Here is a 57,671-nt window from a genome sequence, read left to right as displayed (position 1 = left end):
TCGACTGAAACCAGCAGTTCTGTCAGAGAGCGAAAAGCCTCATTTATTTCCTCTATCTCCATTCCGCTCAGGTAAAGCGCCTGCTGCATTTTATCATAGGTAGAGCCCTGGGCGCCATTCAGAGTCATTGCCAGCGCCATGGAAATACTGAGCGGCGATATCATCAGGTTCTCCTTCTCCGTCTCCCGGTTTACCGTTCGCCTGAAAATGTCGTAACTGAAGGAACCATCCGCCTCAACCAGCAATTTTTCTCCGGTTGTCAGATCCCGGGGAAGCTCTCCTTTTGGCCCGTCAGGACCTGTGATGCTGTTTTCACACATTGTAAAAAGGAAGAGGCAAACAGTAAGAAGTATCAGATTTTGAACCAGTTTCATAAATCCATCCGTCTTTTTAATTGTAAACGCACTGCAAAACGTATTGGTCTATACGTTTATATAAGTTACTGTTAAGAAGATCGGGATACCTACTGAAATTGAGGTTAAATCCTGCAAAGAACATTCAGATAGAAAAAAACATGGGCACTCCTGCTTGTAGCATGAAGCGCTAAAAGTTATCTTCCAACCCTTTATTCATGCTCACAAAACGTATCATACCCTGCCTCGACATCAAAGACGGACGAACCGTTAAAGGGGTGAACTTTGAAGGCCTTCGGGATGCGGGCGATCCGGTCGAACTGGCGCAGCGTTACACCTCCGAAGGTGCTGACGAGCTCGTATTTCTGGACATTACCGCCACAAAGGAGAAACGGCGCACTCTTGTCGCGCTTGTCAGGGATATTGCAGCACACATCAACATTCCGTTTACGGTTGGCGGAGGCATTAAAACGGTTGCCGAAATTGAAGAAATTTTGAAAGCCGGAGCCGATAAAGTTTCTTTAAACAGCGCTATTGTCCGTGATCCCGGACTCATAACCCGTTCAGCGGATGCATTCGGCTCTCAGGCCATTGTTGCGGCCGTCGACGCCAAACGAGCGGGTGATCACTGGGAAGTTTTTGTTAAAGGAGGCTCGCAGCCTACCGGGCTGAACGCAGTTGAATGGATCGAAAAAACAGAACAACTGGGCGCCGGTGAAATCCTTCTAACAAGCATGGACCGCGATGGAACAAAATCAGGTTTTGACCTTGACCTTTTGCGCACTGTCGATGAAAAAGTTACCATTCCGGTAATAGCCAGCGGAGGAGCCGGAACCATTCAGCACTGTTGCGACGCTGTGAGCCTTGGAAAGGCTGATGCCGTACTTGCGGCCAGCATTTTTCACTTCAGGGAGATTGAGATCAGTGAATTAAAACAGAAAATGGCCGATGAGGGAATTCCCGTTCGGTTGATGAACCATTGAATTGAATACCTTTTACCATGGAAACCAAAGAAGAAATCGAATTTTTATACGATCTGGAACGTCTTCTCATTCAGCGAAAACAGGACCTCCCCAAAGGTTCCTACTCTACCAAGCTGTTTAAAAAGGGAATTGACAAAATTGCCCAAAAGCTTGGTGAAGAAGCTGTAGAGACCATCATCGCTTCCAAGAACAAGAAAGATTCGGAAGTGATCAATGAAACCGCCGACCTTATCTACCACATGCTCGTACTCCTCGTAGAACGCGATATCCCGCTCGATACAGTGATTCAGGAGATGATGCTTCGAAGTAAAAAGTGAGAAGGCAGAAGTGAAAAGGCAAAAAGCTGTCAGCTATCAGCAGTCAGCTTTTTTGATTTAACGTGTCCTTTCAGGACACTCTTGCCTGCACCCTAAACAAACGAAGACTATTTCACATGACGTCTGACGTCTCACGTTTCGATTTTCACTTTTGTCTTCTACTTTTCACTCAATCAAGGAGCCGGATACACATAGGGAGCTTCAAAGCTGAGTGGTATTCCGATCGCCCAGTAAACCAGCAGAAAGATTGTCCAGGTAACCAGGAAGATGATGGAGTACGGCAGCATCATCGAGATCAGGGTTCCGATACCTGTATTCTTCACATAGCGCTGGCAAAACACCACCACCAACGGGAAGTACGGCAGCAGCGGCGTGATGATATTCGACACGGAATCGCCCACGCGATAGGCCGCCTGCGTAAGGTCGGGTGAAATTCCAAGCTGCATGAGCATCGGCACGAATATGGGAGCAATCAGCGCCCACTTGGCCGAGGCAGAACCCACCAGAAGATTCACAAATGCGCTCAGGATAACAATCCCCACAATGGTAACCTGTCCCGGAAGCGCCAACGCCTGCAGAAAGTTCGCGCCTTTCAGGGCGATGAGCAGGCCGATGTTCGATTTACCGAACGCATCAATAAAAAGTGCGCAGAAAAAGGCCATAACGATATAATACCCCATGCTCTCCATCGCTTTGGTCATGTTATTGATCATATCCTTGGAGGAGCTGTATTTGCCTGACGCGTATCCGTACACCACACCGGGAATCAGCAGAAGCACAAAGATGAGGGGCACGATCGACTGCATCAGCGGGGCACTGAAAGAGAGCAGCGAACTCACATCGGGATTGTCCCAGTTGGGATCCCGGAGAGCGGAACCCTCGGGCCATGCCCAAACAAAGAGGCCTACAATCCCCAGAACCATCGCAAGAAAACCGTACCAGAACGCGCGGCTCTCCTTGTCTGTCACATCTTCCATCTGGGGCATTTCATCTTCATCCCCATCAATTTCAATTCCCGAAAGCCTGGGCTCCACAATCTTGTCTGTGATATACCATCCAACCGTCACAATCAAAATGGATGAGGCAGAGGTGAAGTACCAGTTGTTAATGGGATTGAGCATGATATCCGGATCCAGTATCCTGGCCGCCTCAAGCGTAAAGCTCATGATCAGAGGATCAATCGCGGAAGGAATAAAGTTAGCCGAAAAACCGCCGCTCACTCCTGCAAATGCGGCGGCTATCCCCGCCAGCGGGTGACGCCCGGCTGCGTAGAAGATCACCCCTCCAAGCGGTATCACAAGCACATAACCCGCATCCGCTGCCGTATGGCTGACGATTGCAATCAGGATCAGCATCGGTGTCAGAAAAGAGGCCGGCGTGAAATTGAGCAGTTTTTTTAGTCCTGCATCGATCCAGCCGGAATGCTCGGCCACCCCTACCCCCAGCATCGCCACCAGCACAATGCCCAGCGGCGCAAAAAGAACGAACGTCTGGACCATATTGGCCAGAAATGCGGCAAGGTTATCACCCGTAAGCATGTTCTGTACGGAGAGCTCCTCGCCCGTACGCGGGTGTACTTCTCCAAAATCGATCGGAGAAAGTATGGCGGAGAAGACCCATACTATTACCATCAGAATAAAAAAGAGCATCGCGGGATCCGGCAGCTTGTTTCCAAGCGATTCAATCCCGTTCAAAAATTTGTCGAATAGGGTACCGCGTCCTTCAGCCTCAGGCTTTTTTGCGGGTTGGTTTTGATTTTCTTCAGACACAGCGATTGGGTTAGATTAGTGTTGGAAAAGAAACCAATGGCTGAAAATAAGAGATTTGTTTCTCTATGCAAGAGGGAAGAGATTGATTCTTTAACACCCGGCGTGTTATGCGTTCGATATGTTGCGCTAAATACGATACATTATCATCTGCAGCATCTCCTTGTCCAGAAAATTAAATCCGATATTTCATGAAATCTCTCCCATTCCTTTTTTCGCTCACTATAGCACTGCCTGTCCTGCTTTTATCAGCCTGCGCACCCGATAATACCGATACAGAGACAGCCCTTAGCTGGGAATCGCAGCAGGATTCCACCATGCGCGTTCATGCTGTTTCAGGCTTTGACGGCCCTGAAGCCGTTCGCTACGATCCCGACAGTGATCTCTATTTCGTTTCAAACTTCACGGGAGGCGGAAACGACCGGGATGCAAACGGATTTATTTCAACACTGCTTCCCGATGGATCCATTCAAGCGCTTCAGTTCATCACAGGAACAGACGAACATCCGCTGCACGCTCCAAGGGGTATGTATATCACCGGCGACACGCTCTGGGCTGCTGATGTGGACGGCGTTCACGGGTTTAACCGTCTTACTGGCGAACAGACCGCATTCATCGATTTCACCTCTCTCAATCCGGGTTTTCTGAATGATATTGCCGCATCGGCAAATGGCACCCTTTACGTTACAGACACCGGAACCAATACCCTCTACAGAATCAGTGCCGGAACGGCTGAGGTCGTAACCGGGGAACTGCCCTACCCGCCAAACGGCATTACACGGGATCCAGCAACGGGATTGCTGATCCTCGCACCCTGGGGAGGAGCTCTTACGTTTCATGCATGGGATCCGGACGAGGAAAACCTCTCGGAGTTTGCCGTAGCTCAAAACGGAGGCAATATCGACGGGATTGAGTTCTACGAAGAGAGGCTTTTGGCTGCCAGTCAGCGCGACTCCAGCCTGCATGTAATTTCCGGCGGGCAGGATCTTGTTTACATCACCATGCCCGGCAGGCCCGCCGACATCGGACTCGATACCCAGCGAAATCGGGTAGCTGTACCCTACATCGCCCTGAACCGGGTAGATATCTGGCAGCTTCCATCCGAATAACCCGTTTCAGGTCAATGCAGCGGTTTTTCATACATGCAGATTCAGATTCAATTTCTTCAAAAAAATAAACGAAACACCGATTGGTGCCGTTTATAGTGTGTGTTGCATTGAAAACAAATATGCATCTTTCATCATGAAATCATTAAACTTATTGATCATTCTGGCGGTCTTTATCTCGTCAGGCCTCATTTCATCGGTTCACGCTCAATCGGAAAAAGATGAAGTGGAGCGATCAATCAGCAAAACCGAAATGCCTGAAAAAGCGGTGGAGCTGATTGATGAATTCTGGCCGGATCTTGAAGGCATTAAGTACTTTCTCGAAACAGATGGCACACTCACTACCTATGAGGCGAAGCTGGACTGGCGCGGATCCCAGTACAGTATCGAATTCTCTACGGGAGGCTATGTACTGGATGTGGAACAGCTCATCACTTTCGATGCGATCCCGGAATCGACTGCAGACAACATTGTCAGCGATCTGGAGAGCCGCTTCCGCTCATACCGCATAACCCGTTTGCAGCGGCAGTACATCGCAATGGATGAGGATGACGAAGACGATGAGGATTTTATCGACGACATTCTTGAGGAAGACGCGGAAGACTACGAAATTCGCTATGAAATTGAGCTCGACGGTGAAAACAGGCAGGAACTGGGTTCTTTTGAACTGCTCTACAGCGACTCCGGGTCCCTTATCGAAAGAAGAAGAATCGTCAGACGATCGCTCGACAATATCTGGTAATTGATTCATCAACCATGAGAAAATTTTTTCTGCTGATACTGTTCAGCACGGCTCCGTTATTTGTTTACGCACAATCTCAAACCGATTGGATCTGGAATCCTGAAGTATCCTACTCATGGAAAGCTTCCGATCGTGTTGCCTACAACACAAAACTGTCGGTGTTCAATAATCTCGGAGAACTCGGCAATCGCACGGCGCTCTCCTTTCTGGAGCCGCAATTTGTGATGTCGTACAGCGTCTCGACCCGTCTTAAACTGGGCGGCGGATACTATTACAGGTGGAGCGAACCTCTGCGGGACGGCTATCGCTATGAGCACCGGCTTCTCCAGCAGGTTGGCTACGTGAGCTATATCGGCGACCGCCGGCTTGCCCACCGTCTTCGGCTTGAGCAGCGGATCCGCTCCTCCTCCTACCAAAACCGCCTCCGCTACCGGCTAAGCTACGATTTTCCGCTGCAGGGTGAACGGCTTGATCCGGGCGAGCGCTATATTATTCTGAAAAATGAGATCATGACGGCATTCAACGCCGCCGAAGCAGATGCAGAAAACCGTGTTTCGGTTGGTTTGGGATGGTTCATCAACAGGAGTTACAAGTTTGAACTCAATGCCCAATACCGTACCCAGGATATCTTCAGCGGCAACGGCATTACCCACCTCTTTCTGGCCGGCACTTCTTTCTATTTCAATCGATAGGCAAGATTTAGGGTTCAGGCGACTGGCGACTGGCGACTGGCGACTGGCGACTGGCGACTAAGGGCAGGATCTTAAACACTTCAAAGTTTGCATATCGCATATCTCCAATCAGAGATCATCCCACCCCATCTCACGTTTGACGTCTGACGTCTCCCAACTCTCAACTCCCAACTCTCAACTCTCAACTCTCAACTCCAAGTACTCCTAACTCCTAACTCAAGTACACATATATTGCACATATACTCTGATATCGTTACACTGCAATTATGGATCCCTCGCAATACAACAATTATGACCTTGAGCAGGACGTGCACCGGATCACGCTTTACAGCACGGTGGCAAAGGAGCATCAGCATATGTCGGGCAGGAAGCGCCTCTATCTTCACCTCGACATGAACTGCTTTTACGCGCAGGTGGAACAGCGTGCGTATAATCTATATGGCCTGCCGGTTGCCATGGGCGGATGGAGAAAACCCAATGGAACCGCACGCGGCATTGTGGCCACGGCAAGCTACGAGGCCCGCGCACTGGGCATCAAAACCGCCATGAGCGCCTTTGAAGCGTCTCAGATCTGCCCCTACCTGGTGTTTTTGCAGATCGACTACGACAAATACAAGGGAATCAGCCGTCAGCTTAAGGATATTCTGGAGAACTACTCCCCCGACGTGGAAAAATACTCCATGGACGAATATTTCATGGACATCACCTTTCTTCTGAACAAACCGCGCAATGAGCTCCGCCGGTTCGCACAAAAAATGAAACAGGAGGTCTACGACCGCCTGGGCCTGGTGTGCTCGGTGGGTATTGCCACCAGCAAAACCTACTCAAAGCTGGCATCCGATCTGAAAAAGCCTGCCGGACTCACACTGATTCTCACTCCCGACGATGCTGCGCAGCACATCTATCCGCTTCCGGTGGATGAAGTGTGGGGTATCGGGCGCCGACGGTCGGAGCACCTGAAAAAATACGGTATTTACACCATTTCGGATGCGGTTAGGCAGGGTAAGGTACCCTTTCAGAAATTGTTCGGTGAGATGCAGGGGCAGCTTTTCTGGGAAACGGTAACGGGACGCGACCGCGCCCGGGTACTCACCAACGAGGTGCATATTCCGGATGAGGTAAGCTACATGCACACGTTTTCAGACTGGACCGAAAACCCCGTGGAGGTGAAAGGGGAGATTGTGAAGGCCGTTCGAAAAGTGTGCTACAGGCTGCGGGGATACCGGCGGAAGGCCCGCAAGTGGGGCTGTCATATACGCTACCAGGAAGCCCACTGGGAGGGTTTCTCCTTCACCTTCAACACGCCGGGCTACACCAACCTCGACGACTACGTCCTCCGTGCCTGTCTGCACCCGGCCATGCGGGTGGTTCAAAGCGCGCTGCGAAAGGGAATTAAAATCCGCGGGATTGGCCTCCACACCATTGAGATGCATCAGACCGAACAGATGGAGCTGTTTTTCCGGGAGGATGAAGAGGTGCGCCACCTCTACCGCGCGGCCGACTGCCTCAACAACTGCTACGGCCCAGACACCGTGGCCAAAGCGGCCATTTACGAAAGCGTAAAAGGGAAGACGCACTTTGTAAATCGAAGCTGAGAAAAAAATAAAACAGAAGAACAGACGAACCGACGAACAGAAAAACCGAAGAAGTGGGATAGTTTTCTAACTATTAATCGAGGTTATGTTTTCCACTTTAACATTTATCGGTTTTCTGTTGCTCTGTTGCTTTGTTCCTCTGTTTTCCTCGTTCGCTCCGCGCCTCTGCGGTGAAATAAAAAAGCCCGGGAGTTTTCACGCTCCCGGGCTAACGTCTCTGATGATCTTGTAAGGTCTGGCTGGGGGTAACAGCCGCTCTCAGTTCAATGTGCTCTCTCTATGTCAAAAAAGTAAATCACTATCTATGTGTAACTCTCTGTGATCAATCTACGCGATGTTTGGATTGCAGACACTACATGATCATGTGGAAAAAAATTTGGCTGGTGGTCAGTGGTTGGTTGTCAGTGGTACAGGGCAGAAGCTGCAGGATGAGGGTTGAATGTTGAAGGTTTTAGGGCTGCAAAAACCTGTTTATCATATATTTAAGTTTCAGGTATATTGGCAGCTTAAGGGAATAACTCAAGACTCACTTCTGCCTTTTCCCCCTTGCCTTTTCACTAAACCCAAAACTCATTAAAAAAATGTGTAAGGAAATCCGGTTTCAGGGATCTTACTTAGAAGAGAGGACACATTTTGCAGGAAATATGTATTCATGCACTGCGGGATGCCCTTTCAATTAGCTCAAGAGAAAAAAGCAACCGGGCAAACCGGAGCATAAACACAACAAATAATCGGAGGGCAATCAGCCATGAAAAAATTATTCATATTTATATGCATCTTTTCGCTTACCAACGTATCTCCCCTGTTCGGCAACTTCTATATTTGCAGGATAACAGACGACTGTGCCATGTTTGTGATCGAGGACGACGAGGGCTATAGTTGGTATATTGAATGTTATTCTGATCGCTCAAGAGATAGAGGGCGTACAAATGGAGCTATTTACGACGGCGACTGCGAACTGATGACCATGGAAATATGACGAACCATTTAAAATACGCATATGCCCTGACCATCATCTTTTTGCTGACAACCTGCGATTCAGCAGATAGGCCGGGCTATATAAGCCAGATTCCTGACATTGAATCCTTCACCTATTTAGCGTTTAGCCAGGCTGAACTTGATTCAAAAAAAGTTTCGCTTACCCCTACGCTGTTGATTTCTGGAAGTGCTGACACCGAGAACTTTGTCGGTACCCCCTTCTGGATCGAGAAGGTGAAGGATGAAATCTGGATTGCGGATCCTGTAAAGGGAGAAGTGTCAGCTTTCAGTGCGAATGGCGTCTTCTCAAGAGTAATTGCCTCAAGGGGACGTGGGCCCAATGAACTGCAGTACCCTGCAAGCATCTATTACAGCGGTCAGAATCGGGACACATCCAATAGTGTCTGGATCCTGGATTCAGGACTTAAAAGCATCCTTCAATTCTCTATTGACGAAGGTGAACAGAACAGAATCCAAAGCAAAGAGATCCTTACAGAGTTTTACGGGACCAAAATTCTTGCACTCGAAAACGAAGCTTTTCTCGTTCCGCTTACAGATCAACAGAATCAAATTCTGGGAGTTATTAATCAAAATGGCGAATTAATTGATGGTTACGTAAACCGCATCGTACCGCTGGGATATCAGCCATACACACACAACCGGGTTTTCTTTGATATTGAACCCGTTTCCAATCAGCTCGTTTATGCCTACCACGGGCTACCATTAATTTTCATCGAGGGTTTTGACAGTGAAAACAAGCGAGTTTTTGATTTCAGGCCTGAAACAGAGCTTAGTGACTATAATGTAGATCTCACACCGTTACCTGCAGAAGAGAGCATTTCTGTGAGCTCTATTACCATGGACCTATTTGTAAATGACTCAAGAGCCTTTTTTATACTTGAAAATCAGCTTGTAGTTTTTAACCACGAAAAAGAGGAGCTGGAAAAATCGATTACTCTTACCGACCATGAGGGTATTGAGATGATTTTTCAGCAGATGGTTTATTCAGATGGCATCTTCTTTTTGATCAATCGCTTTACATCCGACATCTATACCCTTGACGAAGCGGAAGTTACTTCCTGATGAATTTGCTCTTAATCCAGAGAAAACCGAAGCTGAGAAAAAAATAAAACAGAAGAACAAACGAACCGAGGAACAGAATAACCGAAGAAGTGGGATAGTTTTCTAACTATTAATCGAGGTTATGTTTTCCACTTTAACATTTATCGGTTGCTCTGTTGCTTTGTTCCTCCGTTTTCCCGCTCTTCGCGCCTCTGCGGTGAAATAAAAAAGCCCGCCGGCTTTCACACCTGCGGGCTAAAACGTCTCTGATGATCTTGTAAGGTCTGGCTGGGGGTAACAGCCGCTCTCAGTTTAATGTGCTCTCTCTATGTCAAACAAGTAAATCACTATCTATGTGTAACTTTCTGTGATCAATCTACGCGATGTTTGGATTGCAGACACTACATGATCATGTGGAAAAAATTGGATTGGTGGTCAGTGGTTGGTTATCAGTGGTACAGGGCAGAAGCTGCAGGATGAGGGTTGAATGTTGAAGGTTGCAAAAACCTGTTTATCATATATTTAATTTTCAAACTTATTAGCAGTTTAAGGGCATAACTCAAGACTGACTTCTGCCTTTTGCCCCTTGCCTTTTCACTTAACTCAAGACTCACTTTTCACCACGCCTGTTGTGCATGTCCGCATTTTGATGTACTTTGAAATACAAAGTACTTTGTGAAACATAATATAACCGCTATGGATAAACACGATCGTGACTATCTCCGGGATATCGCCGAAATACGGTCGATGATGGAAAAGTCATCCAAATTTCTCTCCCTTTCCGGATGGGCCGGCATCATGGCCGGGATATATGCTCTTGCAGGTACATGGGCAGTCTACTCTCTTTACGGTTTCTATCCCGACGAACTCCGATACAGTACTCCGCACCTGTCGCAAATACTTTTAATTGCGTTCGGAGTGTTAATTCTTGCCCTCGCCACCGCCTTTTGGTTTTCTCACAGTAAGGCGTCCCAAAACGGAGAACGTGCCTGGAATGCAACTTCCCGCAGAATGCTGTCTCACATGGCCGCACCCCTCCTCTCGGGCGGTGTGCTGATTGTTCTTCTCATTACGAGCGGATTTACCGGCCTGGCAGCCCCGCTTACGCTTCTGTTCTACGGACTGGCGCTTTACAATGCAGGCAACTACACGATTCCGGAGGTCAGGATCATGGGCGTGGTGCAGATCATTCTGGGCCTGACAGCAGTGTTATTGATCGGGTATTCACTGCTTATTTGGGCCGCAGGTTTCGGATTGGTCCACATTCTCTATGGCATATACATGTATTTCAAATACGAAAGGTGACCGATTGTGAAGGTTTCATTCGACGATTTGCATAAAGCGTTTGAGAGCCGGGTCAGGCTGGGAATCATGTCGGCCCTGGCCGTAAATGATTCTCTTGATTTCAGCTCCCTGAAAGAGTTTCTGGATGTAACCGACGGGAACCTGTCCACCCATATCAAAAAACTGGAGCAGGAAGGCTTTGTCAGCGTAAACAAATCCTTCATAGACAATAAACCCAACACCCGGTATTCAATGACCATGGAGGGTAAAAAAGCATTTGATGAACACCTCGGTGTGCTGGAGCAGATAATAAACTCACAAAAAGAATCATGACAGCGGAAACGGACAAGAAACGGAAAATACACCTGGCGGCTTCATCAGCCTTAACTGCAACCGGCCTGCTGCTTCTGATCTATATGATCATCTTCGAAAATGAACCGGGAGCTATTCCGCTGGCAATGATCCTTACGGGTGCAGGATGGCTGTACTTTGCTTTATCAAAAAAAAGCTCTCATAACACGAACTGATTACCAATTTCTCAACATCTGCATCTTTTCTTGATGCCAATCTGAATTAAAGAATAAAACCATGAATACTGAAAAACTCCCATTTATGTCTGTTGCCACCCTTGCTATTGCAACAGCACTTCTGCTTCTCATCCCCCTGGTCGCAATGCAGTTCACATCGGAAGTGGTGTGGAGCGCAAGTGATTTTATTGTTGCGGGGGTGCTCCTGTTCGGAACCGGTTTGGCGTATCTGCTGATCACCAAAAAAGATCAGCGGCTTATCTATCGCTCTGCATCTGCTGTTGCGCTCGGTTCGGCACTTTTTCTGGTATGGTCGAACTTGGCAGTAGGTATCATTGGCTCAGAAAACAACAGCATCAATCTGCTCTATTTTGTCGTCATTGCCATCGGAATCACGGGCGCTTCTACCAGCCGGTTTCAACCCCTGAAGCTTGCCTTTACCCTATACGCTATGGCCGGCTCTCAGCTGCTGATAACAGTTATCGCTCTCCTGACCGGAATGCAGGACCTGCCCGGCAGTTCCATATCAGAAATAGTGGCTGTAAACGGATTATTCATCATGCTCTTTATCATTTCTGCGTTGCTGTTCGGCAAGGCAGCGCGGGATCAGAAGCCTGATCAGGCAAACATGTCTCAGAACCCATAATCAGCATCAAACCATCAAGAACGACTCCTCATCATATTCCGACTCATGAAATCACTGAAACAGTCAGCAGGTATCCGGTTAACCGCTATTGCGTTTCTGACTCTACTCCTGCTTATTCCAGCCATTTTGATCCAGGAACTAATCTCTGAGCGTGAAAATCGAAGGAACTCCGTAGCTCATGAGATCAGTGAAAAGTGGGGAGATACGCAGACCATCACGGGTCCCATTATAACAATACCCTATCTGCATCGATCTGAAAAAGAGGGAGTAGTTACACAAACGGTGCGCCATGCACACTTTCTGCCTGAAAATCTGACGATTCAGGGCACTGTTGAGCCTGAAGTGCGCTACCGGGGCATCTATGAATCCATCGTTTATACCTCCGGGCTCTCGCTATCGGGAAATTTTTCGCCACTCAACCTGAGAGGCCTGAATATCCCCGCCGATGATTTTCTGACCGAAGATGCATTTGTTTCGATTGGCATATCGGATATGACCGGTATCAGGGAACGTATAAGGATTGAATGGGGGGACCGGGATTATACCGCCGCACCGGGTATTGCCTCCGGGGATGTACTGTCGTCCGGGGTATCGGTTTCGCCCGTTATCAATCCCGAAATACCGGTTTCATTCAGCGTGCACCTGACATTGAACGGCAGTTCTGAGCTGCTTTTTTCACCTATCGGAGAGCAAACAAGAGTCAGTCTTGCCTCCGGCTGGCCCAATCCTGCATTTACGGGCAACTTTCTTCCGGAACGGAGAGAAGTTCACTCTTCCGGCTTTAAAGCGGAGTGGAATGTGCTTCATCTTAACAGGAATTTCCCGCAGCAGTGGCTGGGTTCCAGTCATGAGATCTCAAATTTCTCATTCGGCGTGAGCCTGCTGCTTCCAGTAAACGAATATCAGAAAACAATGCGTACGGCAAAGTATGCGATCATGTTTATCGGACTCACGTTTCTGACATTTTTCATGTTTGAGATCTACAGCAAACAGGCCATTCATCCCGTTCAGTATCTGCTTATCGGGTTTGCCCTGCTGGTTTTCTATACGCTGCTTCTATCCGCATCAGAATATGTGGCATTCAACCTCTCCTATCTGCTTTCGTCCGCGGCTGTCATACTGCTGATCACCCTTTATTCATACAGTGTTTTATCCAGCATACGCAACTCGGCCATCCTGTTTGGGGTATTGGTGCTTCTCTACAGCTATCTCTACATACTGCTTCAGCTTCAGGATTACGCACTGTTCATGGGAAGCATCGCGTTGTTCAGCGTGCTGGCGACGGTCATGTTCCTCACCCGTAATGTCAACTGGTTCAATGTGATGCAAACTGAGGATGATACAGAGATGGGTTACAGTGCAGGCAGGTGATCACACAATCTCTGTTTTGAACATTTGCTGCGTTGGTTTACCCCGGGCCATCCGTGATACACCCTTCACTTGCCGTAGATACCAGTTTCGCATATTTGTAAAGCGATCCGCTTTTCACTTTCAGTTCCGGTGCAGTCCAGTTTTTTCTTCGACTGCTTAACTCTTCCTGAGTCAGATCCACATTCAGCGTTCTCTCATCTGCGTCAATTGTTATTTCATCTCCATTTTTCAACAGCCCAATGGCCCCGCCAAGCTGTGCTTCGGGAGTTATATGGCCAATTACAAAACCATGAGTTCCACCCGAAAAACGGCCGTCTGTGATCAGTGCCACATCATTTCCAAGCCCCGCTCCCATGATGGCCGCGGTGATCGAGAGCATCTCACGCATACCGGGGCCACCCTTCGGCCCCTCATACCGTATCACCACTACATCTCCTTTCGTCACACTGCCGTTGCGAATACCAGCCAGCGCGTCCTCCTCCGATTCAAAAACCTTTGCGGGCCCTGAAAAACGGGTTCCCTCCTTACCGGTAATCTTTGCCACGCTTCCTTCCGCTGACAGATTTCCATATAGAATCTGAAGATGACCTGTCTCTTTAATCGGGTCGGATACGGGATAAATCACCTTCTGTTCTTCGATCAGTCCCGGTAGTTCAGCCACATTCTCTTCAAGCGTTTTGCCGGTAACGGTTATACAGCTGCCATCCAGGTAGCCGTGCTCCAGCAGTAGCTTTTGAACGGCCGGCACACCACCCGCATTATACAGGTCTTCCATCACATACTTCCCGGATGGTTTGAGGTCAGCAAGGAAAGGAGTACGGTCACTGACCTCCTGAAAGTCGTCTATGGTAAAGTCAACCTCAGCAGCACGGGCAATTGCAAGCATATGCATAACAGCATTGGTAGATCCCCCCAGGGCAATAATTATCGCAACCGCATTTTCAAGTGAAGTTCGGGTGATAATATCGCGTGGTTTGATATCTTCCTCCAGCAGAAGACGGATCGCTTTTCCTGCTCTTTCGCACTCTTTCCGCTTTTCTTGGTGTGTTGCCGGTATGGAAGAGCTGAACGGCAAACTCATTCCCAGGGTCTCGATGGCTGATGCCATGGTGTTGGCAGTGTACATTCCGCCGCATGCCCCTGCACCCGGGCAGGCATGCTTTAAAATGCGGTTCATCTGATCTTCATCAATCTCATTCGACAAAAATTGGCCGTAAGACTCAAATGCGGATACAATATCCAGTTTCTGGCCGTTCAGGTTTCCCGGCCGAATGGTCCCTCCGTAGACCATGATTGAGGGCCTGTTCACTCTTGCCATAGCCATGACCGATCCCGGCATATTTTTGTCGCATCCCACTACAGAAATATTGGCATCGTACCACTGGGCCGTCATCACTGTCTCAATGGAATCGGCAATGATATCACGGGAGGGAAGAGAGTATTTCATTCCCTGCGTACCCATTGAAATTCCATCGCTCACCCCAATAGAGTGAAACACAAATCCAACCATGTCACTGTTCCAAACAGCGCCTTTTACCAGGTCTGCCAGACCGTTCAAATGCATGTTGCACGGATTGCCGTCCCACCCCGTGCTTGCTATGCCCACCTGAGCTTTTTCCATGTCTTCCGCTCTCAAACCGGTTGCATAAAGCATGGCTTTCGATCCAACCTGCGACTGCTCCTGAGTTAATCTTGAGCTGAATGTATTGATTTTACCGGATTTTCTGGCCATATCTGTTTAGTTGTTTTATTACAAGAACTTAATATTTCATTTTTATATCCATGGAAGCGCTTTTTAATAATTCAGTCTTCCATCACAATTATATCTAAACATTTTTTTAAAAAAAATCTTGACATCACATAAGTCGTTGTCTAGCTTTTTCGAAGCGATAATCAATCAATACGTTCACCTGTTGAAAACAGCGACTCTTCATAGCAATATAACGGCCCATCTTCTTCGGGAAGATTTCGGGTTCCTGCTGCCTGCTGTTTTATTTTTGATTGGATCCCTTACTCTTATCGCTGCGATAGAATATTCAGTTTCCACGATATCTTTATCTGATCTTTCTGCCATCAGCATTATTAGCATTCTGATTCTGATTCTATCTCTAATCTCTGGCATTCTAATTCTAATTATTAGATAACCCCATCCGCCAGAGGTTAAAAGCCGCAGTCACACTTCACAATGCGATTTCATCTTACGACCTCTGGCGGGAAACGTATACCCGCAAGACATATGAAATCAACCAATTCAACATACCCGGCTCAAAAAACAGTTTCTGTCCCTTCGTTTGAACCCGTTGAGCAAGCTTCTGTACTTCCGGACTCCGGTACTGACAATGGCGCCGGCATTCTGATCAAAACGCTCGCCGACCTTGGTGTTGATACGATTTTCGGCTATCCCGGCGGAGCGGTTCTTCCCGTATACGACACCCTCTTTGATAACCATGACTTAAAACACATTCTCATTCGTCATGAACAGGCCGGTGCGCATGCCGCTGATGGATATGCAAGGGCAACAGGTAAGCCCGGAGTTGTTCTGGCCACATCGGGTCCCGGCGGTACGAATACGGTTACAGGTATCGCAACCGCTATGATGGATTCCATTCCGCTGGTTGTCTTTACAGGGCAGGTACCCACCGGTGTGATTGGTAACGATGCGTTCCAGGAAGCCGATATCGTTGGCATTACCCGTCCTATTACCAAGCAAAACTACCTGGTCCGGGATGTCTCGGAATTGGAGCACGTAATTCGTGAGGCTTTTCACATTGCAACCAACGGCCGCCCAGGCCCCGTACTTGTGGATCTCCCAAAAGATATGCTCAATACAAAAGGGCGATTTACGGGAATGAAAAAAGTGGAAATCCCGAGCTTCAAGCCAACCCTTCAGGGGCATCATCCACAAATTGAAAAAGCGGCTGAAATGCTCTCCAACGCAACAAAGCCGTTAATATATGCCGGTGGAGGTGTTATTTCAGGAAACGCCTGGCACGAGCTTACCGCATTTGCCAAACGATTGAATATTCCGGTCACCACGACCCTCATGGGGCTGGGTGCCTTTCCGGAAAGCCAGCCGCAATCACTCGGCATGCTGGGTATGCACGGCACATGGTACGCAAATATGGCTATGACCGAGTGTGATGTGCTCATTGCCGTTGGTGCCCGCTTCGATGACCGTGTAACCGGGCGGCTGGATGGATTTTCACCCCACTCACGAAAAATCCACATTGATATCGATCCATCCTGTATAGGGAAAAATGTGCCGGTGGAGGTCCCCATTGTGGGAGATGTCAAAAGAGTCATTCCCGCTATCGACCGGCTGGCTGCTCCTCCCGGTATTTCAGATTGGTGGGATACCATTCATAGCTGGAAGAGTGACCATCCTTTGGTTGTTCCGGAGGCAGACGATAAAATCTATCCGCAACATATGATGAAAATGATTTCTGATGCCACCGAAGGCAATGCGATCGTTGTGACTGATGTGGGTCAGCACCAGATGTGGGCGGCCCAGCATTACAATTTCAACTATCCGCGATCCTGGATATCATCGGGCGGACTGGGTACCATGGGGTACGGTTTTCCGGCAGCCATGGGTGCGGCTCTTGCCTGTCCCGACCGCAATGTAGTTTGCATCACGGGCGACGGCGGATTCCAAATGCTCTCCTGTGAACTCGCAACCGCCGTTGAGTATAAAATACCGGTAAAAATTGCCCTGATGAATAACAGCTGCCTGGGCATGGTTCGCCAGTGGCAGCAGCTCTTCTACGACAACCGCACCAGCTTCTCCGTCTTCGGATCCAACAACCCTGACTTTGTGAAACTGGCTGAAGCCTACGGCGCCGTCGGGATGCGCTCTACCAATCCCGCAGAGATGAAGCAGGTTCTGGATAAAGCAATGAACATCCATGACGGACCCGTATTAATGGATTTCCGGGTTGTTGAAACGGAAAACTGCTACCCGATGGTGCCCTCCGGAGCTGCCCTTAACGAAATGGTTGAATCTGACGAGGAGTGCGGATAATGCAAGTTAAAACAGTCTCCAAAGATTCCCGGCATACGCTTTCCGTGCTTGTGAAACACAACCTGAATACGTTTTCCAGAATTATCGGGATTTTCAGCGGAAAAGGGTTTGAGCTTGAGAGCGTCACCTTTGCGGCTGAGGCTGAACGGGGCATGGCGCGCATAACCATTACCACATATGGCGATGAGGAAACGGTTGAGCAGATCAATAAGCATCTCCACAATGTGATCGATGTGTTAAAGGTAACCGACCTGACCCATAAGAAATGCATCGAGCGTGAACTGGCCATTATAAAGGTTTCCACCGCAAAAGCCGGTCGATCCGAAATCATGCTCATTGCTCAGGCATTCAAATCCAAAGTGATCGACATAACAGACGATAAGCTGGCACTTGAAGTCACCGGAAACACCGACAAGGTAGACGCCATGATTGAAGTACTGAAACCGTATGGTATCACTGAAATGTCAAGAACCGGGAGCGTAGCGCTGAAACGTGAATTTCAGGGAGCGGTGAATATTAATTGAAATAATGGGAAAGAAACTGATTCTAAATGCCCCCCTTTAAAGGGCGACTTTTTTACAGCACAACAAAACCAACAAAAGAAAAAATGAAAGCACAAACATATTATAACGGTGATGCCAATCTCAATGACCTGTCCGGGAAAACCATCTCAGTAATTGGGTATGGAAGCCAGGGTCATGCACACGCACAAAACCTCAGCGATAGCAGGATGAATGTTGTGGTAGGCCTCCGGAAAGAGAGCTCCTCATGGAACGAGGCCGAAGAGGCCGGACTCACCGTAATGGAGACTTCCGAAGCGGCCAAGGCAGGTGATATCCTGATGGTTTTGATCCCCGACCAGCATCAGGCCGATGTCTACAAAAAAAGCATTGAACCTCATCTGGAAGCCGGAAATGCCCTGATGTTCGCTCATGGATTCAATATTCATTTTGGCGGCATTACCCCTCCTGATGATGTAGATGTATTTATGGTGGCTCCAAAGGGGCCCGGACACCTGGTTCGCCGTGTATTCACGGAAGGGTCGGGCGTTCCCTGCCTTTTCGCCGTTCACCGGGATGCAACGGGTACGGCAAAGAAAACCGCCCTGGCCTATGCCAAAGCTATTGGCGGCACCCGTGCCGGTGTTCTTGAAACCACCTTCAGGGAAGAAACTGAAACCGATCTTTTTGGGGAGCAGGCTGTATTGTGCGGCGGTGCATCCGAGCTGGTGAAAGCAGGCTTTGAGGTGTTGGTGGAAGCCGGTTACCAGCCTGAAATCGCCTATTTCGAATGCCTCCATGAATTAAAGCTTATCGTGGACCTGATGTATGAGGGAGGTATTGAACGAATGTATTACTCAGTAAGCGATACGGCTGAGTACGGCGGACTGTCAAGAGGTACGCGCGTGATCGATCATAATACGAAGAAGCGAATGAAGATGATCCTTGAGGAGGTCCAGAGCGGATTTTTTGCAGATGAGTGGATGAAAGAAAATGCTGAAGGCCTGCCGAACCATATCAGAATGAGAAAAAAGCTGGGCAACCATAAAATTGAACAGGTAGGCAAAGAGCTGCGCTCCATGATGAACTGGATCCCGGACAACAAACAATCCCGGCCCGAACCCGAACCAGCAGAGTAATGGAAAGAAACCCCGCCATGCTTCACTCAGGGCGAGGCCCGGTCTGCACAACCTGAATGATCTCTTCGGGATACCAATGAGAGGAACAAAACAAAACCAAAATCACATGCCCAAACCTATCCGGATATTCGACACCACCCTTCGCGACGGCACGCAGGGTGAGCACATCTCCTTCTCGGCTGAGGATAAATTCCGTATTGCAAAACGCCTTGATGAATTTGGCATTCACTACATCGAGGGCGGATGGCCGGGATCTAATCCCAAGGACATGGCATTTTTTGAGAAAGCGAAGAAACATACGTTCCGGCATGCTAAAGTGGTTGCATTTGGAAGTACCTGCCGTGCAGGAAATAGCCCTGAAGAGGACACCAACCTTCGCGCCCTGATACAGGTAGAAACGCCCGCCGTCTCAGTATTCGGAAAAACCTGGCTCCTGCATGTTGAAGAGGCCCTGAACATTACTCCGGAAGAAAACCTGAAGATAATATCAGGGTCGGTGAATCACCTCAAAGCGCACAACAAGGAAGTCATCTATGATGCCGAGCACTTTTTTGACGGATACAGGCATGATCCTGATTATGCTATCCGAACGCTTTTGGCAGCAGAATGTTCAGGAGCCGACGTTCTGGTACTCTGTGATACAAATGGCGGCACGCTTCCCCACGAAATTTCCGGTATTGTGCATGAAGTAAAAAAGCACGTCTCTGCACCAATCGGCATTCATGCACATAACGACTGTGAACTGGCTGTTGCCAACACGCTCGCAGCGGTACAAGCAGGCGCGAATCATGTACAGGGAACCGTCAACGGGTATGGCGAACGATGCGGAAATGCCAATCTCTGTTCTGTGATTCCCAATCTGCAGCTCAAAATGGGCCATCACTGTGTTTCCGGGCAAAATTTACCCCAGCTCTCAACCCTTATGAAATTTGTTGGTGAACTCGCCAATCTTGTACCCGACAGCAAACAGCCTTATGTGGGTAAAAGTGCATTCGCTCACAAAGGGGGGGTCCACGTGAGTGCCGTGATGAAAAATGCTGCAACCTATGAGCACATTGCCCCCGAAAAGGTGGGCAATCGGCGGCGGGTGCTCATATCCGATCTGTCGGGCAAAAGTAATCTCAGCTACAAATCGGAGGAACTCGGATTTCATTTCGACAAACAGTCTGAGGAGAGTACAGCCATTGTACAAAAGCTGAAGACTCTTGAAAACGAAGGTTTCCGGTATGAGGCAGCAGAGGCCTCCTTTGAGCTTTTGGTGAAGCATATGACGGGTCAGGCTCCCGACTACTTTGACCTTGAAGGGTTTCGGGTCATCGTGGAACAAAATGCCAAAGGTGAATCGCGATCTGAAGCCACAATCAAGGTGCGCGTAAATGGGCAGGTGGAACTTAGTGCCGCCGAAGGCAACGGCCCGGTTCACGCCCTTGACGCTGCTCTTCGAAGAGCGCTTTGTGAGTTCTATCCGGAGATCTCAGCAATGTCGCTGAGAGACTATAAAGTACGGGTGCTGAACGAAAAGAAAGGAACCGGTGCAAAAGTACGCGTGCTGATCGACTCTGCGGCCGGCGATAACGGATGGGGGACGGTTGGAGTATCCGAAAATATTATCGATGCAAGCTGGCAGGCACTATCGGAGGGAGTTACCTACTTCCTTATGAATAACAGCAGCAAACCGAAAAAAATCAAACCTATTAACGATGGCAAAATTCTGACAAGCTAATGATCTCCCCTCCTTTTTAAGGAGGGGTTGGGGGTGGTTCTTTCGGAACCATGATGAAATGCCGGATCATTTTCCGGTTGGAATTCACAACGAATCTATCCCTGCGTCCACTCCCTTAAAAAAGGAAACTCTTAATCCAACACTTAAATACACTCACAAACCCATGAACAATCACATCACCATCTTCGATACCACACTCCGCGATGGAGAACAGAGCCCCGGCTACAGTATGAATCGCAGCGAAAAGCTGAGTCTCGCCCTGCAGCTGGAACGACTGGGTGCTGATGTGATTGAGGCCGGATTTCCCATAGCTTCCGACGGTGATTTTCAAACCGTTCGGGAAATTGGGAAAACAATCAAAACCAGTTCCGTGGCTGCACTCTGCCGGACCCGGCAGGAGGACCTTGACCGCGCCGTTGCTGCCCTTGAGTTTGCCGCAAAACCGCGTGTTCACACATTTATCGCTACCAGCGATATACACATGAAGTATAAGTTGAAACTAAACCGTGATCAGGTACTGGAATCGGCTGTGAAAGCCGTAGAGTTCGCAAAAACTCACTACGACGATGTAGAGTTTTCGGCTGAGGACGCCTCGCGCAGCGACCCTGAATTTTTGATCGATATCTTTACGGCTGTCATTGAGGCCGGAGCCACTACCATCAATATTCCAGACACCGTCGGGTATGCGCTTCCATGGGAGTTCGGTGAATTGATCCGGACTATGAAAAAACGCATTCCCAACATTCAAAAAGCGGTAATCAGCGTGCACTGTCATAATGATCTTGGACTGGCCGTTGCTAACTCACTGGCAGCCGCTCAAAACGGGGCACGGCAAATAGAATGCACCATTAACGGAATTGGCGAAAGGGCTGGAAATGCCTCTCTTGAAGAAGTGGTGATGGCCATGGAAACCAGGAAAAACAATATGGATTTCACCACATCGGTCAACACCAGAGAAATCTATCCGTCCAGCCAGCTTCTTACACAGATTACGGGCAAACGTGTGCAACTCAACAAAGCCATTGTAGGTGAAAACGCATTTGCCCACGAAGCCGGCATCCATCAGCACGGGGTACTCAATAATCCGCTTTGCTATGAGATTATGACCCCTGAATCTGTAGGATTAACCAGCAATAAAATTGTAATCGGTAAACACTCCGGACGCTTTGCTCTCAGAAAAAAACTGGAGAGTATGGGCTACATGCTCAGTAATGAGAAACTGAACCGTGCTTATGATAAAATAACCCGGCTGGCCGACGAAAAGAAAACCGTGAATGACCACGACCTGATTTCAGTGATGTCGGGCATGAACGACACGGCTGAAAAACATGGACGGCTGGCATCTTCGGGCTGAAGGCCCATTAGCCGCTCCCACGGAGCATACGGTCAGCACCAAACTTAAATCAAACACCAAACATTAACATTTACTCCAGACTTCATAACGAACATCCCGACCTCTGACTACAGAAAGGGTGTACTCCTGATGTCTTATAATCAAAAGGTTAAGCCAAAAAAAGAACCAAAAACATGGGAATGACACTGACTGAGAAAATTCTTGCCAGACACAGCGGACGCGAACACGTAAACCCGGGCGATACGGTTTGGGTTGATGTAGATGTTCTGATGACGCACGATGTATGCGGACCGCCGGCTATCTCGATATTTCAGCGCGAATTCGGTGAAAACGCAAGGGTTTGGGACAGGGAAAAACTGGTCATTATTCCTGATCACTATATCTTTACAAACGATAAGTTCGCTAACCGAAATGTAGATATTCTGCGTGCCTTTGCCGCTGAACAGGATTTGCCTCATTTTTATGATGTTGGAACCGACCGGTACAAAGGTGTCTGCCATGTTGCACTGCCTGAAGAGGGATTTACTCGTCCCGGAGAGGTTCTTTTCGGCACGGATTCCCACACGTGTACTGCAGGTGCGTTCGGACAGTTTGCCACCGGAATAGGAAATACGGACGCCGCTTTCATCATGGGTACCGGCAAACTGTGGGTAAAAGTGCCTGAAACGATGCGTTTTGTATTCGGGGGGGCATCGCTCCCGCCTTACCTGATGGCAAAAGATATCATACTCCGGATCATCGGCGATATTGGTGTGGATGGAGCCACCTATCGAACCATGGAGTTTGCTGGTGAGGGTGTAAAAGCGATGACCATGGAGGACCGCATGACACTCACAAACATGGCCATCGAGGCCGGCGGAAAAAACGGTGTTGTGGAACCCGATCAAATCACGGAAAAATATGTAAAGGCGCGAACCGACAAACTATATGAGCCCGTTTACAGCGACCCCGATGCACATTATCACAGTGAGTACTTCTACAATCTTGAAGAGATGGTGCCCATGGTGGCCAAACCCCATAGTCCGGACAATAAGGCAACGGCCGAAGAGCTTGAGGGCGTCAAGCTCGACCGGGCTTACATCGGGTCGTGCACAGGAGGAAAGCTGTCTGACTTCAGGGCAGCGGCCGGTATTATCCGTGGCAACAAGCTGAAAATAGACACCTATATCGTTCCGGCAACGACCGAAATCGCACGCGGACTTGAAACCGAAACACTTCTCGGAACCCCGCTTATTGAAATATTCCGGGAAGCCGGATGCAAAATCGGAAATGCGTCCTGTGCAGCATGTCTGGGTGGTCCATCCGACACGTTTGGCAGATTAAACCAGGAGGAGGTCTGTATTTCAACTACCAACCGCAACTACCCCGGGCGCATGGGATCCAAGGCAGCCAGGGTTTATCTGGCGTCTCCCTACACTGTTGCAGCGTCTGCCGTTACCGGTGTAATTACTGACCCTCGGGTATTTATTCAGGAGACGGTGATATGATTTTGATTTACAAACGACAAAGCACAAGATGCTGGAGAAATTTCCACTCAGGCGGGGACTTTTTGAAACCAACTTTAAAAAACGATAAAACACCATGACAACCAAATCAGCGCACATTGCAGGAAAAGCATTTGTACTCGGTAAAAACGTCGATACCGACCAGATAATACCGGCTGCCCATCTGGTCTACAGCCTCACCGACCCCGAAGAGCGTAAACTGTATGGAAAGTATGCACTGTCCGGAGTACCATCCTCCGAATCAGGTTTACCCAATGGCAACATACCTTTCATAAACGGGGATGCATGTGAAAGTGAATACAGCATAATCGTGGCAAGCGACAACTTCGGATGTGGCTCCTCGCGTGAACATGCTCCGGCCTGTCTCGAAATTGCAGGCATTAAAGCCATCATATCACCCTCATATGCCCGGATATTTTATCGTAATTCAGTTGATGGAGGGTTTCTCACTCCATACGAAAGCGTTGGGGATCTGAGTGAAGCTGTACAAACCGGCGATGAACTTGAAATTGACCCCGCAATTCCTGCTCTTGTCAATCATACGCAGAATACATCTCATCGATTGAAACCCTTGGGAAGTGTGGCGGATATTGTAAACGCGGGGGGTATTTTCGCATATGCCAGGGAAACGGGAATGGTCCCGAAATAAGCCTTTTCATAACGTTAGCCTATCCTGTTGATTAGGCAGTTAAAATCTTAATTCAACATCATAAACCCATAGCATGATCAAAAAAACCATTATTACCCTTCCTGGCGACGGGATCGGTCCTGAAGTAACTGACGTAGCCGTGAATGTTTTGAAAGCTGCCTGCCTCCCCTTCGATGTTGAAATTGAAACCATCGAAAGAAATTTCGGCGGATCCGGTTACGACATTGACGGTGTGCCCGTAACAAAAGAAACGCTTGAGCTGTGTAAAAAACATAAATCCGTACTTCTGGGTGCAGTAGGTGGTCCGAAATGGGAAAATCTGAGCTCTGAATTGCGGCCCGAAGCGGCATTATTGGCTCTACGCAGAGAATTGGGGGTTTATGCAAACCTTCGCCCGATACGTGTACATTCTGCACTCGCAGGTGCATCCGCCCTCAAGGAAGAGATTATATCGGGTACGGATATCCTCATCGTTCGTGAACTTACAGGTGGCATCTATTTTGGCGAACCCAGGTTTACCGTTGAAGAGAACGGCGACACGTTTTCTGTCGATACAATGAAATATTCACGTAACGAAGTGCGGCGAATCGCCCGGAAAGCCTTTGAAGCTGCTATGTTGCGCAGCAAAAAAGTCTGTTCCGTAGATAAAGCCAATGTACTTGAAAGCTCCAGATTATGGCGAAATTCCGTTGAAGAAATCGGGGCTGAGTTTCCTGAAGTGGAACTGACTCATATGCTTGTTGATAACTGTGCCATGCAGCTCATCAGAAATCCAAAGCAGTTCGATGTGATTTTAACGGGCAACCTCTTTGGTGACATCATCAGTGACGAGGCTGCAATGCTCACCGGATCTATCGGTATGCTGCCCTCAGCCAGCCTTGGCAATGGCAACGGTTTGTACGAACCCGTGCATGGATCAGCTCCCGATATTGCAGGCACGGGAGCAGCAAATCCGCTTGCAGCCGTGGCATCAGCGGCCCTCCTTTGCCGGTATTCACTTCAGCTGAAAGAGGCTTCCGAGGATATAGAAAGAGCTGTTCAGGCTGTGCTTAATCAGGGATACCGTACGGAAGATATTTTTCGCGGCAGATCCGGCACAAAGCTTGTAGGCACTCATGAAATGGGCGATAAACTGATCCGCAATTTAAAGGCTCACACATATGCAGACTAAGGCTATGTATGCCGCTACTGAAAACAGGTCCGACTTGCAGGTATTTATCGATTAATCAATCAAGTGGCCATACTCTTTCCCTGCGCCGGTCATGCCATCTTGCCCCTGAGTTTCACCATTGCGCTTTTGTAAGCCATTTTACCCAAATAACAGAGCAGTCTGGCCAGATACAGAGAGTTTACCCACTTTGTAAGAAAATCCATTCAGAACACATCTTTTTGAAAAGTGCACTAAGGACCGTACGCAGGACAAATTGTTACAACCGGATTCCCGGAATGCCGGTTCTCCGTCCCCGGAACTCTTTCACATTCTGTCTGAAAAATCGGTATTTTCTGCGCTTACATTGAAAAACCTATCTCATCTCAGATCTTCATGAAGATTACAATTCAGCGACTAAACAACGATGTTCATATGGAAGCCGTCAACGAAGACGGAGTTTCAGTCAATATGGACGGTACGCCGGATATCGGGGGTAAAAACCTGGGGTTTCGTCCAATGCAGATGCTTCTTGCAGCAGCGGGGGGCTGTTCCACTATCGACATTATCGGTATCCTGAAAAAACAGCGCCAGGAACTGGACGATATAAGAGTTGAAATTACCGGTGAACGGATATCGCTGGGAGACTACACAGAGTTTAAAACGATTCACCTTCACTATATCCTCACCGGCAAACTGGATAAGAAAAAAGTAGAACGGGCAATTGATTTGTCTCTGAACAAATATTGCTCGGTAACGAAAACACTCGAAAAAACAGCAACGGTTACCTCCAGCTTTGAGATCGAGGACTAAAAAAGAGGAGGTAAGAGTTCCTTCTTGCCCGGTTGAGTTCGCCGGCCCGGGCGATCAGGGTTACTGTTGCTGACATAGTTTCTGCTGCATAAACCGGATTGCGGTTTTAACGGGATTAGAAAAAATTGAATCCCAATAAATTTCATCTGCCATTTACGAAATATTTATATTTCCCGCACCGGACCTTGATCAGTAAAAACCGGCCCGAAATCAAATTAAACAGTTCATTTAATGGCATAAACCATACATATGAAAGATCCTGTATACAGATCATTACTTGTTCTGACAACACTCTTTGTTACCCTCTTTTTTCTGTCGTGTACAAATCCGGAGGCAGAGGGGCTGACCGTCTATACCGGTGCAACCGTATGGACCGGTACCGGAGAAGAACCTCTTCAGAATGCAGCCGTGGAAGTGCGTGACGGCAAAATTGTGGAGGTCTACAGCCTCGACGAAAAAAAACCGCCCCGGGGGGCAGCGGTTGTTTTGGCCGATGAAAAATATATCATCCCGGGCCTGATAAATGCTCATGGACATCTTGCCGTTGCCAGAGACGCAGTGGATACGGGCCCTTCTGCAGCCAGTACAGACAATGTTCTTTATCAGCTCCGTCTTTATGCACGGTATGGAATCACCTATGTAGTGAGCCTTGGCGATGAGCCGATACACGCCTTTCTTGTTCGTGACACGGTAACACCGGAAGAAGGAAAAATGGCTCGTTTTAAACTTGCAGGCACTGTCCTTGATCCTTCAACACCCGAAGATGTCGAAAGCCAGCTTGAAAAACTGGTGCAGCTAAATCCCGATTGGGTAAAAATACGGGTGGATGACGAACTTGGCACGGCAGAGAAGATGTCACCCGAAACCTACCGAACCGTGATAGAATCTGCGCATGAACTGGATCTTCCCGTTGCAGTTCATATCGTTACCCTCGAAGATGCCAAAAATGTGGTGGAAGCGGGTGCTGACCTCGTTGCCCACAGTGTACGAAATGCCCCCGTCGACAACGAGCTGATCGATCTGATGCTGGAAAACAATGTCTGCATCACCCCAACACTCACCCGTGAAGTTTCTACGTATATCTACGCAGAAAGGCCTCCCTTTTTTGACGATCCTTTTTTCCTGAAAGAGGTGCCGGAATGGGTTGTGGAGCGGCTCCAGGTGGCTGAGGTTCAGGACTTTTTCAAAGGACCCGAAGCCGATTTTTTCCGGGATGCCCTGCCCCTCGCCGAGCGCAATATGATGGCCCTTCACGATGCAGGTGTCAAAATAGCGATGGGTACCGACAGCGGCCCTCCGGCACGCTTCCAGGGTTATTTTGAGCACATGGAAATGGAGATGATGGAGGCCGCAGGCATGAGCCCTGAAGAGGTGCTAACCTCCGCCACGCGATATGCTGCACAGTGCACCGGCATAATCGAAGAGGCTGGAACATTGGAACCCGGAAAATCTGCCGACTTTCTGATCCTCGAACAAAACCCGCTCGAATCGATCCGCAATCTGCGATCAATAGAAGAGGTATATGTTGGCGGAATAAAGGTAGAGATGTAGCGCCTGACAAGAGCGCCGATTTATATTTAAGCTGACTGCCCGTTATTTAAGTGATATTCCAAAAAGTCCCCTCTCGAGAGGGGACTTTTAGTCGTTTCCCTTTTCCAAACCCTGCACCCTGCTACGGGGAATAAATTCACCGCTCGTGTATATCGTCCTCCGGACTTTTTTGATCGGAACAATTTAAGCTATCAAGCGAATGATCTCTGATCAATCTTGTACCCTGATAAAAGGCAAATAATCAACCGACCGGGTACTTCATCTTTAAAAATCAAACACATAAATACTTTTCCAACTGTTGCCTGCACCCTGCTGCGTGTAGTGCGCAGTCCCGAGACTTCGGGGCACCCTGTACCCCCTGGTCTCCGAAGCTTTCCTGATCTACAAAGCTTCAGCGTAGTAGATAGCGTAGTAGACTGCCCCCAGAAAACCCTACTCCAGCTCAATAACCATGGCCTGCATCGGGCCAACCTCGAGCGTGGGCCCGAGATCGAACGTGTGCTGAGAGATAATGTCGGTTCCGGTGGCATAACCGCCGGCTCTTTCGTCAAAGCGGTTCATATCGAGCGTCTGCGGCTCATCCTCTGCATTCAGAACCACCATTACGGTTTTCTCATCGTTATGCCTGAAATAGACATAGAGATTGTTTTGGGGCATAAAATGAGTCAGCTCTCCGTTATGCAACACCTCATTATCCTGCCGCCAGACTGCAAGGCGCTGCACGAAACGATGAGCTTCCGCCGCGGGGAAACCGGACACTTCGGCCAGTCTCTCGCGCCCTGATTCTGTAAATGCATTAACGGGGTCCTCCTGCCACCCGCCGGGAAAATCCTTTCTCTTCAGGCCATCCGGCCCGCCGCCGGTCAGCAGTACTTCATCTCCGTAGTAAAGCTGCGGAATACCCCGGGTTGTCAGAATAAACGTCATGGCCAGCCTGAATTTGTTGTAGTCTTCTCCCATCACGGTGAAGATCCGGTCAAGGTCATGATTCCCGGGAAAAATCACGTTCTTGCCTGCATCCGGAAACAGAAAATCCTGGCTTAGTGTGAAATAGAGCTGCGAAATACCGGTGTCCCAGCCGGGTTCTTCATTCAATCCCCGTGCAATGGAGTTATAGAGCGGAAAGTCGGTTACACTTGGCAAGTGGCTCTCGTACCCGTCTTTGCTGGGAAATCCGGTCTGCCAATACGCAGTTGTGGGTGTATTGGGCATCCATGCCTCACCTACAATATTGAAATCGGGGAATTCTTCCATCACCCGCTCAGCCCAGTCTGCCATGTACTCTTTGTAGGGGTAAGGGTGCGTGTCCATACGAATACCATCGATTCCTGAATATTCTATCCACCACAGCGTGTTCTGAATGAGATAGTTCGCCAGCAGTTCGTTCCGCTGATCCAGGTCGGGCATATCGGTAACAAACCACCCCTTCACGGTCGACTCGAAGTCATACTCCGACGCATAGGGATCCATGACGGTGGATGTCCTGAAATTGGTGGTTCCCACTTCCGACAGGTCATGGATCCAGTCATCCGTAGGCGGATCTTTTACAAACCAATGCTCGGTTCCCACGTGGTTGTGAATCATGTCCATGATCACTTTCATACCCATTTCATGGGCTTTGTCAATCAGCTCCAGGTACTTTTCGTTGGTTCCGTACCTGCGGTCCACCCTGTAGAGATCCGTTGCCGCATATCCGTGGTAGGCGCCATATTCGGGAGGCATGTCATTTTCCAGTATCGGCGTAAACCACACAGCCGTCATACCCAGATCGCGTATATACTCGAGGTTATCAATCACACCCTGAATGTCGCCGCCGTGCCGCGCATTGGGATTGGCCCGGTTTACCCCCTCCAGCATGCCGGGGATAACGTCGTTCGACGGGTCGCCGTTGGCAAATCGGTCGGGCATCAGCAGATAGATAACATCGGATGAATCAAAACCCTGATTGCGGTTGGTTTCCGTACTTCTCTCTCTTAGCTCATAGGAAATTTCTGTGCTGTTTCTGCCGCGCTCAAATCTAAACTGCAGCTCACCCGGTTCAGCTTCCTCTGCAATTCGAACGGTCACAAACATATAGTTTGGGTTTTCAACCAGTGTTACCCTCTCCAGGGACACACCCGCATAGTCGTCCATTGAGAACTGTGCCGACTGTATGTCTTCACCGTAAATTAATATCTGAACCTCAGGGTGCTGAAAACCGGTCCACCAGTTTCCGGGCTCCACCCGATCTATCTGAATTGGCTGCGCTGCAGCGGATGATACAAATAGAAGTATCGCAAAAAGTGTTACTGCTGATTTAATTCTATTTCTGAACATGGTTTTAATGTGTCGTTAAACAGGATATTGCGGGCCACTGATTGAAACCCGATGTTGAATATCTAGATTAATTGTATTTCTCAAACCAGGCAAGAACGTGATCTACCTTTGTGATCAACTGACTTGGCCTGTTGGCGATAAAGTGAGGGGCTCCCGGCACCTCTACATATGCGGTCTCCACTCTCCTCAGCTTCAGCGCGCTGTAAAGCTGCTTTGCTTCAAAAGTGGGTGTTCTCAAATCATCTGTTCCCACCATGACCAGCGTGGGGGTTTCCACGTTTCCAACAAGTGAAATGGGAGAAAACGACCAGTAGGTTTCAAAATTTTCCCATGGCTGACCCGGATAGCGGTAGTCTGCGTAGGCGTAGTAATTATCCGCTGCAAGGGTTTTACTGATCCAGTTCATGACCGGCTTCACAACGGCAGCCGCCCTGAAACGGTTGTTCTTGCCGATAATCCATGCCGTCATAATTCCGCCTGCGCTTCCTCCCGTTACAAACAACCGGTTCTCATCGGCTATTCCGCGCTCGATCAATAGGTCCACGCCGTCCATAATATCGTGGTAATCATCGCCCGGGTAGTCATGATAGAGCAGATTCCCAAACTCCTCTCCATAGCCGGTACTGCCGCGCATGTTCGGATAAAAGACGACATACCCCGCAGAAGCATAAAGCTGTACTTCCGGTGAAAACCGGTCACCGTAGTTGCTGATCGGTCCGCCGTGAATCTCCACGAGCAGGGGATACGTTTGACCGGGATCGTAATCAGGTGGTGTTACAATCCATCCGTGTAGATCGATACCGTCCACAGATGAAGTGTACCACACCTCTTCCACATTTCCGAGCGTTCGGTTACTGAACAGCTCCCCGTTCAGATCGGTGATTTTATCTGCTTCCCTGCTCCCTCTTCGGGTAACAGCCAGTTCCGCGGGGTAGTAGGGTGTGGTTTGATTCATGGCAATCACCCCGTTGGCCGATACTGAAAAGGATCCGCCTCCGTAAGGGCGGCCAACCGCTGTGCCGCCAACATTCTCCGCCACTACTTCCGTACTGCCCGAGAGATCCGTATAGCCGATTTTGGTATTCCCAAGGTCATCATACTGAAAATAGATCCCCTCTCCATCCGCACCCCAGACGATATTCGAGAGTGACCTGTCCAGTCCGGTTTCAAGCTTCCGCAGGTCCGTCCCGTCGCTGTTCATCAGGTAGAGTTCTGTGACCTGGTAGGTTTGAACCCTGTCTTCATAGCCAAGCCAGGCAATGGTGGTTCCGTCAGGCGAAACGGCAGGGCTGTGGCTTGGTCCGAATTGGTCTGTGAGACGGGTAATATCACCCGACTCCAGTGCAACCGAATAGATATCGGAATCCCTGAAATTGTACTCCCAGTCCTCATCCCTGTTTGCGGAGAAGATGAGGCTGCCACTGTCGGGCGTCCATACGGGGCGGCCTGAATGGTGATAATCGCCCGATGTTACCCGGCGTACATGCCCGCCGTCAACGCTGATCACAAACAAGTGCGAATAGCCGGGTTCCAGGTAACCGGTGCCATCCTGTTCATAGTTGAGTCTTGTTGTTACCCTGGGTGCTTCCGCCCATTCAGCACCCTCGGGTTTGTCCGGGGGCGTTACAAGAACCGGGTTTGGTTCGGGCACATGCTTGCTGAATGCAATCTTGCTTCCGTCAGGAGACCACGACAGGCCCGAAGGCGATCTGTCGAGCTGAGAAATACGTGTTGTAACACCCGAATCCACCCAGTGAATGAAAATTTCTGAATCGTGCGTATCATCCCCGCTGATAAACGCAATCTTTGAACCGTCGGGCGACCAGACCGCGCCGGATTCCGACTCGCTTCGGGTTGTGAGTTTGCGATGCTGCGTACCCACCCTGCTGATGATCCACAGGGATGAGGTGCGTCTGTCTTTCATGATGTCCATGCCCCGGCGCACATATACAATGTGTTCACCGTCGGGCGATACCTGCGGATCCTGCACCCACTGCAGGTCAAATACATCCATTCGTGAAAAAGGCTGCTCCTGCGCATCAGCTGCTGCAGGAAGAAAAAGAAGTAGTATCAGAAGAGGAGTTGCATATCGAATCATGGTAACCGCGAAATCATGAGGTTGGAAATAAAACAGAAGGTAAATAATCAACTATGCGGCTTAATTGCCAATGAATTTTTGCAACGGAGGCTGGCCTGTATTCGGAGATTCTGTTTGGATAAAAAAAAGCCCGGCTCGGTAAATAGTTACCGGCCGGGCCATTCTATATGCCTGAAAAATTAATGATGCCGGTAATCAGTTGCTGCCGGCATTCAATCTGATTTAAACGATACGCGTAATCAGTTCTGCCGTACGTGCGGAATATCCGGCTTCGTTGTCGTACCAACCGATCACTTTAACCAGATTTCCATCAACCTTTACAGTTCCGCTGTCAAAGATGCAGGAGTGAGGATTACCGATAATATCGGTCGATACCAGTTCTTCCTCGCTGTACTCCAGGATGCCTTTCAATGGGCCATTTGCCGCTTCTTTGAATTTGGACAGAACTTCATCCGCTGTTGTCTCTTTTTCTACCTGAACGGTAAAATCGGTAAGTGAACCGGTTGCTACCGGTACACGAACGGCGCCACCGTCCAGTTTGCCATCCAGGTGCGGAAGCACAAGGCCAACCGCAGCTGCAGCTCCCGTCGTGGTAGGCACAATATTCACCGCAGCTGCACGTGCACGCCGCAGGTCTTTATGCGGCCCGTCAACCAGAGCCTGATCGCCGGTGTAGGCGTGAATTGTAGTCATAAATCCTTTTTCCACACCAAATGCCTCATCAATTACTTTCACCATTGGCGCCAGGCAGTTGGTTGTACAGCTGGCATTGGAGTAAATGGACTTGCTCTTGTCAATTTCTTCATCGTTCACTCCAAGCACAATCGTTTGAACGTTGCCTTTACCGGGAGCGGAAATAATGACCTTTTTGGCTCCGGCATCAATGTGCTTTTGACAGGATTTGTCATCACGGAATATTCCGGTTGCTTCCACAATCACCTCTGCACCTCGTTCACCCCACTTCAGATCGGACGGATCACGCTCTGCAGAAACACCTATTTTCGTACCATTGATAACAAGATTACTTCCATCGGCATACACTTCGCCATCAAATTTACCCTGCACGGAGTCGTATTTAAAAAGATGTGCCAAAGTTTTTGCATCTGTGAGGTCATTAATACCCACTACCTCAATGTGATCACTCTGGTCTTTCAGAATCGAACGCATTACCAGCCGGCCGATTCGCCCAAAGCCGTTAATACCTACTTTAATTTTAGCCATGTTTTATTGCTCCTTTTCAAATTCAAATTATCTGCATTCCTGCAGTTTTACATTCATATTAAAATAACGGTTTACAAGCACTCTATCCATTTTTCAGGGAATGTTTCGGCCCCAAAATCCATGCACTTACACTGTAAGCGCTTTTTTCATTTCAGCTTTGGTTGTTGAGAGGCTATTATCGATCGGACCTTCTATTTTCCGGGTGTTCAAACCCGAAATGTGTCAGTCATCGAGTTCCATATCGTCCGGGATTTCGTCTTCAGAATCGTCCGCAATAATCTCATCCAGTTCCGAGACGTCTGAATCCTCGTCCTCCTCATCTTCGGCTGCTGCAGGCGGTGGCGTGGTTTTTTTAACCTGAGCCTTCGCTCCTGCGCGTCGCAGCTGCATGGCAATATCTGCATTGTCATTATCGATTGCGATATTCAGCGCAGAATCCCCGTTTTTATCGCGAAGCCTCACATTCGCGCCGGAATCAAGAAGCAATTTCACAACGGCAGAATGCCCTTCGCGGGCAGCAAGCATCAATCCCGTTTGTCCCCAGCGCTGTTGTGCATTAACGTCCGCACCCGCATCAATCAGAAGCTGGACGGCTTCCTGGTTCCCTTCTCTCGCAGCGACTATCAGCGCAAGATCACCGATGGGTGTTCCTTTATCGAGAAGATATTCCATCATCTCGGTATTACCGCTCTCTGCTGCCCGGTTCAGCGCTGTTCCGCCCATTTTGGTCTGGATTGCGGGATCAGCGCCATGCTCTATAAGAAACTTCACAGCATTCATGTGTCCGTGTTCAGCCGCATAAATCAGGGCTGAAGCTCCGTTTTTATGGGTTTCGTTGATGTCAGCTCCGCTTTCAAGGAGTTCCGTCATCGTTTTAATATCTCCGGCTTTTGCAGCCTTTAGTAATGGGGGAAGATCCATAATATCAGGTTTTTAATATGAAAAATTTTTTAATCGAGACACCCTGAATTTTCTGAACGGTATATCTCAAAATAATATCATTTAGTCAACTCTCTGTTCTAGGTGTACAAAGAAATTTGAGACGACTGACAATAATCTGTCAGGAGAGTTTTTTATCCAGCCCGTAGCCGTTGACAAACTCAGTGCCCGTCATTTTTTTTGTTCCGGGAAGCTGAACGACCAACAGCTCCAGGACTCCGTCACCGCAACCGGCAAAAAGCCTTGAATCATGCGCCGCGAGCTCGCCCGGACTCAATTTCAGGCTTTCTGGCACTTCGCTTCCGGCCGGCCTTGAAAGGTATATGTTCATTTTTTGATCGCCGTATTTGCACCACGCAACAGGGAAGGGATTTAAACCTCTTATGAAATTGTGAATATCCGTGCTTTTTTCTGAAAAATCGATACGTGTGTTTTCGCTGAACAGCTTTGGGGCGGGTGTTGCAGCTGAATGGTTTTGCTTCACCGGTTTTGCTGTATCGTCAGCAATTTCCTGTACGGTTTCGAGCAGCAGTTCTGCTCCAAGATGTTTTAAGCGGTTATAGACCTCACCTGTGGTTTCATCCGGGCCGATGTCTGTTTTCGCCTGACCGATGATCTCGCCCGTATCCACTTTTTCATCAAGAAAGAATACGGTGCACCCCGTCTCCTGCTCACCCTGCATAATTGCGTGATGGATGGGTGCGGCGCCCCTGTATTTGGGTAGCAGGGAAGCATGCAGGTTAACTGAACCCAGCCTGGGTACGGCCAGAATATGTGCAGGTAAAATCCTGAATGCTACCACAACCAGCAGATCGGGTGCCAGCTCCCGAAGTCTTGTTTCAAACGTATCACTTTTGACGTCTTCTACATCGATTACCGGCAAGCCCAGCTCGAGGGCTCTTTTTTTTACATCGGTTGGTTCCGGCCTGCTGCGTCTGCCCCTGCGCTTATCGGGGTTACTTGCAACTGCCAATATGCGGTGGTGAGAATGATAGAGTGCATCCAGAGAAGGAACCGCAAAATCAGGCGATCCCATAAAAACAATTCCCAGTGACTTCATACCGTCTGGCCGGCCTTTTCAGGAAGCTTGGGCACGACCGGATAATCGACCTCCATCTGGCCTGAATCAATTTTCTTTAGCATTGACCGGTGAAGACGTTTGCGGAAAGCACTCAGATAATCTATAAATAATGTACCCTCAAGGTGATCAAATTCGTGCTGAATTACCCGCGAAACCCATCCTTCCGCCGTTAATTTTTTTGAATTGAACTCCCTGTCAAGATACGATACGGTAACGATGTCGGGACGTACGATCTCATCTCGAAGGTCCGGTATGCTGAGGCAGCCTTCTTCCATTTTCACTTTATCTCCCGACAGACTTTCAATTTTTGGATTTATCATGGCAATAGGGCCAAGATCCTCCTCTTCATCCAGCTCGGAGGTTATCGCATCTGCATCCATAACAAAAAGACGAATCGATCTGCCAATTTGCGGAGCCGCCAACCCAACGCCATTTGAATTGTACATGGTTTCAAACATGTCGGAAATGAGCTGCTGAAGCTCTTCGCTATTCTCTTTAACGGGTGCTGATGCTTGCCGGAGCACCGGGTCATCGTATGTAACTATAGGTAAAACAGACATGATTACATTTCAGGATGTGATTCCAGGAACTGCTGTAAAATAAGGGCTGCTGCGGCCTGATCCAACCTTCCTTTTTTGTGGCGTTTACTTTTAGGTACCCCCGCGTCTCTCATCAGCTCCATTGCCTGTTTTGAACTGAATCTTTCGTCCATTTTAAATACAGGAATGGATGTATACGTTTTTTCCAGATGGCGTATGTAATCATAAGCCATTTCAGTGGCATTTGTGTATTCTCCCTGCGGGGTGAGCGGCCAGCCAACTACTATGCCGATAACGGGTCCTTCCCTATTTATCTGTCTCTCTATCTCTTTAAATGAGTCCTCGGGGGAGAAGGTTCCAACCGGATTGGCGGTTGTTCTGAGCAAATCTGTCCTTGCAATGCCAACCCGTTTACTCCCTACATCCACACCGAGGATTCTTCCATACTTTGCCAACTATTTCCCTTTCTTAACCTCACTAAGAGGAATTTTCAGGAATTTTTTAAGCCGTTTACTCGGCTTGAAGTGCGTTTTTCTATGAGCAGGTACGTAAATCACTTCGTTGGTTTTTGGATTTCTGGCCTTAGGCTTCGCTTTTGTCTCCTTCACTTCAAAGACTCCGAAGTCACGGAGTTCGATTCGGCAGGTAGGATCGGCTGCAAGCATTTTAGACCTTAGAGCATCAATTACTGAATCAACCCATGGCTCGGCCTGATTCAGGGGCACGTCCATCTTGTCGGCCACGGTTCGCACGATATCACGTTTTGTGTATGTTACCATCGTTATTGTTTTTTCTATTAATATTGCGTTAGTCACTCCATTGCACACACTTCTGTGTACGTCCTATATCAACCAATTATTAATAAATGATTTGACTATAGATATAGGTGGTTCATTCATTTTTTATAGGTGTTTACACCTAAGCGTAAAGACAGGGCTGAGCAAATACGGTATTATTCGTAGCGAATCACGTTTTTGATTCCTTCCACTTTCTCCAGTCTTCTGATAATCTTCTCCAAATGTTTCAGGTCATCCACATAGATCGTCAGAATACCTTCAAACATCCCGCCTTCACTACTAACGTTAATACTTTTCATGTTGGTTTTCAATGACTTGGCAAGAATTTCCGTCAAGTCGTTCACCAAGCCTACCCTGTCTTCCCCGATTACTTTTACAGCTCCAAGAAACTGTGTATCGATATTCCTGGCCCACGTAACGTCAATAATCCGCTCACTGTCCGTTCGTATCAGGTGATGGGCATTTTTACAGTTCGACCGGTGCACTTTCACGTCACCGTTTCTGCTGATAAATCCAACCACGTCGTCTCCGGGAATCGGGTTGCAACAATTTGCGTAGGAGTACTTAACCCCGGTCAGTTCGCCGTCAACAAGCAGTGCTTTGCCGTCGCCTATCGACCGTGCCGATGTAATATAATTTTCCTGTATATCCTCTTCATTGAGCTCTTCAGCCTCCGTTCTTTCTTTCTCAATCCGGCCCTTGCTCTTGAGCTCTTTCACAATTTTAAACAGTTCCTGCACATCAAATGCGCCATTGCCGATTTCATAAAACAGCTCCTGCGCATTTTCAAACTTAAACTTCTTGGCTACTTTGGTAATTTCCTGATCGGTGGCCTCAATCTTGCCCTTTGCTGCGCGTTTTTCCCATAATTCGCGCCCTTCATCCGCAATTTTTCGTTCTTTCTGTTTTATGAACTGGCGCAGCCTTGCCTTCGCCTTGTGGGTCACCACATCTTCTATCCAGTCTGCATTGAGGTTGATTTTATTTCCTGTAATGATTTCAACCTGATCACCCACTTTCAGTTTTTGGCGAAGGGGTACCATTTTACCGTTTACCTTTGCAGCAACGGCGCGTTCACCAATCTCGCTGTGTATTTCGAATGCAAAGTCAATGCAGGAAGCACCCTTGGGCAGGGTTTTCAGTTCCCCGTCGGGGGTAAACACATAGATCTCGTCCTGATAGAGGTTCAGCTGAAAATCTTTTACAAACTCTGTGGCGGCTTCGGGTCGCGGATTATCAAGCACATCCCGTACCCAATGAACGAACTTATCGAGCTCTGAACTGCCTCCTCCCCCTCCTTCCTTGTATTTCCAGTGGGCGGCCACACCCTGCTCCGCAATATCATCCATCTTACGGGTTCGGATCTGCACCTCAACTTTTCGACCCTGCTTGGTAATAACCGTAGTATGAAGCGATTGGTAACCGTTTGCCTTTGGAACCGAAATAAAATCCCGGAATCGCTGCGGAATGGGGGTATACCAGTCGGTAATAATGGAATAGACACGCCAGCAATCTTCTTTTGTATGCGGCTCTTCAAGGATAATGCGGATAGCAAACAGATCATAAATCTCTTCGAATGGCTTCTGCTGCATCTGCATTTTCCGGTAGATCGAGTAGATATGCTTGGGCCTTCCCTTGATTTCAAATGAAAAATTCTGACCCTTCAGAACATTTTCAACCGGCTCCATAAACTTTTCAATAAAATGCTCCCTGGCTTCCTTCTTATCGCGCAGCTTTCGTACAATAAATTTAAATGAGTTCGGATCGATAACCTTGAAGCAGAGGTCTTCAAATTCATTTTTAATTTTAAACAACCCGAACCTGTGTGCCAGGGGTGCATAAAGCTCCATGGTTTCTGTAGCCTTTTTAAGCTGCTTCTGCCTTGGCAAATGGCTGATGGTCCTCATGTTGTGAAGCCTGTCGGCAAACTTGATCAATACCACGCGAATATCCTCCGCCATAGAGAGGATCAGCTTCATGAATGTCTCCGCCTGTTCCGTATTCCGGCTTTCAAACACACCGGTAATCTTTGTAACACCGTCGATCAGGTGCCGGACCGTAGGGTTGAACAACTCCTCGACCATTTCGAGGGTAACGGATGTATCTTCAACCGTGTCGTGAAGCAGGGAGGCAACTACCGATTCGTCATCAATATTGAAGTCATCAGCCATTATTTTGGCTACTTCCACCGGATGCTGGTAGTAGGGTTCTCCGGAAGCACGAGTTACTCCCTCATGCGACTTGCAGCAAAGCTTGAAGGCGAGGGTAACAAGTGCGTCGTCCGTTTCTCCCAATTGATCATGGCATATCTTAAGCAGCTCGGCAAGCTCCAGCTGCTGAGTTCTGTCGAGCTCATACTGCTCAATTTGTTCGCGGATATCCGTATCCACTTTTGCCATATACGGTTACAGATTTATGATCATTAATACTATTGTAACTTCACTTTCCCGCCTGAAGTTCACATGGGTGCTATACAAAGAAAGGCAGTCTGACATCCGACCACCTTTCTTTGTATTAATATGCATTTTTTATAACAAAAAAACCTGCCTCGCAAGGAACTGCGCTCTGCAAGCGGGTTGCCGGCAATACGGCCTATGGACGCTGCCTGAGTTGTATTAACGTAAACGGTACCCTCAAAAGTACCCTGAAGCAGCAGTTTGCGCGTTGTTACCGGCTGCCATCTACCTGCCAAAGTCGTCTTCAAGCCGCACGATATCCTCTTCATCCGAGGGTTCGCCCGGTTTGGTGTGCTGCCAGATCTCGGCAAGTACAGCCCAGTTATCAAGACCGACCAGCCTGTGGCGTTCACCCTCATTCAGGCTGATGCTGTCTCCCTCTACAAGTACCCTGACCGGACCCTGCTCATCCGTATCACTCACAATAACTCCAACCGTACCGTGGATCACACGCCAGATTTCTGAACGGCGGTGATGATACTGCCAGGAGAGTCTTCTCTCCGGGGCCACCATCAGCAATTTGGGGCTCAGTTTTGAGAATTTCTGGAAATCGGCAACCTTTAGCGAGGGAAAGAATGTCCGGATAAACCGGGAAGCCTGTTCTTCTTTTACCACATAAAAACCGCCCCATGGCCGCGACCGGTCCGACGATTCAATGCTGAGCTGCTTTTCAGCCAGCAGCTTTTCTGCTTTTCTGAAAATATCTTCTTTCTGGTCCAATTCCGGTTGATGGATAAAGGTTAAAAGTATGTACCCACAACGCAGTTTACGCTATGGCAACCGGGATCGTTACCGTAAATACGGTGCCTTTTCCCGGCCAGCTTTTAACCTCAATATTTCCGGCATGAAGATCAACAAAATATTTTATGATCGACAAACCCAGCCCTGTACCTTTCTCACCTGATGTACCACTTCGCGACAACTTGCTGCTTTCATCAAAAAGTGCGGATGCTTTCTCGGCTTCCATTCCGATGCCGTTATCCTCAACATCCAGTTTCAGTACATGTCCGCCGTCTTGTTTCCGTTGCAGTGCCAGAGATGCATTTACGTGTCCGCCCTCGCGTGTAAACTTCAGTGCGTTGGAAATCAAATTGCCCAATATCTGCTCAAACTTATTCTTATCTACAAAAACCGCTGCCTCGATGTCGTTTTGAACCGACAGGCCAATTCCCTTTGCTTTCGAAAACGGCTTGTAGAGCTTCTCAATATTATCCACGGTCTCACTAATATCAGTGGCTTCTTTTTGAAGCTGAAACCCGTTTGTCTCGATCAGAGAGTAGTTCATGATTTCGTCCACCATCTGATTCAACTGAATTGCACTCTGCTCAAGAATGGAAACCATTTCCCGATGATCCTCGTCATCAATTTCATCGGCAAGTATGCTGCTCATACCTATGACCCCATTAATAGGAGAACGCATATCATGGCTGAGCATCTGCATCAGAGTTACCTTGTGCTCATTGAGCTTAATGAGTTCATCATTTCTTCTGTGCAGGTCGAGTCGTGCCATCACCTGGCTTGCAATGGTAAACAGCTGTCTGATTTGCTGCTCACTCATGCTTCGGGGTTTTGTGTCGAGCACGCACAGTGCGCCAATTCCGTTGCCCCTATTATCTTTAAGCGGTACCCCCAGATAATATCGCAGGTTAGGATAACCATTAACGTAAGAGAGCCGGTTAAAGCGTGAATCTGCGCTGAGATCCTGAACTTCTAAATAGTCCGGTTCATAGATGGTATACCGGCAAATCGACTCATTCCTTGGCAGCTCCCGTCCTGCATTTTCATCCCGGCCGTATACCGACTTGGTCCACTGCCGGTGTTCATCAATCAAATTAACCATGGCAGCCGGGGCATCACAGAATTCTGCGGCAAGCCGCGTCAGATCATCAAATTCCTTCTCCTGGCCTGTATCAAGCACATCATACGACTGCAGAGACTCCAGCCGCTCTTTTTCCCTGACGGGATCAATCGGGAGATCCTGAGAGTGTGTGGATGATATGTTAGCCAGTATATTCACTATGATGCAATGTTTATATTCTCCTTATCGAGCGCTTTCTTCAATTCATTAAATGTAATTGGTTTTACAAGGTAACTCAGATAGTCCGTTTGATCGGCAAGGCTGCGGTGATAGTCGTCAGAATTGCCTGTAATGTAGATTACGGGCACATTTTCCCTTTCCTGAATTTTTTTCACCACATCAATTCCGGAGATACCGGCACCCAAAAAAATATCAACCAGCATCAGATCCGGCTTAAAATCCACCATGGTTTCAAGTGCTTTTTCGCCTGTATGTGCTTTACGGATATATGTATATCCAAGCTTTTTCAGCATGATTTCAAGGCTCAGAGCCAGTATCATATCGTCTTCAATAATCAAAACACGCATTCCAATACCTGATGTTTTATGATTAACCTATTAATTCGTTAGCGCTGAGTACCGAGCTGCTCGATCCCCTTACATTCATTTTTGAGAACGAAACTGAAATCCTGGTTTCATCTTCTGCCGACACGTCCATTATCCCGTTGATCTGCGACAGGAAGATCCTGATGAGCGTCTTGTGAAATGTATCATCTGTATCTTCAGGCCGTAATTCTTCTGTTTGTATTCCCTTGCCTTTGATTGATAGATGCACCTTGCCTTTTTCTTCCCTGAGTGCCACACTGATTTTATCAATGCCGGATCGATCCATAAATATCACGTTCATCAGCTCATTGACAGCCATGCCAAAGGGAACTGCCTGATTCAGGTTTAGCATAACAGGGCCAATATCCGTTTTAAAGGTAACTTCCGTACCATTTTGTATACTCTTCTGAGGCAGAGCAGAAAGCACAGATTCCAGGTATTCGTCGAAACGGATCTGCACAACATCCTCTTTTTCGTACAGACTTTCATGAATCTTGGCAATAGAAAAGATGCGGCTTCTCACCTCATTCAGTTTGTATTGCATCTGGGAATTTTCCTCTTCCATTATCTGGAGGTCCAGCAGCCCCGATATGATGGCAAGGTTGTTTTTCACCCGATGATGTACTTCCTGAAGTAAAATATCCTTCTCTTTGAGCGATTTTTGAATGCGGGATTCCAGCTCCTTCTGCTCGGTTACATCCACATAGATACCGAATGCACCTACAACACTGCCGGCTTCGTAGATCGGAACCGTATTTATAATTGTATTCAGGGCTTTTTTCTCTTTTGTATACCGGATAGCCTCTTTTTTCATAACCGTACCCGCAAATACAGCCGTATTAAAAACCCGGTTTGCTTCGCGTTCCTCTTTATGTACAATCAATTCGTCAAGGTTCTCGCCGATGATTTCAAGCTTGCTATACCCGAACAGGTTTGCAAAACTCTCATTTACTTTTGCCACACGCATGTCTGGCTTAAGCATTACCATTCCCAGGGGAGAGGTTTCAAAAAGCTGGGACAGTAGCTCGTAGTTCTTGTCTTTTTCCTTTTCTGTTTCTATCAGATCCGTTATATCGGTCCCGGTTCCCACCAGGTATTTTTTCCCTTTGCTTTCGAAAGTATTTCCAAAAAAGTGATAGTGCTGTCCGTCTGCTTTTTTTGATATCACCTCCGTTATCACATGGCCGGTTCCCGTTTCAAATGCTTCAGCCAGAACAGCCGAAACCCTGTTGCGTTCATGCCGGGGAATTATTTCAAATACGGAGATTCCCTCCAGACAATCATTGTCGTAGCCCAGTTCATCAAAAAACGGGTTATTCCATTGCACCAGCCGATAATCGTCATCGATAACAAAGAAAGCATTCGGAATGCTGTTTATAGCCGCTTTTGTAAATCTGCGTTCATCCTTCAGGTTCTGAATGCTCTCTTTTTCCATACTTTTATCCCTGAAAGTATTCATGGTTCTCAAATCACCATTCTTGTTCCTGAACAGCAGGGAACAAACTTCCACGGTTACGATGGATCCGTTTTTATGGATGTACTCTTTTTCACCCTCGTAGCTCGATTTCTCCTCTCTCTCCTTATACATCTCTTTGTTCAGAGGCGAGTTTACATCCACTATAAGGCTTCGGCCCCCATCCAGCAGCTCTTCACGGGAGTATCCAAGCATCTTACATGCAGCCGGGTTTACGTCGATGATGCGGCCTTCGGGTGTTCCCAGAATAATGCCGGCGAGAGAATTGTTAAATTGCTGGCTGTATACTTCCGACGATTCCCGAAAATTGCGCAACGACTCCATACTTTTACTGATATCTTCAAAAAATATCAGCGCCTGACCGGCATTGCCTGTACTTGTTATGAAAAGCTTGTACCATATGCTATCCATATAATCACCGGCGGGGATGGATAGCTCGAAGTGATCTTTTTCACCGTCAATAACGCTACGCAAACCAAACAGAACCTTCAGTGCATAGTCATTCCCATCTTCAATCCGCTGGCGGCACTTCTCAAAATAGTTTCCTCCACCCACCGTTTCTCCAAACCAGTAGGCAGAGCCAGAATGGTCGTTCCATTTTTTGTTTGAAAGCACAACATGTCCATGGCTATCCAGTACCGCAGCCGCGCCGGGCATGGCATTGATAAGCTGAACATCAGATACCGATCGATTTTTATCTGGCTTCACATCTAACATTTTATAATCGTTTACGAACCCGTTAGCGCACAATCTCGTCACTTATACTTTTCGGCAACAGACGTAAAAATCTTAATTTATTTCCTGTTAAGATGCGTACAAAGCAAGCTTTATAAACCTAGGTGTTTATGTCTAACTGATGAAAGCGGGAAGATATTTATTTCCGGCAGCCACTTCCCGGATAGAGCCCACCAATTCCTTTCTGGAAGGGTCGTATGTCAGGTATCCGTCGGCTCCCTGTTCGATCAGCGGCCGCACAAGCTCTGCAGTTGTATAGATATGCATGGCAATAATTCCCGCCCTTGGAAATAACTCTCTGACCCCTGTGATTGTGGTTCGGGCCGTATCCCTGGAACTCATTAAATCGACAATGCAAATATCCGTTTCAAGGTCATTATCTCTCTTTTTCATCTCTTCAGCGTCCTGAATTTCAACCGATGCATGATCTCCCATTGCGTCGGTTATCGTACGTTTCAGCACAGCTGCTCTGGGTGATTTCTGACTTATTATGGTGATATGGAGTTCGTTGCCCGGGGCCATACTTCAAGCTACTGCAGGGCAGAGAATTACTCTATAGGGCAAAGAGCCTAAATTCACCGGAATAGCTTAAGTGTTTCTACCTACATAGTTTTTTATGAATGCAGCAGAATCTACTCGTCTTTCGGAGAAACAAGGTTATGCTGAAATGCATATTTAACAAGGCCGGCTGTGTTGCGTGCCCCCGTCTTTTGGAGCAGATTTCTGCGGTGTGCATCCACCGTACGGCTGCTGATATAGAGCTTTTCTGCGATCTCCTGGTTTGTGTACTCCTGAACGATCAATTCAAGAATTTCCAGTTCCCGGTCAGTAATGTGAATTGGATCCGGGCTTGATGATTTTCCCTTGCCCTTAACCAGGTCCATCATGATACTTTGGGTAGCCTCATCACTGAAATAGTGCTTACCGTCCATGATGGTATGAATCGCCTCTTTCAGCTCATTGCGGCCTGCGCTTTTCATGATGTAACCGGAAGCTCCCGCCTGGATCATCTGGCGGATATGCAGATCATCGTTGCTCATGGTAAGTGCCAGAACCTTCAAATCCGGGTACTTTTCCTTTATGGCACGGGTGGCTGTAATACCGTCCATTTCAGGCATATTGATGTCCATCACAATCAGATCCACAACCTGGTGGTCAAGCTTCTTTAGCACCTCCATTCCATCTTCTGCCTCTGCAACCACATCGATTCCCGCCTGAGATTCTAGCATCAGCTTAATTCCGTCTCGAACTATCTTATGGTCATCAGCAAGAAGAATCTTAATGTTTGCCATAATCAGGAGTTATTATTTGTTAGTGGAACAATTACTGATATTATTGTACCTCTGCCCATCGTACTAACAATATCTATATTTGCTGCCATTGCACCAACTCTAGTTTTCATACTCTGCAATCCGATTCCACCCGGGCCCACATTATCTACATCAAACCCTGTCCCGTCATCTTCCACTGTTAAAAGCACCTCACCCTGTGAGTATATATTTTGTACGTTGATTTTTGCGGGTTTTCCATGGCGAATGGCATTATTGATGGCTTCCTGAGCGATCCTGTACAGATTAATCTGAATATTATCGGGTATCTCAATACCGTCCAGTTTTTGATAAAGGTAAAAATCAATGTCATTGTGGCCTTTCAGCTGATTAACCAGCGCTTCGAGCGCCAGTTCCAGTCCATAGTCCTGGATCGCTTTTGGAAGTAGATTCTGAGAAATATTGCGGGTTTCTGAAATGGCATAATTCAAAAGCTCAAGACCGTTGGTGAACGTCTGTGCCAGATTGTCGGATAGTGACGTGGCATCTTCAAAAACCGTTTCCAGATTCATGTTAGCAGCTGAAAGATACTGTCCCAGGCCGTCATGAAGATCCTTTGCAATACGCTGACGCTCTCTCTCTTCACCTTCCAGAATCGCACTGATTGCTCTCTCTTCAGCCTTTCTCTGTTCTGTTATATCATTTGCTATAACCAGCCTCTGACTCTTCTCCTTGTACAGAATATGTGAAGCAGATATTTCTACTATAAGCTGATTACCGCTTTTGGTAAGGTGCTTTGATTCCGTAAAGGAAATGGTTTCTGCATGCTTATTTTTATCCGCTGTATTACGCACATACTCTGCCTCATCTTTTTTATGCAGATCAAAAATTGTCATTTGAAGAAATTCCTCTTCACTATAACCGTACTTATTTCCGGCAGCGTCATTTGAAGCCGTAAATCTGTACGTATCCGGATCATAGATCCACATGGGTACCGGATTCTTCTCAAAAAGCAGCCTGTACTGTTCTTCGGATGCTTTAAGCCGTCGCTCGGCCAAACGGCGTTCTGTAACGTCTTTGGCAATGACAAGCCGCTGGATATCATCCTGATAGAATATCTGCGATCCGGATAATTCCATAATCAGCCGGTCGCCGTTCTTGGTAACCTGGGTCCAGACATCGAAACCCGTACTTTTTTTCCTGAGGCTTTTCTTAATTTCAGCAAGCACGTCCTCCTGCTCTTCTATTGGGTGAAGATCATAGATCTTCATGGATTTAAGCTCACTTTCTGAGTAACCGAACCTATTGATAGCCGCCCGGTTAACCGTAATGATGCCAAGCGTCTCGGGGTTATAGATGTACATCGGCAACGGGCTTTTTTCGAACAGAAGCCTGTACTGCTGCTCAGATTTTTTGAGCTCCATTTTTGCCATTTCGTCAGATGTAATGTCCGAGATGGCCCCTACCAGCTGGGATGGTTTCCCTTCATCATTTTTCACAAAATATCCCTTGTCCTGTACGATCCGGTATTCCCCGTTCCCGTTCAGAAAACGGTATTTGCCCGACCATGAGTCCTCGTTCTGCAAAATCGACTTTTGCATGCTCGTTACAATCTTTCCCAGATCATGAGGATGTATTCTTTCCTTCCACCACGCAACCGTTTGCCCGATATCCCCCTCCCGGTAGTCAAACCGGTGCAGCCATCCTTCGCTCCACCAGATTGCATCTGTTTTCAGGTTTCTCTCATAGAGAACATCATTTGCACTGCGCGCAATCAGCTCAAACCGGTTTCGTTCACGGTTCAATGTATCCTGAAATTCCTGCACACGGGTAACGTCCACCATTGCGCCGATAATACGAAGCAGCTCTCCCTCTTCGTCCCGGATTAAAACTGCGCTGTCGCGAACGTTTCTCACGCTGCCGTCTGCAGCCAGGAACCTGTATTCACGATGCCACTCCGTTGCATCACTGTTTTCAACAGTTTCCATGCTCTTGACGGTATCCTCACGGTCTTCCTCGTAAATATGTTCATGCCAGAACAGATTTTTGCCTCTATAGTCTTCTTCAGAGTAACCCATTACCGTCTCAATGCCCTCTCCCCACCAAAGCTCATTTTGAATCGGGTTCCATTCCCACACCACATCAGATACGGTGCTTGCTGCCAATTCAAAGCGCTGTCTCTCATGTACAATCTGGTCCTGAATTTTCTTCAGGTTGCTAATATCCTGAACGGTTGCAATGCGATAGGTCTGATCCTGGTCGCTTTCCTTTACAGTTGAAAGGTTGATGATACAGTAGAATTCGGCTCCGTCTCTTCGTTTCAATTTGCTCTCAAATGTGATGGAGCCATGCTCATCAAGCCGCTTCTTTCTCTTGGTTCTGTGTACGCTCTCAGATTCCGGATACAAACTTCCGTAAATATCCATGCCGACCATCTCTTCCGGTTCATAACCGAATAAATCGGCATATGCCTGATTTACCCGCAGAAGTTTTTCAGAATCGTGACTACTTACGGCAAGAGCTGTGTTCGATTTTTTGAACACATTGGCAAGCAGCCTGTTCTCTCTTTCGTAATTAAGGCGCTCCGTGATATCACGGTTTACGGCAATAATATCAGAAATCTCACTCTCCGAATCCCTCATCAGGGTAACGGAGCTTTGAACCTGAACCTCCCTCCCATCTTTACCGGTCTGGGTCAGTTCACCCTCCCAAAACCCGGTTTCCAGAAGTTCTTCATAAAGACTCTCAGGCGTTGTACCCGGTTCAAAACGGGTGGTGATCATATCATCTACAAACTTGCCAATTACATCTTCGTAGCTCCAGCCGTAGATTCTCTCAGCCGCCTTATTCCAGCTTGCCACCTCCATATTTTTATTAAGAGAGAGTACTGCATCCGATACATTGGATAACAGGGACGCCTGGTAGGCAAGATTATCTTCAATTACTTTTCTGTCCGTTATATCAATGTGGGCTCCGACAAGCCGTATCGGTTCATCATTCTTATCCCATTCAATGGCCTTCCCCCTGCTGAGTATATGAATCCAGTGGCCGTCCTTATGTTTTAATCTCAGTTCGCATTCGTATGTGCTTTTCTTTCCTGATACATGCTCGTTCATAGCATGCTCGAACCTGGAAACGTCATCCGGATGAAGCATCGATTTCCATGCATTGATGTTGCCCGTCTCAAGGTCCTCAGTGGAATAACCGGTAAGGCTTGTCCAGATATTGTCCAGCTTTATTTCACCTGTTTTCGGAAACCATTCCCATTTTGCAATATTTGCACTCTCTGAAGTTAATGAAAACCACTCCTCATTTTGCCTTAGCTTCTTTTCATTTTGAGAAATGTACCTCTCATGGCTTTTCATCATGAGATATAACGCAATCGCTGTAAGGGTTATATAAAATATACCTTTAACGGTTTGCATCAGAGTAAGCGCATCTATGTCGTCAATAAACCACTCCAGAATGGTATCGGTAGTTGTGATCCAGAGTAGTGCAAAAATGAAATAGATCAGTGAAATACGAAAAGGCGTAAACTTCATGTCGATCTCAATAGTTTGTTATACAATACCATGTTACCGCCGGTCTTTGAACGGCTGCAGAGGTATACGCTGACCGGCTGATCCGCATCACCATTTTCCTTCTCTGACAGGATAGCTGCCCAGAATTTTAAAAAATGGTGCGTTTCTCTCAAGTTGTTTCAGCCCCTCAGCCAAGCGGGGTTCGTCTTTACTGCCTTCAAGATCCAGATAAAAGAGCGACTGCCATGGGTGACCGGGCCGTGGCCTTGATTCAAGCTTGCTCATATTTACACCGCAATCGGCAAGCATATTTAAACTTTTCAGAAGTGCGCCTTTTTCATGTATGGTGGCAAATATCAGGGATGTTTTGCAGTTGAGCTGCGGATCGCAAGCTACGGGCTCCCGCGAAACCACCACAAACCGCGTATAGTTTTCGGGCTGATTAGCCAAATCCCTTTCCAATATCTGAAGGCCATATATCTCTGCTGCATATGCGCTGGCTATGGCCGCCTGTGAAAGATCACCCTCATTGCCCACTTTCCGGGCTGCCATTGCCGTATCAAAATAAGACTCTACATGACACCGCGAAAGGCCGGCCAGGAATCTTGAACACTGTGCAATCGCCTGCGGATGCGAGAGCACCCTTCTGATGTGAGAAATCTCCACTTTTTCACAGGCCATAAGGCAATGAATTATCCGAAGCACCTCTTCGCCTATGATAAAAAGATGTTTATCCGCGAGCAGGTCGTAGGTATCGTTGATGGATCCCGCCGTGGTATTTTCAATCGGGAGTATCGCTACGTCCGCATTCTGCTGCACCACCGCTTCGGCAGCCTGATCGAACCGCGTGAACCCGATACAGTCCACTTCATCATACCGCTGGTCAAAATGACGCATCGCTGCCTGATGGCTGAACGCTCCATCTGTACCCTGGTAGGCCACACGTATTGTTTTTTCAGCTGATTTGCTGTTTTGATGGTCAACCAGAGCATGTGTCTGATAGCGGACTGAATGGTGTATAATCTCCCGGAAGAGCTGTTCCAGAAAATAGGGATCGACACCTTCTTCAGCGCCCATTTTTCTGATTTTGTCGAGCAGTACCTCTTCTCTTTTGGGATCGCGTATATCCCTCGAATCTTCAATCTTTCCTGCAATAATCTCCTGTACGATGCGCTGTCGTTTACCAAGAGCTTTTACAATCGTTTCATCCAGGCGATCGATTGTTTCGCGTATTTCGGAAAGTATTTCTTCTTTACTTGACATCCGTAAAGTTTACCGGGCGGTTTTTTTAAGCTGTTCCATTCGTTTCAGAACTTTATCACGGCCTAAATTACGAAAACGCTCGGGCAATAGTGCCCTCGATGTGCACTCTATTACCGCCGCAAGGGTTTGAAGTTCCACCTCTTCCGGATACGTGGGCGGCAGAAAGTCATCAAACACCTCGTCGAGCATATCCGGGTCAACCTCCGTTTTTCCGGCAGAAGCGGCACGGAATTTAGCACGCGTCAGCGCAGCTTCCATGTCTGCCCCGGAGTACCGGACACTTCCTTTCCTTACAGCTTTCGGAATGTAAGGTTCAGACATTTTTAACCCTGTTTTCTTCTTCATCACCTCATAAAGCTCCACCCTTTCTTCTTCGCTTTCGGGAGGAAAAAGTGCAATATGCTCTTCAGCCCGGCCCTGGCGCTTTAAATCCACCGGCATCAGGTCGGGCCGTGCCGTCATCAAAAACCAGATGATCCTTCCGCGGTTGGAAGTATCGCTCATGGCTGTGGCAATCTGAGAAAACACACGGCTTGAGACACCGCTGTCGCCCGAGGCACTTCGATTGCCCAGATAGGCATCAGCTTCATCAATCATGACGGCAACCGGCGCCATTGCGCGAAGCAGGTTTAAAATCTTCTCCAGGTTCCCTTCGGTTACACCCTGCCACTGGCTTCTGAAATTCTTCAGTTTCACCATCGGAACACCCACCTCACCGGAAAAGCAAGTTACCAGAAAGGTTTTACCCGTGCCCACAGGTCCGCAAACCAGGTATCCCATGGGCAGAACATCCCGGCGGCCATTCTTAAGTGCCTCAACCGCGTCCCGAAGATGCTCTTTAACAGAATGATGGCCTGCTACGTGATCAAGGGTCCTCTCTGTAGACACAAATTCAAGCAGACCGTACGCCTCCGCTTCAATGAGCTCTTTTTTGGTCTCCGTAAGGGAAGAAAACGTGATTTTCTCCTCATTCTCCCTGGCATTCGAAAGAATGCTCTTCAGCTTCAGATAGCCCAGTCCGGCCGCCATTTGCGCTACAACGGGTTTAGGCACGTCGGAAATTTTTTCAAATTCATCCGGATCCGTTTCATGAGCAAGATATTCGAGGCGCTCATCTTCATCGGGCAGCGGTATTCTGATCTCTGAGGAGTACGGATTCTGAATGAGGTTCCGGTTGACGTCAGATAAATTTTCGGTGATAAGTACCGTGGTAAAATCTGAAGCCAAAAATAGTGAGTCGTGCGCCCATTTGAGGAGATAAACGAGCGCATTCCTGTCTTCGCTCCCCGTGCTGCCAGCTTCGTTGGCGGGAACTATGGTTTCCGAAAAGTCTACAATGAAAGCAACGCTTTTCTGCTGGTCGAGACGGATCCTGAAGTACTGTTCCAGCACGGAAAATGCTCCCACCGGATCCTTTGGAAGTTTTTTGGAGTAATTGGTGCCCGCAATTGTATCCCTTCCCGATAATGCCAGGCTGAAATCACGCTGCGACTCTTCATCCCTGAAATAAATTCCTGAAGAACGATCATAAAAGATGACGATGTCTCTGGCCCCAAAGAAATCTTCGGCCAGAAATGTTTTCAGACGAATAAAATTACGCCCGTCACCCTCACCCGCAGGTACCAGGTCGTGTACATTGCCATGAAGAATAAATTGGTTCAGCGTACGGCTCAGGTATTTCTTAGCAAATTCCCTGGCCCAGCCCGGATAGTAATCTAGCATATTGTTTCTTTGTATCCTTAGAATGAAGCTGATGCAGTGAATGAATCAGCGAATACGGCAAATCGCCCTCAGTTTTCCTCACCCAAAACAAGTTTTACTGTTTCAAGCCTGTTGGGGGTTGCCTTGCTGATGATAAATTTGTTTCCGCGAATCTGAATCTCTTCGTTCACCTTCGGTATTCGTCCAATGTGATTTATTATATAGCCTGCAAGGGTTTCAAACGCATCTTCTCCCTCTTCATTGAGTTCTATCTCAGGATATTTCTCTTCCAGCTCATCCAGTTCCACATTTCCTGAAATGACATAGGTACGTTCTGATATCTTTTTAATCACGTCCTCATCCTTGTCATATTCATCCTGAATATCACCCACAACTTCTTCTATAAGATCCTCAATCGTGACCATGCCGGCAGTACCCCCGTACTCGTCTATTACAATGGCAACGGATACATTGCTTTGACGGAATTCCTGCAGAAGGTCCTTCGATTTTTTAGAGGACGGTATCAGCTTCACAGGGCGCAGTATTTCCGAAACCGCAGAGGGGTTATTGAACATGTCATATGCGAAAACAACCCCGATTACATCATCAATGGTATCCTGATAGACCGGTACTTTGGAGTAACCGGACGAGATAAATGTATTCTTAAGATCTTCAATCGATGTACTTTTCTCCACTGCTACGATCTCGGTCCTGGGCACCATCGTCTCCTTCACACGCTTATTCGATAGTTCCAGTACGTTATGAAGTATGGTTGAGTCGTCCTCATCGATATCCTGGCCTCCTCCGCTGTCGCGAAGTTCCTTGAAAATCATCTCCACATCCTGGCGGCGAAATACTTTGTCGCTTCTTTCGCTTCCGGCGCTGAACAGCCTCACCAATACGCCGGAGGCTGAATTGGATACCATGATGAGTGGTTTTAAAACAACATTCAGAATCCGTAGGGGGATCGCTACTGCTCTGACCATAAAATCAGCCTGTATCCGGAAAATTGCTTTCGGAAGAATTTCACCAAACAGAAGGATCAGAATCGATGCAAAGATTGTCTGAATAAGCAATATCACCGCTTCCGATGGCATGGATCCAAAAAGAGAGCTGTAGGCATACTGAATCGGCTCAGCCAGGTAGATGGCCATGAGCGTTGCATACAGCACATTTACAATGTTGTTGCCTACGAGCGTGGTTGTGAGAAAAGTAGAAGGGTTCTCGCTGAAAAAGGCAATAGACCGTCCCTGCAATGAGTTTCTGCGTGATTCAATCTCCACCTTGAGCCTGTTGGCGGTAACAAACGCCATTTCCGAACCTGAAAAAAACCCGCTCAGAAGAACAGTGGCAGCTATAATAAGAATTTCGGTCATGAAAAGAGGGACTACCGTCCTTTAAAGTCCGGTTTTCGCTTATCAAGAAAGGCCGAAGTACCTTCTTTGAAATCTTCCGTATCACACAATTCGCCAAAAAGCGCAGCCTCTTTTTCAAAGCCATCGGGCCTGTCTGAAGAATTAACGGCTTCGATGGCTTTTTCGACGGCTACGGGACCATTTTTCAAGATTTTTGATGCAAGTTTTTTGGCTTCATCCAAAGCCTGCTCAGTCGAATATACACCGTTCACGAGACCCAGTGACATTGCTTCTCCTGCTTTCACCTGCCCCCCCGTCAAAATAAGCTCCATGGCTTTCGATTTTCCAATCAGAGCCGGAAGACGCTGTGTTCCCCCATAACCCGGTATCAGTCCGAGCCCCACCTCGGGCAGCCCAAAAACCGCATTGTCGGTAGCAATCCGCATATGGCATGCCATCGCAAGTTCGGCACCCCCTCCCAGGGCATAGCCGTTCACAAGTGCAATAACAGGTTTTCCCAGGTTTTCAAAACCGGCAAAAACTTCCTGCCCCCTTCGCGAGAGTTCTTCTCCTGATTCAGAGTTCAGGGTATTGAGTTCTTTGATATCTGCACCCGCCACGAACGCCTTTTCACCTGCACCCGTAAGTATTACCAGTTTAACGTCATCGTCCTCCCGAATGCGGGTCACCGTGCTTTCCAGTTCGCTGAGAACGGTACTGTTGAGTGCGTTCAGTTTATCGGGGCGGTTCACTGTAAGCAGTGCTATCCCATCCTGATCAATGTCGAGCAGAAGGGTTTCATAATGTCCTGGTGTCATATATTCTTTTTGACTTTCTGTTCCGTCTCTTTGTGAAGCATTTCCGCTTCCTTGCGAAGCTCAGCAAGTTCCAGTTCATGATCCAGATTTTCGAATCCGGGAAGCAGGTCCTGATCCAGCTCCTCGATGATGGAGGTGGTCTCCTCCATTTCACTCAAAAGTCTGTCGAGCTGCTGCCCCACATCCTCGGCATTCGGCATGGTCATTGATTGTTCGTAAATATAGCGAATTGCGTCTTCAATCGTTTCCAGGTGCGTTTCACAGATAAGGTACTTCTCTTTGGCGGAATCAAATTTACGAAGTCTTTTGTTCAGAATCTGAAGCCTCCGCTCTCGGGTCTTCTTAAGCTGTTCCGAGTCAATCTCTTCAAGCTCATCTTCCTGTTGAGCAACCTTCTGACGCAGTTCTTCCTCTACTTCGGAGTTCATGTAGATCTGAAATCTGCGGTTCATGTCCAGAAGGGTGAGATAGGTTGTGAGCAGATCCTCCATTTTATCCCTGATATGCTCCAGCATGGATTTTGAACTATAGGGAAGCGTATCAAAATTCTTTTTCACCTCACCGCTGATATGTTTGAGCACCAAAAAACGTTTCTGAGACCGTGCATCCAATTGATAAAAGATCATCTTATCGCCCGAATCTTCATTACGCTCCTTCTGCTTTTTATGCCGGATGTTTTTCTGGTACGAAGGGAGCCGGGGCACCACACCAAGGTAAATAAGTTCGGCTCCGAATGTCATGGTAAGGATGGTATCCGCCACAGAACCCATCTCGTTGAAAACAAGAGCCGTAATTGTGCCAACCAGCAGGCATACCAGGTTTACCGGGTGCAGAAATGCCTCTTTGGTAAAGTTTATATTTTCTTTTTCACTGCTCATTTCATCTATTTTTGATCTTCGTCATCTTCCCGGCTTTTGATGTCGCTATCGCCGGAAACCGTATCTTCTTTTTTACCCACCGTTTTTTCAACCTTCATATGCCGTGCCTGATGTTCGATCTCGCTGTAAAGCATTCCCATTTCCTGCTTAATCTGTTTTAGCGTATCGTGAGCTTTGGCCTTTCTGAGCTCTTCATCCTGCTCTTCCGTGTCGGGATGATCCTCCAGAAACTGGTCCATGGCAACATCCAAACGGGCTTCGATATTCACCATTTTATTGCGCACGCTTCCCAGAAAATCATCAACGGATGAAAGCAATTCATCCGCATTCATTTTCTGCATGGCGTCATTCACATTCCGGACATACTTTGATCGCTGAAGTTTCTCCTTCGCATCACGAATTTTTCTGTAATGCTCTTTGTACTCCTCCTTGAGTCGTTCCCGATCTTGTTCACTGCTGGTTGACATACTATTGTGGTCTCGGTCAAATGTTCAGTGTTGAAAACACGCAGCAGGGATCTGTGCCAATGCGTTATATCACGCTTTGGTTCGATCGCGCCCTACTGTTTTACCTGACTCTTTTTCCTTTTCCTTGCCGGCAGACTCATCCACCTCAATTTTCTTCTCTTTTTCTTCGGGTGCAGCTGATTTGCCCATCTCCTGCTTGAATTGGTTCACCAGCTCCTGTGCCCGAAGTTTCTCGGCATTTGCTTCAATCTCCATGGTCTCCGTATCCACGCTTTCGAGCGCAATTTCCATCCGGGCTTCATTTCTTGCCGTCTCCTCATTCAGACGATTCACCATCTCAGTGTGCGTCTGGTCGAGACCGCCCATTTCAAATGTTTCGAGTGCATCGGCCACTTTCGACTGCCATTCCGCACGTTCACTGGCACGCAGAGCCTCACGGGCTTCCTTGATTTTACGGTCTTTCTCCCGCATAAACGCTTTTTTCACCTTGAGCGCCTTTTCATAGGCCTGATCGGCAAATTTAAGCTGATCCCTGGAGTGCTGCAGGTTTTCACGTGCCTTTTCCAGCTGCAATGCATATCCCTCGGCCAGATCATCCCTGTCTGCGTTGATGGCCGACTTGATTTTTGCAGTTACTTCCTGAATGGTTTTTTCATATCGCTCCACTTCTTTCCGAAGCATAACTGCATTGGCCTTTACAGTTGCAATATTTTCATTCATCTGGGGAATCTGTTCATTCAGTTCCCGAATGTTCTGTTCAAGAATCAGTTTGGGATCTTCCATCGAACTGATCATTCCTCCAAATAGAGATTTGATTGCTCGGATAAATCGTTGAAACATGGTGTTAAGATTTTGTTTGAATTGCCATGTGCAGCATTAAATGTACTTCTTTTTTTGTGTTAAACAACAGTTAATCCGCGTATTCGTGTACTCCTTTTTTGTCAATCCGGTGTGTAATCAACTTTTTAGGGGCAGGTTTTGAATCATTGATTGTAATTGCCTCAAGTAACGATGTTCCGGCTGCGTCTAACATATTCTTCTTGTTCGTATGGAGTACCGCAATTGTTTCACCCTGCTTCACGGTATCTCCTGTTTTTTTGTGAAGCATGAATCCAGCGGCCGGATCCACGCTATCATCTTTTTCCCGGCGGCCTGCTCCCAGCTCAACAGCCACCATACCCAGCGCAAAGGTATCCATTTCCGTAATGTAGCCGTTGCTTTGTGCAGTAACATTGCCAATATAATCAGCTTTTTTATATGATTCAGGTTGCATGATCATGCCGGCGTCTCCACCCTGCTCCTTCACAATATCAATCCATTTCTCCATGGCAGATCCGTCACTGACGGCCTGGCGGCTTAAACGGACTCCTTCATCCACAGAATCTGCTTTATCACCCAGATATATCATCGTGCCGGCAAGCAGGTGCGTTATTTCCATCACATCTTCCGGTCCGTCACCCTGCAGGGCGTCTATACTCTCACGAACTTCCAGCCAGTTGCCTACTGCATAGCCAAGCGGCTGATCCATGTTGGTGAGATAGGCAATGGTCTCTTTGCCAAACTCCTCACCGATATTAACCAGGGTACGCGCAAGTTCAGTAGCATTTTCCTTATTCTTCATAAATGCGCCGGATCCAAATTTCACATCCAGCACCAGCGCGTCGATTCCTTCTGCCAGTTTTTTACTCATAATACTTCCCGCTATCAGCGGTATGGACTCCACCGTTGCAGTAACATCCCTCAGAGCGTAAAGACGCTTATCAGCCGGCGCGATGTCCTCCGTCTGGCCTGCAAGTACCAGATGGTGTTTCTTCAATATTTCCCTGTAACGATCAAGGGTCATATCTACCGTAAACCCGGGTATGGATTCCAGTTTGTCAAGAGTTCCGCCGGTGTGTCCCAGTCCACGTCCCGATATCATGGGCACCGGCACACCGCACGCCGCAACGATGGGTGCCAGTATGAGGCTGAGTTTATCACCCACTCCTCCCGTTGAGTGTTTATCCACTTTTAAACCCGGTACTTCATTGAGATCCAGTACAATACCGCTGTGCAGCATCGATTTTGTGAGCGCTGCAGCCTCTTCCGTGTTCAGTCCGTTCAGATAGCAAGCCATGAGAAAAGCGCTCATCTGATAATCGGGCAGTGAATCTTCCGTATAAGAGCGTATCAGGAAACGGATTTCATCGGATGTAAGCGTTCCCTTGTCCCGTTTCTTTCGAATTAATGTTACTGCATTAAACTTTTCTCCGGCCATATCTGTCATTTACATCATGATAACGTTTCGTCTTTCAAACTTATTGAAAAGTACGCCGTTTTTTGAATGCTGAACAGTTTTTTATGACCTGCAGCATTCAGCTCTCGTTTGTATCCGGCTGATAATGAGCATAATTCAATTTTCAACGGCTCCTGAAGAGCTGAAAATCAGTCATAAAAACAATGTAAGCGTGAATCTGGAAAAGAAACGAAATACAATTAGCTCCTTTTCCCCCGGTATCCCCAATCTTGGGCTCACTT

The 57,671-nt window shown here is 47.8% G+C and carries 50 protein-coding genes (1 of these 50 cut by a window edge); 23 read left to right on the top strand and 27 right to left on the bottom strand.

The features are described 5' to 3' along the window. A protein-coding gene (locus DDZ15_RS14085) for a serpin family protein (RefSeq protein ID WP_109647737.1) crosses the window boundary here: on the bottom strand, positions 1-374 show its beginning. 874 nt of this gene lie to the left of the window's left edge; 374 of the gene's 1,248 nt are visible here — the first part of the coding sequence; it begins with the start codon at positions 372-374; its stop codon lies beyond the left edge, outside the window. Between the two features lie 197 nt (positions 375-571). Here DDZ15_RS14085 and hisF point away from each other — a divergent pair, with 197 nt between their 5' ends. Both hisF and hisE read left to right on the top strand, forming a co-directional pair. Beyond that, entirely contained in the window at positions 572-1,336 is a 765-nt protein-coding gene (gene hisF, locus DDZ15_RS14080) for an imidazole glycerol phosphate synthase subunit HisF (protein WP_109647736.1), read from the top strand. 17 nt (positions 1,337-1,353) lie between these two features. Further along, positions 1,354-1,653, top strand: a complete 300-nt coding sequence (gene hisE / locus DDZ15_RS14075; protein WP_109647735.1) for a phosphoribosyl-ATP diphosphatase — start codon at positions 1,354-1,356, stop codon at positions 1,651-1,653. Between the two features lie 173 nt (positions 1,654-1,826). Here hisE and DDZ15_RS14070 read toward each other — a convergent pair whose 3' ends face one another. Beyond that, the gene (locus tag DDZ15_RS14070) at positions 1,827-3,422 is read right to left on the bottom strand and encodes an AbgT family transporter (RefSeq protein WP_109647734.1); all 1,596 of its coding nucleotides are present in this window, start codon (positions 3,420-3,422) and stop codon (positions 1,827-1,829) included. A gap of 188 nt (positions 3,423-3,610) precedes the next feature. On the opposite strand from DDZ15_RS14070, the gene DDZ15_RS14065 reads away from it, so the two are divergent. The 11 genes from DDZ15_RS14065 (at position 3,611) to creD (ending at position 13,422) form a co-directional block, all read left to right on the top strand. Then, positions 3,611-4,528 (top strand): SMP-30/gluconolactonase/LRE family protein, encoded by a 918-nt coding sequence (locus DDZ15_RS14065; protein ID WP_109647733.1) that lies wholly within the window; start codon positions 3,611-3,613, stop codon positions 4,526-4,528. A gap of 133 nt (positions 4,529-4,661) precedes the next feature. Continuing rightward, a complete protein-coding gene (locus tag DDZ15_RS14060) occupies positions 4,662-5,267 on the top strand; it encodes a hypothetical protein (protein ID WP_109647732.1) in 606 nt (201 codons plus the stop codon). Between the two features lie 14 nt (positions 5,268-5,281). Next, complete coding sequence (locus tag DDZ15_RS14055; protein ID WP_109647731.1) at positions 5,282-5,959, top strand: DUF2490 domain-containing protein; 678 nt, start codon at positions 5,282-5,284, stop codon at positions 5,957-5,959. A gap of 266 nt (positions 5,960-6,225) precedes the next feature. Beyond that, entirely contained in the window at positions 6,226-7,554 is a 1,329-nt protein-coding gene (locus DDZ15_RS14050) for a DNA polymerase Y family protein (protein WP_109647730.1), read from the top strand. Positions 7,555-8,302: 748 nt separating this feature from the next. After that, positions 8,303-8,533, top strand: coding sequence for a hypothetical protein (locus DDZ15_RS14045; RefSeq protein ID WP_109647729.1), 231 nt, complete (start codon positions 8,303-8,305; stop codon positions 8,531-8,533). Next, positions 8,530-9,615: a 6-bladed beta-propeller gene (locus DDZ15_RS14040; RefSeq protein ID WP_109647728.1), complete on the top strand. Its 1,086-nt coding sequence runs from the start codon at positions 8,530-8,532 to the stop codon at positions 9,613-9,615. The genes DDZ15_RS14045 and DDZ15_RS14040 overlap by 4 nt, the downstream gene beginning before the upstream one ends. Before the next feature lie 675 nt (positions 9,616-10,290). Beyond that, entirely contained in the window at positions 10,291-10,899 is a 609-nt protein-coding gene (locus DDZ15_RS14035; RefSeq protein WP_109647727.1) for a hypothetical protein, read from the top strand. Positions 10,900-10,905: 6 nt separating this feature from the next. Beyond that, positions 10,906-11,211, top strand: a complete 306-nt coding sequence (locus DDZ15_RS14030; RefSeq protein WP_109647726.1) for a winged helix-turn-helix domain-containing protein — start codon at positions 10,906-10,908, stop codon at positions 11,209-11,211. Next, positions 11,208-11,405 carry a hypothetical protein gene (locus DDZ15_RS14025; protein WP_109647725.1) on the top strand — a complete coding sequence of 66 codons (198 nt, stop codon included), beginning with the start codon at positions 11,208-11,210 and terminating at the stop codon, positions 11,403-11,405. The genes DDZ15_RS14030 and DDZ15_RS14025 overlap by 4 nt, the downstream gene beginning before the upstream one ends. A gap of 61 nt (positions 11,406-11,466) precedes the next feature. Next, the gene (locus DDZ15_RS14020) at positions 11,467-12,051 is read left to right on the top strand and encodes a hypothetical protein (protein WP_146198601.1); all 585 of its coding nucleotides are present in this window, start codon (positions 11,467-11,469) and stop codon (positions 12,049-12,051) included. 45 nt (positions 12,052-12,096) lie between these two features. After that, a complete protein-coding gene (gene creD / locus DDZ15_RS14015; RefSeq protein WP_109647723.1) occupies positions 12,097-13,422 on the top strand; it encodes a cell envelope integrity protein CreD in 1,326 nt (441 codons plus the stop codon). A 37-nt stretch (positions 13,423-13,459) separates the two neighbouring features. On the opposite strand, the gene ilvD is transcribed toward creD, so the two are convergent. After that, positions 13,460-15,154: a dihydroxy-acid dehydratase gene (gene ilvD / locus DDZ15_RS14010; RefSeq protein WP_109647722.1), complete on the bottom strand. Its 1,695-nt coding sequence runs from the start codon at positions 15,152-15,154 to the stop codon at positions 13,460-13,462. Positions 15,155-15,658: 504 nt separating this feature from the next. Here ilvD and ilvB point away from each other — a divergent pair. From ilvB to DDZ15_RS13960, 10 genes are all read left to right on the top strand, one after another. After that, complete coding sequence (gene ilvB / locus DDZ15_RS14005) at positions 15,659-17,443, top strand: biosynthetic-type acetolactate synthase large subunit (RefSeq protein ID WP_109647721.1); 1,785 nt, start codon at positions 15,659-15,661, stop codon at positions 17,441-17,443. Beyond that, on the top strand, positions 17,443-17,967 hold the full coding sequence (ilvN, locus tag DDZ15_RS14000; protein WP_109647720.1) for an acetolactate synthase small subunit: 525 nt from the start codon (positions 17,443-17,445) through the stop codon (positions 17,965-17,967). The genes ilvB and ilvN overlap by 1 nt, the downstream gene beginning before the upstream one ends. An 83-nt stretch (positions 17,968-18,050) precedes the next feature. After that, positions 18,051-19,082, top strand: coding sequence for a ketol-acid reductoisomerase (ilvC, locus tag DDZ15_RS13995; protein WP_242979052.1), 1,032 nt, complete (start codon positions 18,051-18,053; stop codon positions 19,080-19,082). A 106-nt stretch (positions 19,083-19,188) separates the two neighbouring features. After that, positions 19,189-20,805, top strand: coding sequence for a citramalate synthase (gene cimA / locus DDZ15_RS13990; protein WP_109647718.1), 1,617 nt, complete (start codon positions 19,189-19,191; stop codon positions 20,803-20,805). Positions 20,806-20,968: 163 nt separating this feature from the next. Further along, entirely contained in the window at positions 20,969-22,159 is a 1,191-nt protein-coding gene (locus DDZ15_RS13985; RefSeq protein WP_109647717.1) for a 2-isopropylmalate synthase, read from the top strand. Between the two features lie 173 nt (positions 22,160-22,332). Then, entirely contained in the window at positions 22,333-23,646 is a 1,314-nt protein-coding gene (locus DDZ15_RS13980; RefSeq protein ID WP_109647716.1) for a 3-isopropylmalate dehydratase large subunit, read from the top strand. 94 nt (positions 23,647-23,740) lie between these two features. Further along, the gene (locus DDZ15_RS13975) at positions 23,741-24,313 is read left to right on the top strand and encodes a 3-isopropylmalate dehydratase (protein ID WP_109647715.1); all 573 of its coding nucleotides are present in this window, start codon (positions 23,741-23,743) and stop codon (positions 24,311-24,313) included. A gap of 76 nt (positions 24,314-24,389) precedes the next feature. Next, positions 24,390-25,484, top strand: a complete 1,095-nt coding sequence (leuB, locus tag DDZ15_RS13970; RefSeq protein WP_109647791.1) for a 3-isopropylmalate dehydrogenase — start codon at positions 24,390-24,392, stop codon at positions 25,482-25,484. A 372-nt stretch (positions 25,485-25,856) separates the two neighbouring features. Continuing rightward, positions 25,857-26,273: an OsmC family protein gene (locus DDZ15_RS13965; protein ID WP_109647714.1), complete on the top strand. Its 417-nt coding sequence runs from the start codon at positions 25,857-25,859 to the stop codon at positions 26,271-26,273. Positions 26,274-26,522: 249 nt separating this feature from the next. Further along, on the top strand, positions 26,523-27,824 hold the full coding sequence (locus DDZ15_RS13960) for an amidohydrolase family protein (RefSeq protein ID WP_109647713.1): 1,302 nt from the start codon (positions 26,523-26,525) through the stop codon (positions 27,822-27,824). Positions 27,825-28,256: 432 nt separating this feature from the next. On the opposite strand, the gene DDZ15_RS13955 is transcribed toward DDZ15_RS13960, so the two are convergent. From DDZ15_RS13955 to DDZ15_RS13840, 24 genes are all read right to left on the bottom strand, one after another. Further along, positions 28,257-30,140: a glycoside hydrolase family 13 protein gene (locus DDZ15_RS13955; protein ID WP_109647712.1), complete on the bottom strand. Its 1,884-nt coding sequence runs from the start codon at positions 30,138-30,140 to the stop codon at positions 28,257-28,259. Between the two features lie 67 nt (positions 30,141-30,207). Then, positions 30,208-32,238, bottom strand: a complete 2,031-nt coding sequence (locus DDZ15_RS13950) for a S9 family peptidase (protein WP_109647790.1) — start codon at positions 32,236-32,238, stop codon at positions 30,208-30,210. Positions 32,239-32,460: 222 nt separating this feature from the next. After that, positions 32,461-33,459, bottom strand: a complete 999-nt coding sequence (gene gap / locus DDZ15_RS13945; protein WP_109647711.1) for a type I glyceraldehyde-3-phosphate dehydrogenase — start codon at positions 33,457-33,459, stop codon at positions 32,461-32,463. A gap of 222 nt (positions 33,460-33,681) precedes the next feature. Further along, complete coding sequence (locus DDZ15_RS13940; protein WP_109647710.1) at positions 33,682-34,380, bottom strand: ankyrin repeat domain-containing protein; 699 nt, start codon at positions 34,378-34,380, stop codon at positions 33,682-33,684. A gap of 139 nt (positions 34,381-34,519) precedes the next feature. Continuing rightward, positions 34,520-35,458: a methionyl-tRNA formyltransferase gene (fmt, locus tag DDZ15_RS13935; RefSeq protein ID WP_242979050.1), complete on the bottom strand. Its 939-nt coding sequence runs from the start codon at positions 35,456-35,458 to the stop codon at positions 34,520-34,522. Further along, positions 35,455-36,039, bottom strand: coding sequence for a peptide deformylase (gene def, locus DDZ15_RS13930; RefSeq protein WP_109647709.1), 585 nt, complete (start codon positions 36,037-36,039; stop codon positions 35,455-35,457). The genes fmt and def overlap by 4 nt, the downstream gene beginning before the upstream one ends. A 2-nt stretch (positions 36,040-36,041) precedes the next feature. Beyond that, the gene (gene ruvX, locus DDZ15_RS13925) at positions 36,042-36,473 is read right to left on the bottom strand and encodes a Holliday junction resolvase RuvX (protein WP_109647708.1); all 432 of its coding nucleotides are present in this window, start codon (positions 36,471-36,473) and stop codon (positions 36,042-36,044) included. Continuing rightward, on the bottom strand, positions 36,474-36,797 hold the full coding sequence (locus DDZ15_RS13920; protein ID WP_109647707.1) for an HU family DNA-binding protein: 324 nt from the start codon (positions 36,795-36,797) through the stop codon (positions 36,474-36,476). Positions 36,798-36,970: 173 nt separating this feature from the next. Further along, positions 36,971-39,214: a RelA/SpoT family protein gene (locus DDZ15_RS13915; RefSeq protein ID WP_109647706.1), complete on the bottom strand. Its 2,244-nt coding sequence runs from the start codon at positions 39,212-39,214 to the stop codon at positions 36,971-36,973. Positions 39,215-39,496: 282 nt separating this feature from the next. After that, positions 39,497-39,991 (bottom strand): cupin domain-containing protein, encoded by a 495-nt coding sequence (locus DDZ15_RS13910; protein WP_109647705.1) that lies wholly within the window; start codon positions 39,989-39,991, stop codon positions 39,497-39,499. Positions 39,992-40,037: 46 nt separating this feature from the next. Next, on the bottom strand, positions 40,038-41,288 hold the full coding sequence (locus tag DDZ15_RS13905) for a GAF domain-containing sensor histidine kinase (protein WP_109647704.1): 1,251 nt from the start codon (positions 41,286-41,288) through the stop codon (positions 40,038-40,040). Further along, positions 41,288-41,656, bottom strand: a complete 369-nt coding sequence (locus DDZ15_RS13900; protein ID WP_242979048.1) for a response regulator — start codon at positions 41,654-41,656, stop codon at positions 41,288-41,290. Before DDZ15_RS13900 ends, DDZ15_RS13905 begins: the two co-directional genes overlap by 1 nt. 22 nt (positions 41,657-41,678) lie before the next feature. Beyond that, positions 41,679-43,865 (bottom strand): PAS domain-containing sensor histidine kinase, encoded by a 2,187-nt coding sequence (locus DDZ15_RS13895; protein WP_109647703.1) that lies wholly within the window; start codon positions 43,863-43,865, stop codon positions 41,679-41,681. 132 nt (positions 43,866-43,997) lie between these two features. Further along, positions 43,998-44,345 carry a response regulator gene (locus DDZ15_RS13890; RefSeq protein WP_146198600.1) on the bottom strand — a complete coding sequence of 116 codons (348 nt, stop codon included), beginning with the start codon at positions 44,343-44,345 and terminating at the stop codon, positions 43,998-44,000. Between the two features lie 170 nt (positions 44,346-44,515). Next, positions 44,516-45,175, bottom strand: coding sequence for a response regulator transcription factor (locus tag DDZ15_RS13885; protein ID WP_109647701.1), 660 nt, complete (start codon positions 45,173-45,175; stop codon positions 44,516-44,518). A 2-nt stretch (positions 45,176-45,177) separates the two neighbouring features. Then, complete coding sequence (locus tag DDZ15_RS13880; protein WP_109647700.1) at positions 45,178-48,693, bottom strand: sensor histidine kinase; 3,516 nt, start codon at positions 48,691-48,693, stop codon at positions 45,178-45,180. 87 nt (positions 48,694-48,780) lie between these two features. Beyond that, positions 48,781-49,935 (bottom strand): bifunctional chorismate mutase/prephenate dehydratase, encoded by a 1,155-nt coding sequence (locus DDZ15_RS13875; RefSeq protein ID WP_109647699.1) that lies wholly within the window; start codon positions 49,933-49,935, stop codon positions 48,781-48,783. 9 nt (positions 49,936-49,944) lie between these two features. Continuing rightward, complete coding sequence (locus tag DDZ15_RS13870; protein WP_109647698.1) at positions 49,945-51,657, bottom strand: ATP-binding protein; 1,713 nt, start codon at positions 51,655-51,657, stop codon at positions 49,945-49,947. A 68-nt stretch (positions 51,658-51,725) separates the two neighbouring features. Next, positions 51,726-53,012 (bottom strand): hemolysin family protein, encoded by a 1,287-nt coding sequence (locus DDZ15_RS13865; protein WP_109647697.1) that lies wholly within the window; start codon positions 53,010-53,012, stop codon positions 51,726-51,728. An 11-nt stretch (positions 53,013-53,023) separates the two neighbouring features. Beyond that, positions 53,024-53,809 carry an enoyl-CoA hydratase/isomerase family protein gene (locus DDZ15_RS13860; RefSeq protein WP_109647696.1) on the bottom strand — a complete coding sequence of 262 codons (786 nt, stop codon included), beginning with the start codon at positions 53,807-53,809 and terminating at the stop codon, positions 53,024-53,026. Continuing rightward, a complete protein-coding gene (locus tag DDZ15_RS13855; protein ID WP_109647695.1) occupies positions 53,806-54,687 on the bottom strand; it encodes a coiled-coil domain-containing protein in 882 nt (293 codons plus the stop codon). The genes DDZ15_RS13860 and DDZ15_RS13855 overlap by 4 nt, the downstream gene beginning before the upstream one ends. A 5-nt stretch (positions 54,688-54,692) precedes the next feature. Continuing rightward, complete coding sequence (locus DDZ15_RS13850) at positions 54,693-55,154, bottom strand: hypothetical protein (protein WP_109647694.1); 462 nt, start codon at positions 55,152-55,154, stop codon at positions 54,693-54,695. A gap of 69 nt (positions 55,155-55,223) precedes the next feature. Further along, entirely contained in the window at positions 55,224-55,994 is a 771-nt protein-coding gene (locus DDZ15_RS13845; protein ID WP_109647693.1) for a PspA/IM30 family protein, read from the bottom strand. A 70-nt stretch (positions 55,995-56,064) separates the two neighbouring features. Next, positions 56,065-57,411 (bottom strand): thymidine phosphorylase, encoded by a 1,347-nt coding sequence (locus tag DDZ15_RS13840; RefSeq protein WP_109647787.1) that lies wholly within the window; start codon positions 57,409-57,411, stop codon positions 56,065-56,067. Between the last annotated feature and the right edge of the window lie 260 nt (positions 57,412-57,671).

This window comes from Rhodohalobacter mucosus (genome assembly GCF_003150675.1).
GTDB lineage: Bacteria > Bacteroidota > Rhodothermia > Balneolales > Balneolaceae > Rhodohalobacter > Rhodohalobacter mucosus.
This window is presented reverse-complemented; position numbering and strand designations above follow the sequence as displayed.

Coding starts and splice junctions, on each gene's coding strand:
- hisF (WP_109647736.1), top strand. CDS start 572: ATGCTCACAAAACGTATCATACCCTGCCTCGACATCAAAGACGGACGA.
- hisE (WP_109647735.1), top strand. CDS start 1,354: ATGGAAACCAAAGAAGAAATCGAATTTTTATACGATCTGGAACGTCTT.
- DDZ15_RS14065 (WP_109647733.1), top strand. CDS start 3,611: ATGAAATCTCTCCCATTCCTTTTTTCGCTCACTATAGCACTGCCTGTC.
- DDZ15_RS14060 (WP_109647732.1), top strand. CDS start 4,662: ATGAAATCATTAAACTTATTGATCATTCTGGCGGTCTTTATCTCGTCA.
- DDZ15_RS14055 (WP_109647731.1), top strand. CDS start 5,282: ATGAGAAAATTTTTTCTGCTGATACTGTTCAGCACGGCTCCGTTATTT.
- DDZ15_RS14050 (WP_109647730.1), top strand. CDS start 6,226: ATGGATCCCTCGCAATACAACAATTATGACCTTGAGCAGGACGTGCAC.
- DDZ15_RS14045 (WP_109647729.1), top strand. CDS start 8,303: ATGAAAAAATTATTCATATTTATATGCATCTTTTCGCTTACCAACGTA.
- DDZ15_RS14040 (WP_109647728.1), top strand. CDS start 8,530: ATGACGAACCATTTAAAATACGCATATGCCCTGACCATCATCTTTTTG.
- DDZ15_RS14035 (WP_109647727.1), top strand. CDS start 10,291: ATGGATAAACACGATCGTGACTATCTCCGGGATATCGCCGAAATACGG.
- DDZ15_RS14025 (WP_109647725.1), top strand. CDS start 11,208: ATGACAGCGGAAACGGACAAGAAACGGAAAATACACCTGGCGGCTTCA.
- DDZ15_RS14020 (WP_146198601.1), top strand. CDS start 11,467: ATGAATACTGAAAAACTCCCATTTATGTCTGTTGCCACCCTTGCTATT.
- creD (WP_109647723.1), top strand. CDS start 12,097: ATGAAATCACTGAAACAGTCAGCAGGTATCCGGTTAACCGCTATTGCG.
- ilvD (WP_109647722.1), bottom strand. CDS start 15,154: ATGGCCAGAAAATCCGGTAAAATCAATACATTCAGCTCAAGATTAACT.
- ilvB (WP_109647721.1), top strand. CDS start 15,659: ATGAAATCAACCAATTCAACATACCCGGCTCAAAAAACAGTTTCTGTC.
- ilvN (WP_109647720.1), top strand. CDS start 17,443: ATGCAAGTTAAAACAGTCTCCAAAGATTCCCGGCATACGCTTTCCGTG.
- ilvC (WP_242979052.1), top strand. CDS start 18,051: ATGAAAGCACAAACATATTATAACGGTGATGCCAATCTCAATGACCTG.
- cimA (WP_109647718.1), top strand. CDS start 19,189: ATGCCCAAACCTATCCGGATATTCGACACCACCCTTCGCGACGGCACG.
- DDZ15_RS13985 (WP_109647717.1), top strand. CDS start 20,969: ATGAACAATCACATCACCATCTTCGATACCACACTCCGCGATGGAGAA.
- DDZ15_RS13980 (WP_109647716.1), top strand. CDS start 22,333: ATGGGAATGACACTGACTGAGAAAATTCTTGCCAGACACAGCGGACGC.
- DDZ15_RS13975 (WP_109647715.1), top strand. CDS start 23,741: ATGACAACCAAATCAGCGCACATTGCAGGAAAAGCATTTGTACTCGGT.
- DDZ15_RS13965 (WP_109647714.1), top strand. CDS start 25,857: ATGAAGATTACAATTCAGCGACTAAACAACGATGTTCATATGGAAGCC.
- DDZ15_RS13960 (WP_109647713.1), top strand. CDS start 26,523: ATGAAAGATCCTGTATACAGATCATTACTTGTTCTGACAACACTCTTT.
- DDZ15_RS13955 (WP_109647712.1), bottom strand. CDS start 30,140: ATGTTCAGAAATAGAATTAAATCAGCAGTAACACTTTTTGCGATACTT.
- DDZ15_RS13950 (WP_109647790.1), bottom strand. CDS start 32,238: ATGATTCGATATGCAACTCCTCTTCTGATACTACTTCTTTTTCTTCCT.
- gap (WP_109647711.1), bottom strand. CDS start 33,459: ATGGCTAAAATTAAAGTAGGTATTAACGGCTTTGGGCGAATCGGCCGG.
- DDZ15_RS13940 (WP_109647710.1), bottom strand. CDS start 34,380: ATGGATCTTCCCCCATTACTAAAGGCTGCAAAAGCCGGAGATATTAAA.
- fmt (WP_242979050.1), bottom strand. CDS start 35,458: ATGAAGTCACTGGGAATTGTTTTTATGGGATCGCCTGATTTTGCGGTT.
- def (WP_109647709.1), bottom strand. CDS start 36,039: ATGTCTGTTTTACCTATAGTTACATACGATGACCCGGTGCTCCGGCAA.
- DDZ15_RS13920 (WP_109647707.1), bottom strand. CDS start 36,797: ATGGTAACATACACAAAACGTGATATCGTGCGAACCGTGGCCGACAAG.
- DDZ15_RS13915 (WP_109647706.1), bottom strand. CDS start 39,214: ATGGCAAAAGTGGATACGGATATCCGCGAACAAATTGAGCAGTATGAG.
- DDZ15_RS13900 (WP_242979048.1), bottom strand. CDS start 41,656: ATGCGTGTTTTGATTATTGAAGACGATATGATACTGGCTCTGAGCCTT.
- DDZ15_RS13895 (WP_109647703.1), bottom strand. CDS start 43,865: ATGTTAGATGTGAAGCCAGATAAAAATCGATCGGTATCTGATGTTCAG.
- DDZ15_RS13885 (WP_109647701.1), bottom strand. CDS start 45,175: ATGGCAAACATTAAGATTCTTCTTGCTGATGACCATAAGATAGTTCGA.
- DDZ15_RS13880 (WP_109647700.1), bottom strand. CDS start 48,693: ATGAAGTTTACGCCTTTTCGTATTTCACTGATCTATTTCATTTTTGCA.
- DDZ15_RS13875 (WP_109647699.1), bottom strand. CDS start 49,935: ATGTCAAGTAAAGAAGAAATACTTTCCGAAATACGCGAAACAATCGAT.
- DDZ15_RS13870 (WP_109647698.1), bottom strand. CDS start 51,657: ATGCTAGATTACTATCCGGGCTGGGCCAGGGAATTTGCTAAGAAATAC.
- DDZ15_RS13865 (WP_109647697.1), bottom strand. CDS start 53,012: ATGACCGAAATTCTTATTATAGCTGCCACTGTTCTTCTGAGCGGGTTT.
- DDZ15_RS13860 (WP_109647696.1), bottom strand. CDS start 53,809: ATGACACCAGGACATTATGAAACCCTTCTGCTCGACATTGATCAGGAT.
- DDZ15_RS13855 (WP_109647695.1), bottom strand. CDS start 54,687: ATGAGCAGTGAAAAAGAAAATATAAACTTTACCAAAGAGGCATTTCTG.
- DDZ15_RS13850 (WP_109647694.1), bottom strand. CDS start 55,154: ATGTCAACCAGCAGTGAACAAGATCGGGAACGACTCAAGGAGGAGTAC.
- DDZ15_RS13845 (WP_109647693.1), bottom strand. CDS start 55,994: ATGTTTCAACGATTTATCCGAGCAATCAAATCTCTATTTGGAGGAATG.
- DDZ15_RS13840 (WP_109647787.1), bottom strand. CDS start 57,411: ATGGCCGGAGAAAAGTTTAATGCAGTAACATTAATTCGAAAGAAACGG.